We start from the raw sequence: 44,919 nt of genomic DNA on the forward strand, positions 1-44,919 counted from the left end.
CGGTCCAGGCCCGGCGAGTGGGCTTTGAGCAGCACGTGTCCGAGGCGCTCCGGCCGCTGTTCGATGGTCGAGCTGACGAGCCGCCTACCGGTCCAGAGGAGCTTCTGCGACTGGAAAAGGGGTTTCGCGAGGTGCTTCAGCGAGGGCAGGATCATCAAGCCGCCTCGTCTTTTTTCAGCGATCCAAGAATGCCCGCTGGACGGGATGACCCCAAGGGAAGCGTGTCGGACGCTTTCGCAGCAGCCGGCTCTAGGCACGCCGTAGTTGAGGCCGCCGCCCCGCCAGTGTTAGCTGCCAGCCAACAGCAGATCCGGCCCTCGCCAGTTGCGTTTGACCGGCCGGTATCATCCTCGGCTGCTGCAGGCGTGCGCTTGTATGCCCCTTCGATGATCTCTCGGAAGACCAGTTCCGAAAACTGCGATCAGTTGCCCGCCTTGTGCTGCCGCCTCGCCGTCGAGGTCGAAACGCCCGCGAATCAATGGAAGGTCAGCGGGCCATGGGGGCAGAGTGCAACGGTGTCTACACCGCCTGTTTGAGGGGAGAGGTACACTTGGCTTTCCTGTTCCAGCAGCATCCGGCCGCACACCGACGCGATGGGGAGCTAGAATTCAACTCGGACCTTCGCAAGGCACGCACCGCGGCTCAAACGCCGTTCGTTTGGGAAAAATGGCTCAGTACCGACAAAGCTTCTGTAATGGCCCTAGTGGCCTCGGTTGCGCTCTTGGTCGCGATACAGTGGCAAGACCCCCAGATCAACGAGGCGGTCCTAAGCGAACTGCGGACGATTCAGATCAACTACGCATTGCTCCAGCGAGACGTCGCCCGCGCCGACATGGTATTGGACTTCCGTTCCGTTGCTTCTACCGGGCAAGCATTAAAAAGGAACCTTCAAAACTACCAACGCCTTGTTGAGATTTCGCCCAATGAGAGCTCCGGGGTGCACTCCAGGTTGGTTGCACAGCTCAAAAAGTCCCTCGAAAACACAGAAGCTGCCATCTCGAACTCGGCCGCGCAAAATGAGCTTCTGCAAAGCTCTCTCGTACGCTTTGCTCGCTCGGCTAATCGCCTTTGGGGGGGAGTGTCGAACAGGCCTGAATTTTCCAATCTGATCCTTCAATTTTCGGCCAGACCGGGATTCAGCCTCGCATTACAAATCGATCAGTCTCTCCGCCGACTTCCTCCTAGCCAGGACCAAGTCACGGAGGATGTTGCCCGCGAGGGCCGCGCTATCCTGTCCTCAATGTTGAGGTTGGACCGCGCTGTCAATCGGATCCCATCCTTCGACACGTTCGCCAAGGCTGCCGAATTGGAGCGAGAACATCTGAAAGCCTACAGCTTCGCCAGCGCGCAAGCGCAGCGTACACGGCTTTTCTTTGGCTTGGTGTCCATATGCCTCTGCTTGTTTGCGACCATTCGAGCCTCCACGCTGCATGTGCGGACGAACCGGTTGGAAAGGCGGTTAGAGCTTGAAGCGGCGATGAGTGAGATCGAAGCTTGTTTCATCGACAGTCAAGCAACGAAGGCTTCGCGGCGCTTCTCCACCGAAGCGGCGCTTAGACTCATTCAATGCGTTTTCGATGCGGATCAATGCGCGCTTGCTCTGGTGGATCCGAGTATCAGCAGGAATACCGAGTACTTTGTCGCGAACAAGCGCATGCGCGTCTGGAACGCCACGCTAATCCATGAAGTCGTCTCACTTGTACACCCGGAACAGCCAGTGTTTCGCGTCGTTCCGGCGTCGGAAGTGGTTCGGACTGCCGTAGGCACTACCGGTGTTTGTCAAATTGTTGGTTGCCGGGCCTCCGATCAGCAGGCTGCGGTTTGTATCCTTGTTTTTGAAGGAGATCGCTCACCACCCTCCACAGACGACCTCCTGGTTCTGGCGAGCGCTACTGTGCGTTTAGGCAACCATCTTGAAATGCAACGTGTACACACGGAACGTAACCTTTTTGAGAGTCGATGGGAGCATGCGGAAAGGCTGACGGCTGTCGGCACAATCGCAAGCGGCGTTACACATGAATTCAATAATGTTCTAGGAGCAATAGTCGGCTACGCAGAGATGGCTAAAGGTCTTGTGCGTCGCCCCTCGAGAATTCGGGGCCACATCGGCCAAATTATCTTGGCCAGCAACCGAGCCAAACTGATTATTGATCAAATTTTGTCACTAAGCCGAAATCGGAAGCGCGTGACGATGCCTTTCGACGTCTCGGAGAGTGTAATGGATCTCGCGCCATTGCTGCGGGTTACACTTCGTGCGGATGTTCAGTTGAACTTCAAGATCAACGAGTGGCAAACGGTGATCGAGGGCAGCCCGACCGAGATACAGCAGATCCTTATGAATCTATGCAAGAACGCGTCGGAGGCTCTCTTGAATGAGGGCCGTGTCGAGATTAGCGTTTCTCGCGCTCACGTCTGTCAAACGAAGCCCGTGGCTAAGGGCACCTTGAAACCGGGAGATTACGTTCTCCTCTCCATCAGCGACGATGGCCAAGGAATCGCAAGTTCGGTGCTTCCGCATATCTTTGAGCCCTTTTTTACCACGCGCTCTCGCGTCGGCGGGACCGGACTGGGTCTTGCTGCAGTGGACCGCCATGTGAGCGCGCTCGCAGGATGCCTTGACGTCACCTCGGCTGTTGGCCGAGGTACACGCTTCGATCTCTACTTACCGGCCTGCGCTGAGGAGCAGGTCAGAGCTGATAGCGCTTTCGGCCCATGCGATGGATCACTTGGCAACGGAGAAATCATTGCAGTCGTTGACCCCGATCCAGCAGCGTTGGAGATCTACAAGGATAAGATCGCCGCGCTGGGTTATAAGCCGGTCGGCTTCGCGACCTTCGAGAGTCTTTGCGACTGGATCGAGAGCGGGAAGGCAGCCGACCTCCTAATTTTCGATAAAGCGACTTTCCTCGGGCCAGGACAGCCCGAAGCTCTACGTACCACCCTGATGACGGTGCCCATCATCGTCGTTGGTGGAAGCGACCCCATGCCGATCACATCTGGTAATCAGACCTTCGTCCTTTGGCTAGCCAAACCGGTCTCGTCCAGGACGATGGAGCATGCAATTCGTAGGATGATAATGGCATGATGCCGCCGACGCGCTCAGGATACCGAGCTACCGAGGCAGTCGGAGGCGGAGCCGGCTGGGATCCAGCAAATACAAGAGCGTCGGACGATCTCTGCGCACCCGGCTCATGGCGAGTTCCCCTCGAACACCGTCGTCGGCTCCGCCCAAGGAAGGGCTCCCCGACCACGGCAAACCTGCCGCCGTGCTCGTGACCGTCAAGGACAAGTCGCCGCGCGATGGGGTCTGCGGGCCTCCATCCTTGACAAGTCACTGCGCGCTGGCGGCGACAGGCAACGGGTAATATAAGGTCGGGACGAGGAGATGGTCGCCAATCGGTCACGCAAGATGGTTGACGAAATGACTCGAGAGCAAAGCTTGACAATCATCGCCCCATTCACGCCAGACTTCTCCTGTGCGTTCATCATCGGCTACGGCTCCTCGCTGCCCCGACAAGGCTATCGCCGCCCGGCCGGGCAAGCGATATCCCAGGTTCCGACGTGTTCCTTTCATGCTAGATTGACCTAGGCCCCGGCAGGGCGGGAGCATGAGGCTGGGTTCTCGGTCGCGGATCTGTGAGGCAAGCACGGGGTAAGCGACGGCTCGACCCACCATTGGGAAGGCCGGCTTCGGCACGGAGGTGCGGCCTCGGCGTTGAGAGGCATCGGATCGGGTGTAGCAGGACTTTCGAACTACTGCCGACAACACACTGGATAGGCTGTTCTCGTCGTTCGGTCCAGTTCACCAACGCCTATGTCGACATTTTACGGCGCTTCACTACTAACCGGGCACCGCACGATGGCAGCTCGTTCTCTCCGGCAAAAGATACCCCCTGTGTTAGCTTCCGTGTGTCTGCTTGCCCTCACCTGCGGGATACGTAACGCCATCCCTAAAAGCATCGAATGCGGCAGCGACAGCGCGAATCCCAAAGCGATGCTCCCGCCGTACGCGGACAAAACCGTTTTCGAAGTCCACTATTCCGTCCTTGGCCAGCATCGCCAAACGCTCATCTGAACCGCGAAGACGGATCGGATCAGATCCGTGGGCGACACAGATTGCCGGCACGTCAGCCTCGAAATCGCACATTAATCGCTCGATAATTGCGGCTCGCACGCGGTCGTCGTCTGTGAGGCGATGGCCCTTCGATGTAGCCAGTCGGCCAGCTGCGATGTGCTGGATGTAGGAATCCCGTGTAACTTCGTTTTGAACGTATCCCTGGCCGGTGCGGCCGATAGCCGACGCGCCGAAACCGATCAGGGTTCTGCAGGTGTCAGCCGAGTAGCCCAACGAGTTACGTCGCAGGCGACCTGTTTCCTGTGCCAGCGCGAGCTCGTCGTCCGGAAAGGCGAAATGGTCGAGCCCGATCTGTCGGTAGCCGGCGGCAATCAGCCTCACGGCGACAGCCGCATACTGTTCAGCGCGGGCAGCGCTGTCGGGAAGAAATTCCGCCTCGATGGGAGGCGCTGGTTCTTTATTTGGGATGGGATATGCGAGTAGCCGAACAAGGCAAGCCGGTCGGGGCGCATGGCGACCGCTGCCCTCGCCGTCTCGACCCACGACACCACCGTTTGACGCGGCAGGCGTCCCATGGTGATAACAAACCACCTTGCCGCTGAGCTCGCCTGTGTCTTTGCGTTATGCCAGTCCGTTCCGCTTAGATGTCTTGGCTGTTCCCGCCGAGACCTCACGCGCACCGTTTTATTCCCACCATCCCTCCCCGTCAGCTCCGCCTGGGAAATTCTGCCAGCTTGCCGGATCCGACGAGATAATGCAGCGCTGGGACGGACTTTGCTCGCCAGCTAGCGACCGTGGTGATCTCTGCCAAAAGGACGAGGCCATGAACGCGATCGGCGCTAACGGTGGCGGTTTGTATAAGCCTTGGGGTGGGAACTGGGCCTTCTATGCTGGCGCCACATACAAGCTCAACGAGACAACTTCGTTCTACCTTCGGCTCTCCCGGTGACCAGCTCTCAGTAGCGTCGCGGCAAACGTTGCCTATGGGCTTCTTTTCGATTTCACAGCTACGGCGACTCCAAACTCAGCAGTCGGCAAGATGGAAGCTTCCAACGGGAACTGCCCAATGCGAACAAGAAGAGCAGTGTCGGCAGTAATCCTGCGCCTCGAACGCTCATCCTAACGCCGTGAAGCGTAGAGCTCCGAGGTTGAGCAGACCAAGCCCGCAACACGCTCTAAAAAAACGGCGCATACAAGCCATCCGAGATTGCAGCCTAGCCTCGGGGCCGGACGTTGTTTCATATCAGACCGGTGGGGATGAAGCCTGCCATCCAGCACCCGGTCAGTTTCAGGTCAAACTTGAACTCCCAGTCGGGTCAGAACGCGATCAACTGGCAGTCCGACGCACTTAAAAATGACAAATGGATCGCCTGCTTTTGGGCCATCCATGGGGAATTCGGGCGCGAGAGAACAAGCTCACACAGCATAAGCGAAGCTCCAGGCGAATCTTGCGCTGGCCGAGGCAGAACCATGTTTAAAGCTGCCTGTTTTCCACCTCGAACCTGTCTGAGTCCGGCCGATCGTCATAGATCGGCCAAAGCATCGGCCAGATGGCTCCCCCAATTACGGTTTGTGCGTAGTTGTCAGTACGATAGGCCTGCCGAACATCGGCCATGATCATCATCGGCAGCATCGATTTGTGTCCAAGCCTGGCGACGTCGGCTGTTTTGGGCAAAAGCCTGCACTCGCGTACCGCAGCCAACCTCGCCCCATCTCGTGCGCATCATGAACACCTACTACAGCAACCTGATCGAAGGCCACGATACGCGCCCGCGCGACATCGAACGGGCGCTGGTCGGAATTTCGATCGAGACGAGAACCGCCGCAATCTGCAGCTCGAGGCGGCCGCGCACGTTCGCGTGCAAGCCGAGATCGACCGCCTGGCTGCCGATGGGCAGTTGCCGGAACCGGCATCGGTAGGTTTTCTTCGATGGCTGCATGCGGAATTCTACCGCGATGCGGAATCGCCCATGCTGACCATCAAGGGTTCCGGCCGTGAGTTCGTCATGGCGCCAGGTGAGTGGCGATCGAAGCCAGAGCATGACGTCGCCATCGGCCGGCATGAACCGCCTTCGAGCGATCGCGTCAACGATTTCATGCAATACTTTGCCATGCGTTATCGCTTCGATAAGCTGGGCAAGGCCGGACGCATCCTGACCATTCCTGCCGCGCATCACCGCTTCAACTACATTCACCCGTTTCCGGACGGCAACGGACGCGTCAGCCGATTGATGAGCCACGCCATGGCCCTCGGCCGGGGTCGCCGCGCACGGGCTGTGGTCGATCTCACGAGGCTTGGCACGTGGCGTGAAAAGCCGAACGGATTACAAGAGCATGATGGATCATGCCGATATGCCCCGCCAGGGTGATCTCGACGGACGTGGCAACCTCTCCGAACGCGCACTCGGCGATTTTACCTTATGGTTCCTGCAGGCGTGTATCGATCAGGTGAGCTTCATGACCGGACTGTTCGATCTCGACACGTTGGCCAAGCGGCTGTATCGGCATGTGGAGCGCAGTGGTCTGAAGCCCGAAGCCGGCCGCCTCGTGGAGGAAGCGCTCACGCGCGGTGAGTTTGACCGCGGCGAGGCATCCCGTATTAGCGGACTACCCGAACGTACGGCGCGTCGAGTGTTCAATGACGTAATCGCGCTCGGACTATTGGCGTCGGAAACGCCAAAGGGCCCAGTGTCCCTACGCTTTCCGGCGGACGCTCTGGACGCGCTGTTTCCGAAGCTTTTTCCGGAAACGTAAGAGCATAGGGCGCTCACGATCTTAGGTCACTTCTCCTCGGAACCGGAAAGATTTTCACCGGATCACCCGCGGGTTCGTCATTCCGCGTTCTGAGACGCGGGAAAAGCCGGCGCACTAGAGCCGAGGCCGCCGATGCAGACATATTTGGTGTCGAGGTAATCCTCGATGCCCTGATGTCCGCCTTCCTTGCCGAGGCCGGATTCCTTGACGCCGCCGAAGGGTGCCTCCGGCGTGGTGATGAGGCCTTCATTGACGCCGACCATGCCGTATTTCAGCCCTTCCATGACGCGGAAGGCGCGGCCGAGATCGCCGGTGTAGAAATAGCAGGCGAGGCCGAATTCGGTGTCGTTGGCGAGCGCTATCGCTTCCTCTTCGGTCTCGAACTTGAACACCGGGGCGACCGGCCCAAAGATCTCTTCCTTCATGAAGCGCATATTGGGTGTCGCGTTGGCGATGACGGTCGGCTGGAAGAACGAGCCGCCGAGCGCATGGCGCTTGCCGCCGGCAACGATCTTGCCGCCCTTGGATGTGGCGTCGGCGATCAGTTCTTCGACCTTCTCGACCGCCTTCTCGTCGATCAGCGGCCCCTGCTGCACGCCGTCCTCGAGGCCGGAGCCGACCTTCAGCCCGTTGCTGGCGGCAGCGAGCTTCTCGACGAACTTGTCATAGACACCAGCCTGGACAAGGAAGCGGTTGGTGCAGACGCAGGTCTGGCCGGAATTGCGATACTTGGCGGTGATCGCACCGGCGACCGCACGCTCGAGGTCGGTGTCATCGAAGACAATGAACGGCGCGTTGCCACCGAGTTCCATCGACACTTTCTTGACGGTGACCGACGACTTCTGGATGAGAAGCTTGCCGACTTCCGTCGATCCGGTGAAGGTGATCTTCGACACCAGCGGATTGGCGCAGATCTCGTCGCCGATCTCGCTTGCCGAACCGGTCAGGATGTTGACGACGCCCTTGGGGAAGCCGACCTCCTCTGCGAGCGCACCCCAGGCGAGGCCCGAATATGGCGTCTGCGAGGCCGGCTTGACCACTGCGGTGCAGCCGGCGGCGAGCGCCGGGCCGAGCTTGCGGGCCAGCATCGAGGACGGGAAATTCCACGGCGTGATGGCGGCGATGACGCCGACCGGTTCCTTGGTCACCAGGATACGGCGATCCGCCCACGGCGACGGCACCACGTCGCCATAGGTGCGGCGGCCTTCCTCGGCGAACCACAATATGTAGGCCGCGGCAGAGCCAATCTCGCCCTTCGATTCGAACAGCGACTTGCCCTGTTCGATGGTCAGCAGTTCGGCCAGCACGTCCTGATTGTCCATCATCGCGTCGTGCAGCTTGCGCAGCAGCTTCGAGCGCTCAAGCGCGGTCGTCTTGCGCCAGGTCTTGAAAGCTTCCGCGGCGGCTTCGATGGCGCGACGGGTCTCGGCTTGGCCCGACTTCGGCACGGTGCCGATCTTGAGGCCGGTGGCCGGGTTGTTGACGTCGACCGTCTGGCCGCTGTCGGCCTGCACCCATTCGCCATTGATGAGATTGGCCTGGCGCATGAAATGGCTGGTTTTCTGAAGCATGGTCTGGCCTCCGTTCGGATAAGACAATCAGGATCCTGTATGCTGGCTGCGGCTCGCGCTTGCCCAAGCGCCTTTCGCGCGGCCGGCCCCTCCAGCGACGTCTCGCCGCACGCCGGGCGGGTTCATGCCGACTGGTCAGTCCGCGCATGGGCCGCCGCGGTCTCATCAAGAGCCGCGCGAATGCCATCAACCATGTAATCGATCTCTTTAGGGGCGATGACGTAGGGCGGGCAGATTGCCAGCACGTCGCCCATGTTGCGGATCATGACTCCGTGCTCGCGGCACCGCCGCTCGACATCGGTGCCAATTCGCAGCTCCGGCGCAAAGGCGCGACGGGTGGCGCGATCCTCGACGATCTGGATCCCCGCTATAAAACCGCGGCCGCGGACCTCGCCGACCAGTGTATGGTCGTTGAGCGCGTCCGCGAGCGCTGCATGCAGATAATCGCCGAGACGGCGCGCCTGGCTCACGAGATCGATCTCGCGGTAGATCCTGATCGCCTCGGCGGCGACGGCGGCTGTCACCGGATGGCCGGAATAGGTGAAACCGTGGCCGAACACGCCGACCTTGTGGGCCTCGTCGGCGACGCACTGGTAGACCTTGTCGGAGATAATGACGCCGCCAATGGGCAGATGACCGGATGAAAGCCCCTTGGCGACCGACAGCATGTCCGGTTCCATGCCAAAAGTCTGGCTGCCGAACCAATTTCCGGTGCGTCCGAAACCGCAGACCACCTCGTCGGCCAGCATCAGAATGTCGTATTTGCGCAGCACCGCCTGAACCTTTGGAAAATAATTCTCCGGCGGTACCAGCACGCCGCCGGCGCCCATGACTGGCTCTGCGATCATCGCGGCAATCGTCTCTGGCCCCTCCGCCAGGATCAGGGCCTCGAGTTCCTGGGCCAGGCGCGTGGCGTAGTCATGCTCCGCCTCGCCCGGCAGACCGTCGAGATAGTGGAACGGCCGCGCGGCGAATATGACGGGAAGCGGCGGCAGGTTGAAGGACTTGTGCATGTGCGGCAGCCCACTCAGCGCCGCGCCCATGATCGTACTGCCGTGGAAGGCGCCAAACCTGCTGATGATCTTGCGTTTCTCCGGACGTCCCCGCGCGGCCTGGTAATACCAGGCGAGCTTGACCATCGTGTCATTGGCTTCCGAACCGGAGCCGACCAGAAAGACGCGCGCGTGGTCGAACGGCGCCAACGCGGTAAGCTGTTCAACGAGTTCGACGGTGGGCTCATTCGAGCGGTGATTGAAGGTGTGATAGACGGCGAGCTTGCGCATCTGGCGGTCAGCAGCGGCGGCCAGCCGGCTGTCGCTGAAGCCGAGCGAGGCACACCAGAGTCCGCCCATGCCCTCGATATAGCGGTTGCCCGCGTCATCCGTGACGGTCGCGCCTTCGCCGGCCACGATCGTCAACGGACCATGATCCTCATGCAGGCGTGGATCCGTTTGGGAATGAAAGTGCCTGGCCATGTCCAGCACGCGCGATTCGTTGTTCATCAAAATTCTCCTTGCGACCAGATAGGCGGTTGCTTCGGCGAGGAATATCTTATAACTTATAAGTTGTCGAGAAAAAATGATCCTGAGAGTGACGTCCAATGGCCAACGCACCCACTCCTTCAAACAACACCCTGCCACCCGACGCGGAGCGGATCGCCCTGTTGCGCGACAGGGCAGAGTTCGTCCGGCTCGAGACGCTGCGCCTCATCCAGATCGCCAAGGTGGGCCACTATTCGTCGGTGTTCTCCTGCGCGGAAATATTCGCCACGCTCTACTACGATGCGATGCGGCTGAGGCGCGGCGAGCCGCAATGGCCGGATCGCGACCGCTTCCTGATGGGCAAGGGACATGCCGCGGTCGGCCTTTACCCGCTGCTGGTCGACTGGGGCTTCTTCTCCAAGGACGTCCTCGATGGCTACACCCGGCTCGGCAATCCGCTTGGCGATCATCCCGACATGCGCAAGGTGCCCGGCGTCGATTTCAGCTCCGGCTCGATCGGCCATGCCCTGTCCGGCGGCCTCGGCATGGTGCTTGGCGGCCGTGCGGCCAACCGGCGCTTCGATGTCTATGTCCTGCTCGGTGACGGCGAGATGCAGGAGGGCCAGGTCTGGGAAGCGGCGCTCTCCGCCGCCCACCATAAGGCCGGCAATCTGATCGCCATCGTCGACCGCAACGGATACCAGCTCGACGGGCAGGTCGACGACATCATCGGCATCGAACCGTTGGCCGACAAATGGGCGGCGTTCGGCTGGCAGGTGCACGAGGTCGATGGGCACGACGTCGTCGCTCTCGCGACGCTGCTGCGACAGTTGAAGGCCGAGGCAGACCGCACCCGGCCCGTCTGCATCATTGCCAAGACCTCCAAAGGCAAGGGCGTTGGTTACATGGAAACCGAACCCGGCTGGCATCTGGGCTATCTCGCGCCATCGGACGAGGCCTTGGCCGCCGAAGAGATCAAGCGTGGAGGCAAAACACAATGAACGGCCCGATCGATACCAACTCCTGGCAGTACCGCCAGATCAACGCGCGTGCGCCTGGCCTGAGTTATCTGGCCAACGCGCTCATTGATCTGGTCGAAGACGGTTATCCGGTCGTGGCCGGTACGGCCGACCTTCAATATTCCAACGGGCTGGTGCGGTTCGCGCAACGCTTTCCCGAACGCTTCACGCAATTTGGCATTTCCGAGCAGAACATGGTTTCGGCTGCTGCCGGCATGGCCAGCACAGGCGCCATGCCGTTCGTCGCTACATTCGCTTCTTTCCTGGCGCTGCTGTGCTGCGAACAGATCAGAACCGACGTCGCCTATTCGGCTCTGCCGGTGCGGCTGATCGGTCATCATGCCGGTATTTCACTCGGCTTCTACGGCACCTCCCACCATGCGACGGAAGATCTTGCCATCATGCGAAGCATCGCCGACCTCACGGTCGTCGCGCCGGCTGACGGCCCGCAACTGGCGGCCGCCGTCAAGGCGTCTGTCAATCATGCCCAGCCAATCTACTTCCGCATTGGCCGCGGCCAGGAACCGCTGGTCTATGAAGACGACGGCGTCGACTTCCAGTTCGGCAAGGCGATCGTTCACGGCGAAGGATCGGACCTGACCATCATCGCCTGTGGCTCGATGGTCCATCCCTCAAGGGAGGCTTACCGCGCGCTGCGCGCGGCGGGCAAATCCGTCGGACTGATCGACATGCATACGGTGAAGCCAATGGATACGAAGGCAGTGCTCTCGGCCGCGGCTCACTCCCGCTTCATTCTAACCATCGAGGAACACAATATCCTGGGCGGTCTGGGCGGCGCCGTGGCGGAAATCCTGGCGGAGGCGGGCAGCCCGGCACGGTTGATACGCCATGGCATCCGCGACGAATACAGCCTGATTGCGCCGCCAACGCATCTCTACAAGCACTACCGGCTGGACGCGGCGGGAATCGAGGCCACCGTTCTTGAAGCCCTCGGCTGAGCCGGCGGACCATAGCCATGCACGGACATTCCGATGACCGATCAGAATAACACCGCCCGACTCATTGAGCGCGCCGGTGCGGTGATGCCGGGCGGATTGCTCAGCCCGAGCCGCAGGCTCGGCGCGCCGCATGTATTTGCCCGGGCGCAGGGTGCGTTTCTCTACGACGTCGACGGACACCAGTACACCGACTTCCATTGCGGCTTCGGCGCCAACGTGCTTGGCCACTGTCATCCGGCGGTGCGCGAACGCATCGCTGCGGTCACGCAGGATATCGATCTTGTCGGTGCGGGAACGATGCGGCTGGAGATCGAGGTGGCGGAGGCGCTGGTCGACTGCATCCCTTGCGCGGATCTCGTCGCCTTCTGCAATTCCGGATCGGAGGCGACCTATCACGCCCTGCGCCTTGCCCGCGCCGCCACCGGTCGCAAGCGCATCATCAAGTTCCAAGGCGGCTATCATGGCTGGCACGACTATGTCGCCATGAACGTACAGTCGCACGCGCAGGCGATCGGCAAGTACGATCCCATCAGTGCTGGCATCCTCGAGGATGCCGCCCGTCACACCATCGTGCTGCCTTACAACGATGCCGGCGCCGTCGAGGATTATCTCAAGGCCAATCCAGGCGATGTCGCGGCGATCATCATCGAGCCAATCGCTCACAATATGGGGTCGGTGATCGCGACGGATGTTTTCCTGCGCGAGCTGCGTCGCCTGACCAGCGATCATGGTGTCGTGCTGATCTTCGACGAGGTCATCACCGGCTTTCGCCACGCGCTCGGCGGCTATCAGTCGATCGCCGACGTCACGCCTGATCTCGCGACCTTCGGCAAGGCGGCCTCGTCAGGCTATCCCGTTGGCGTGGTGGCCGGTCGTCGCGATCTCATGGCGCTCGTCGGCCGGACCGGGGAAGGATCCGTGTTCATGGGCGGTACTTTCAACGGCACGCCGTCGACGCTCGCCGCCATGCAGGCGACGATTGAGGAGCTGTCGAAACCAGGCTTCTACGACCGCCTGTTTGCCCTCGGCGCTTTCATGCGCACGCAGCTGGATGGCATTATCGATCGCCTCGGCCTGCCCGCGCAGAGCGCCGGGTTTGGCTCGGTCTGGCTGATCTATTTCCTCAGCGGTCCTTACCGCGACTACCAGGACTTGCTGGGCAACGACGATGTTTTCGATCTTGCATTCCGCAGAGAGATGGTGGCGAACCGGCTGATCGGCCAGCCGCTTCCGCTCAAGCGTCTCTACCTGTCAGGGAGCCATGACCGGGCGACAGTCGAGAAATCGCTGGATATCATCGAGACAATCCTGCGCAAGCTCTCCGCTGGGAAACCCGCCAGCTCCTAGCCATGTTTCGCAACGGACTTATAGGATATAAGAGCGTCTCGCACTATCCGTTGTCGATTCGGTGCGGCCAAGATTGCAGCGGTGGACCATGAGCACGATGCAGCCAATCGAGCAAGGCAGTCTGTCGGCGAGAACTTATATCTCGCTGCGCGAAGCCCTGATCGCCGGCAATTTCCGGCCCGGCGAAAGACTGTTGATGCAGGATCTGGCGCAACGGCTGGGCACCAGCGTCACGCCTGTGCGCGAGGCCTGTTTCAGGCTCGTCAGCGAGCAGGCGCTGGAACTGCGGTCAGGGCGGTTCATCACCGTTCCAGAGCTGACCCGGTCGCGTTACTGGCAGGTCCGGCTCATTCGCATCGCGCTCGAGGGACTAGCGGCCGAACTCGCCGTTGAGCATGTTTCGGAGAAGGACATTGCAAAACTGGTCGAGATCCATCGCGATTTCGTGGCCGGCGAAACGTCCGGCGATGCTGACCGCGCCCGTCGCGCCAATCGTGAATTCCACTTCGGCGTCTACCGCCTGTCCAAGATGGATATGCTGATCGCGCAGATCGAAAGCCTGTGGGTCTCGATGGGCCCTATCCTTAACGTGTATTATCTGCAGGCCGAGAACGATTACATCGGCGCGGAGGAGCACGAGACGCTGATCGAAGCGTTCCGGACCCGCAACAAGAAGGTGGCGCGTAAGGCGATCGAACGCGACATCGTGCGCGGTGGCATGAACCTGTTGCGGTATTTCGACGAGCAGGACGCGGCCGCCAAGCGGGCGTGATCGAAGCCGCCGGTCATTTGCTGGCGACCTCTCTTCGCGCTGGCTCAGGCCGCCCGAAGGCGCGCGGTGGCATCCTGGTCGACGGCCCAGACGCCCTGCTCGGCGTCCAGCACCAGGGCAACCTTGTAGGACTTGCGAGCCGCTTCGCTTGTTAGCCAGCCGCGGCCAACGCTGGCCGCGACACGGCGGACATCGCGCTTGGTCGGGTCGCCGTAGCCGCCGCCGCCACAGGCAACGAACTCGATGCGCTCGCCGGCGCGGCACGCCTCCTCATGGAAGGCCGGCAATTCCACCAGCTTGCCATCCGTGCCGCGCTTGGCACTGCGACTTGCTTTGGCGTCACCGCCGCCCAGCACGCCACGCGGCGGAAAGGTTGTGCCATCGGCCGAGTAGACCAGTGTCATCTCGTGGTCGACGGGATAGAAGACACCGCCCACCGCGGGAGCGCCCTCGAACTCGCCAATGCCTTGGGTATCCGCCACCACGCCGCGCGATTCAATGATGATGGGATACATGGATTCGTCCACTTCCACGGAATCCAGCGCGATCAGGCCGCCATTCGCCGGCCCGCAATATGTCAACCAGCCGTCATAGCCGTGACGCGCGCCGCCGCCGGCGTAGCCAATGAAGACCTGGTTGACGTAGGGCTGCCCGTCCTTGAACGGATCCTTGCCCGAAATCACCCCGATCCCCGCCGGCAGGTGCGAGCCGCTCTCGGCCTGGCCATAGGGTTCTCCCATCGTCGAGAACACGCAATTGCCGGCGATGATCAACCGGTCGTTGACATTGGTGGTCGCCACCGAGGTGCCTACTGGGTAGCGGGGCTTGCCAACCACGCTTCCCTCCCGCATCAACACCTTGATCCGGCTCTTGGCGCCCTCGTTGTGCGGGATGCCGTCGTCGAGATTGTTGAAGACGCCAATGCGGCACGAGCCCGTGCAGGTGTTTTCCGACAGGTTGAGACCGCCAGGGACGTTATCCATGTTGTCACGCACGTCGACCGTGATCTCGCCGGCTTCAGGGTCGACATCGATGGTGATCCGGACCGGGATGCCCTCCTCCGCCACGCCGGGGACCGGGTCATGGCGGACCTCGTAGGAGAACTTGCCCTTCGGCAATTTGGCGATCTCGGCCATGGCGCGACGCGCACCGTAGTCGAACCAGTCCTCGACGAAATCCAGCAGCGTGTCGCGGCCGTATTTTTCAAGCAGTTCCAAGAGACGGCGTCGACCGGTCCTGCAGGCGCCGATCTGGGCTCGCACGTCGCCCAGCCAGATGTCTGGAACACGGTTGCGCATCATGCCGATGCGCAGGATGTCCTGCTTCTCCCGGTGCTGTTCGACCACACGCACGCAGGGAAAGTGGATCCCTTCCTCATAAACGTTCTTGGCAAATGGCAGATAGGTCGAAGGTGTCGGCGCGCCAGTATCGGCGTGATGGGAAAGCGCCACGGCCCAGAACAGCGGCTTGCCGTCGAAAAAGATCGGCATCGCCATGATCAGGTCGGCATGATGGGTGCCGCCAGTGTATGGGCAGTTGTTGAGGAAGATGTCGCCGTCGGCGATATCGTCGAACAACTCCGTTATCGGACGGGTCGCCAGATCCATCGACATGACGTGGATCGGCAGCGCGTCCTCGGTGGAAACGAGGCGGTGATCATAGGTCAGGATCGCACAGCTCAGGTCGCGGGCGTTCTTGATCACCGCTGAGCGGCTGGCCCGCATCACGACCAGCGTCATTTCCCGCACCACCGCCTCGAACCGGCTTTTGAGAACCGACATCAGGAACGGATCGACGCGGCGCGTTGGCGTCTCCAGGCGAATGACAGGTGAATTCATTTTACGATGCCTTGTTCGGGAAGGTTTGAGTCTCAATCGACTGTCACGACAATGTTGCCTTGCGGGTCCACGCGCCCGCGATGTCCGTCCTTCAGGAAGGCGGTGAACGTCGTCGCCTCAACCAGGCATGGCCCATCAAGCGCCGCCCCCGCGCCCAGCTGGTCCATGTCGTAAACAGGCAGAGAGCTCGTCCCCCGGGTTTCGTGCAAATAAGCTGACCGATGGGTCTTGGCGACCGGCGCCGTCGCCTGGTCGGCCAGCCTGAAATCCTTCCAAGCATCCTGATTGGCCCGCTTGCCCACCGCGCGCAGCTTCCAGTTGGTGAATTCGACAATGTCGCGGTCGGATCTGATCGAATAGATGCGTTCGTGCATCTGATGAAACGCTTCGACGAGACTTGGGAGTTTTTCCGCTTCGAGGCGCGCCTCATTGGCCTCGAAATGGACCTCGATCTCCCAGGACTGGTACTCGTAGCGACCAAGAAAGGAGAACTCGAAACGCCGCAGCTCGGGCTCAACGCCGGCCTGTTCGAGGAATGCTTCGCCCGACACCTTCAACCGCGCCAGGATGTCGGAGACGCCGGCGGCGTCGAAGCGCCGGGTCGAGGTCAGGAAAACCGCGCTTTCCTCGCGCGTGATATCAGAGATCAACCCGCCGAACGCGCTCAGCCCGGCCATGAAGCGCGGGATCATGTAGCGTTTCAAGCCCAATATGTCGGCCATCTCGGCGATGTGGATGGCGGTCGCGCCGCCGCCGCAGACAAAGAAACTGTCGCGTGGGTTTATGCCCTCGCGAATGGTGATTTCCTCGATGGCCCCGACCATGTTGTGGTTGCTGGTGGTCTGGATGGCGTAAGCCGCGTCGAGCAGCGGGATGCCGAGCCGCGTCGCGATGCTCGCGACCGCTTTCTCGGCCAGATCGCGGCTGATCTTGATCCGGCCGCCGAGAAAATAATCCGGGTCAATGATGCCGAGCACGACATTGGCGTCGGTGACCGTCGGCGCGGTGCCGCCCGCTCCGTAGCATGCCGGCCCCGGCCGCGCGCCAGCGCTTTGCGGCCCGACACGAAGCAGGCCGCCATCGTCGACCCAGGCAATCGACCCGCCGCCGGCGCCAACCGATCTCACATCGACTTTCGCGATCCCCAGCGAGTCGTCGTGGATCATGCTGTCCGGGGTGACGATGATCTGGTGGTCACGCAAAGCCGAGACGTCGAAGGTGGTGCCGCCCATGTCACCGACGATGACGTTGGCTTCGTCGCTCAGCGCCAGCGCGGCCATCGGCGCCAGCGTCGGCCCCGACATGACGCTGTAGATTGGCCGCCGCAGCATCTCGGCGGGAGGCATCATTCCACCGACGCAGTTGGCGAGCAGCAGCTCGCCCTGGAAACCCGCCTGCGAAAGTGCTTGCCGCAAGTCCTCGATGTAGGTGCGCACGATCGGATTGATCGACGCGTCGATAGCGGCCGCGATGATGCGCTTGTACTCGCGCGACATCGGATTGACTTCATGGCTAAGCGTGACCGGGATCTCCGGCCATGCCTGCGCGATGATATCGCGCACCGTTGTTTCATGGATGGGATTGACGACCGACCAAAGCAGACCGACCGCTATCGCTTCGACCCCATAGCGCCGGAAGTCGGCTATCGCCGCCTCGACATCGGATCTCGACAGAGGCGTGAGCTCCCGCCCGCGCGCATCGACGCGGCCCCGCGCCGTCTTCGTCAGGTGGCGCGGGACATAGGGCTCGGGATAGTCGAGCCGCCACTGGAAGGCGCCCTTGCGCGGCCCCTCGCGCAGGACGAGGATGTCCTGATGTCCTTCGTTGAGGATCAATCCGACCTTGACGGTCTTGCGCTCGACCAGCGCGTTGGTCGAGACGGTCGAGCCGTGTACGATCAAGTCGATCTTGGTCATGAACGTCGCGGGATCGAGCCCGTATCCGGCCGCCGCCACGTGCAGCACGTTGATGAATCCCTTCTCGAATTCGCCGGGCGTGGTGGGCGATTTGAAGATCGAGATTTTCCCACCGGGCTCGGAAACCAGGCAATCGGTGAAGGTTCCGCCGATATCGATGCAGACTTGATAAGCCATTTAAGGTCCGAAGCTGTTAGCGTTTCTTGTGATCGCGGCCCAGTATCAGGCTGGCCAGAATGATGAGGCCCAAAAGAACCTGCTGCAGATAGCCGTCGACCTGCATGAGATTCATGGCGTTGGAAATGACCGTGATGAACAGGGCACCGAGCAGAGCCGCCGTGACGCCTCCCTCGCCGCCGGTCAGCCGCACGCCACCGACCACCGCCGCCGCTATCGATTCCAGGGTCAGGTTGCCGCCAAGGTTGGGCTCGCCCGACCCGGTGCGCGCGGTGAGCAGCATGGCGCCAATCGCGGCCAGCAGCGAGCAGACCACGTAGTCGATCGCAACGACACGTCCGGTGCGAACGCCCGCCGCCTTCGCCGCGCGCGGGTTGGCACCGATGAGATACAGGCCGCGGCCGAACACGGTGAAGCGCAGGACCAGGAACAGCAGTGCGAAACACAGCGCGGCGAACACGATGGGCACCGGAATGCCGATCACCCGTCCCTCCGCCAAGGCCTCCGTGAAGGCTTCGGGAATGCCCGGCACGGGAAAGCCGCCGCTGACGGTTGCCGCCAGCGCCATGACAATGTTGGCCATGCCGAGCGTCGTCACGAGTGGATTGATGCCGATACCGGCGATGAGGAAGCCGTTCAGCCCGCCGATCAGCAGCCCGACGCCGAGGCCGGCGGCGATTCCCCACAGGATGGGCATATCGCCGGTTCCGGTCATCACCATCGCCGATATGACGCTGACGAGCGAGACAGTAAAACCAAGCGACAGGTCGAAGCCGCGCGTCAGCAGCACCATGGTCTGCGCCATGGCGAAGAGTGCGAGATAGCTGGTCTGGATCGCGATGTTCCAGAGATTGCCGCTTGAAACGATGCGCGGGTCGAGCAGACCGAGAACTAGCAGGGCCAGGAATACGAGCCCCGGCAGCTTGGCCTGCGCCGCGAACTGGCGGATGTCCGGGCGAGCGCGGTCAAGAACAACCGGAGCCGCCATGTCTGGACGATCAGACATTGGCCCGCCTCCCCTGAACAATTCGGTCGAAAGCCAGTGCGCCGATGAGCACGGAACCGAGAACCAGCGTCTGGAATTTGCTGTCGATCTGCGTGAGGTTCATCGCATTGGCGATGATTGAGAGGCACAGCGCCGCCATGGCGACGTTCTCGGCGCGGCCTGAGCCACCGCGCAATGAAACGCCGCCGATCACCGCCGCTGCGATCGTCTCCAGTCCCAGCGTCCCGCCGATCGTCGACTGGCCAGAACCGATGCGAGCGGTGATCAGCACACCGGTGAGCGCGGCCAGAAAACCGGAGAGCACATAGGCGGTTATCAGCACACGGTGTGTGCGCACTCCCGACAGCCGGGCGGCGCCGACATTGCCGCCGACGGCGTAGAAGTGGCGCCCGAGCGCGGTCCGACGCTGCAGAATGATGGCGATGGCGATCACCACGATCGCCAGCAGCAAGACCGGCGGCAGGCCAAGCACCTGCCCTCGCCCGATGGCATCGACGAAGGCGTCGGAAACGCCATAGATCGGGATACCCTGCGTGTAATAGAGCGTAATTCCCGCGACGATCGACAACGATGCCAACGTCACCATGAAAGGTGATAGGGAAAGCCGCGCCACCAGCGTTCCGTTTACCAGGCCAACACAGGCGCCGCTGGCCAAGGCCAGCGCCACCGGTACCAGCAGCTGGAGCCCATCCGCGTCGGGCATCGCGGCCATCGCCGCGGCCGTGACCACGGACGCCAACGCCATCGTGGCGCCGACCGACAGATCAAAACCACCGGTGGTCATGACGATCATCTGGCCGATCGCCGGAACCGCCAGGAAGGAGAAATTGCGCAGGACGTTGAGGATGTTCAGGCGGTTCAGAAAACGCGGTTCGATGATCGCGGCCGCCGCCGCGACCGCGACCAGAAGCAGGATGACGATCCCGCCTGTTTCCAGAAAACGGCGCCGCAGCATGTCAGGGCTCATGCTGCCTCCGTGGCGCCGGTTTGGGCGTCGAAATAGTGACGCAGCACGGAGGCTTCGGTGATGCCGTCGGCTTTGAGTTCGGCGACTATGCGCCCTTCACGCATGACGTAGACGCGGTTGGCCAGGTGAACGAGCTCCGGCAGTTCGGACGATGACAGCAGAATGGCCGCGCCATTCTCCACCAGGCTTTTCATAAGCCGGTAGACCTCGCTTTTGGCGCCGACGTCGATGCCAACCGTCGGTTCATCGAAAATATGGACCGAGACTGGGCGCATCAGACCGCGCGCCAGCACGAGTTTCTGCTGGTTTCCTCCCGAAAACGACGACGCCGCGCGTTCCGGCGCCATAGGTCGCAAACCCAGTGTCTTCAGCGGCCCGGCTATCGCCCGGCGCTCGCGCCATGACTTGAGCAGTCCGGCGTGGGACAGTCTCGGGTCGTCAAGCGCGGCCATGGTCACGTTCTCGCGGCCCGGACGGCCAAGCGCCAGTCCCTCGGCGCCGCGATCAGCTGGATAGTAACAAAGTCCAGCACGCAACATGCCGTGCGGGACTGGCGCTCTTACCACCGCGCCATGGAGTTCGATCTCACCGGACGTCACCCGCTCCAGGCCGAACACGGCCCGGCAAAGTTCGCTACGACCGCAGCCAACCAGGCCCGCCAGGCCGACGATTTCTCCAGCCCTGACCGTGATGGAGGCATCTGACACGCTACCGGAGACACGCAGCCCTCTGGTCGCCAGCACGACCTCGGCGGGGCGCTGGCTGATTGACGGGTAGATTCGCTCGACCGGCTGGCCGACCATCATCTCAATGAGCGCAGCATCGGATGCCGCGGCGATGGCCACGGTATCGATCTTACGCCCTCCTCGCAGCACCGTGACACGATCCGCGAGCCGACGGATCTCGGCCATGCGGTGCGACACATAGATAATGCCGACGCCCCGGGCCTTGAGACCCGCGATGGCGGCGAAAAGTTTTTCCGCTTCACCGTCGGTGAGCGACGCGGTCGGTTCGTCCAGGATGAGTATCTTGGCATCCGAAAGCATGCCTTTGGCAATCTCGACCATCTGCTTTTGCGCCCGGGTCAGCGTTTCGATCTTGCTGTCCAGCTCGACGTGAAAGCCAATTTCGCGGAAGCGTTCCTCGGCGCGGGCGCGCATCGCGCGCCGGTTCAGGAAAAGCCGCCCTTTCAACTCGCGTCCAAGAAACAGGTTCTCCTCGACCGTGAGGTCGGGGACGAGACTAAATTCCTGGAACACTGCCGCGACGCCGGCATCGCGGGATTTCTGTGGGGTCAGCGCGGAAACGGTTTGGCCGTCGATACGGCACGAGCCTTCGGTCCAGCCATACGTTCCCGCTATCAGGTTGATGAGCGTCGACTTGCCGGCGCCGTTTTCACCGAGAAGGGCATGGACCTCACCGCTCAACAGCGAGAAGTCGACGCCGTCAAGCGCCACCACACCCCCGAAACGCTTCGTCATACGCGTAAGTTCAAGCATCGCTGACACCACCGAACTCGAAGCAAAACGGGCGGCAGGCCAAGGCCGAGGTCTACCGCCCATCGAAGATGTGGCTATTGTACCGAAAATTCAGGCTTCCACCCATCGGGCGCGAAAATCTGCGTCGGGTCGATTTTGTCGACGTTGTCCTTGGTCACGATACCCGGCGCGACCAGCAGAACCTTCTCATAGTCCTTCTTTTCCAAGGCGCGCACCGCGAGGTCGACGCTGATGCGGCCCATCATCACCGGATACTCGGCGGCAAAGCCAAGCACCTTGCCTTCCTTGACCAGCTTCAGCATCGTCTGGTTCTCGTAAGACGACATGATCACGACATCGTCGCGGCCAGCGTCGGCGACGGCGCTGACGGCCGCTTCCGCCGCAGCAGCCCCGCCCCAGATGACATTGAGATCGGGATAGGTCTGCAGGGCGTCCTCGATGAGGCGCAGGCTTTGCGGAACGCCGGGCTCACCATAGAGCTCGGCCGCGAGCTTGATGTTGCCGGTTTTGATGCTGTCGCGAAAGCCCGCCATATAGCTCTCCGCCCAACCCGATCCCTGCGGACCCGGCAGGCCGATCGCGGTCGTCTTTTTGTCGCCGAGATACTTCTTGAGGTACTCACCCTCCTGAAAACCCTTCTGGTAGGTATCGGGAGTGATGCGCGCGGTGATCGGAGTTTCCAGAATGGGATTGGCGACGGCGATCTGGACAAGGCCCTTGGCGTCGCCCTCCTTCAGCTTGGCCGCCAGACCGGCTTCCGAGATGGCGGCGACGAGGATACTCTGGGCACCGGATGCGACGCAATCGTCGTATTGCGACAGCTGCTTGGGCAGCGCGTCATAGCCGCCAGCCTGCAGGACCGTCACTTTGACACCCAGGCGCTTTGCTTCCTCAACGATACCATAGTCGACCGAGACCCAGTAGCTGTCCTTGAGGTGCGGAAACAAGACGCACAGGTTCCAAGGCTTCTCGGCCTTTTCCAGCGGCACATAGTCGAGTGCCTCGACTTTTTTCAGATCGCCGCCTTTGGCCGCGTTGATCTTGAAGGGCCACCAATCCTTGGCCTGGGCGGCGTTGGGCAGGACGGCCACGCCGGTGACGAAAGCCGCCGCGAGGATGGATCGGAAAGCGTGATTCTTGGTCATGTGATTCCCCATTTTCGTGTGTTCCCGGGTCCGGCGCCGGCGATTTCGCCGGCTCCGCGGTCTGCCTTGGGAGCAGAGGCTTGCTGGCGGATCGTAGTACCGTCTAGGCGAGTTCGCCTTCAGGGCCATCCGCGCCGTTGTTCATTTTCACAGCGCTACCGTACTACTTATAAGTTATAAGTCAATAGGGTTTTCATTAGCCGGTGCTCAGCCGGGAAAGTGTCTTCAATCGCGGTTTCGCTGCCTCGACCGGGATCACAATCCATTTGACGAAAGACGAGGTCGGAGACAGCAGCCATGCAACTGGCCGCGGCGATGTGGGCTTCCTCGCGACCGACCGGTATGCGGCTTGTCGATCGAGTTGCCTGACATCAAGCGCCGGCGAATAAGTCAAAGCGATCAGCGTGGCCTTCGAATACAGAGCCATTGGTCAGCAGCCGCACTTCGCTATCGACCAAATCGTCATAGTGTCTTTAGGGAGGAGATGTGCCCAGTGCATTCGCGTGCTGCAACAGCCGCGCTGAACCGCACCGCAGCGTGCCATAACACGCTGCGGTCGGATGATTGTTGAAATGACGGTTCCCCGCGCACGACCGTGCCGCTTTCCAACTTCTCTCGTCTGGCGCTTGCCAGCCTGAGTTCTTCCTAGAGGTCGGCGCCCGGATTGCGGGTGTTGTCTTGCGACTTCATTCTCCCGGCAGCCGGGCAAAGGCCCGCAACGTGGAGGCTTCTAAATGGAACGCGGGTTCCCGATGCTTAGTGGGTGGTGCTGCTTGAGCAGGGGCAGGGCAGCACAGCCTCCGCCGGCAAGCCGTCGCGGCCGGTTCCCTTGATGGCGTGCCGGCGCAAGTCCCGCGTCACCAGGCTCGCAAATCGCGATGCACGTCCAGCCATTGCGACATGGTTTTGCCAGCTGAGAGGCCGATCCCGTGTGCGGCGAACAGTCGAAACACTGATTGGTCGGTGTGCGTTCTTGGCGTATTGTGCAGCACTTCTGGCATTACTGGCCTTGCGGGGATGACGAGTCGGTCATGCGACAGTATGCATGTCCCTATCGGAATAGCCGGTCCGCCTTATCGGTCGTCACACCCGCATATCGCTCCGCTTCTAGGGAACACCCCATCACGCGAGGAAAGACATGGCCACATGCGCAGTATCGCCAATCCAGCCGTTGGGCCGACGGCCCGGCGCTTGGGCCAGTCCACCGGCTTTAACCTGCGTCACAATTGATCCACTGATCCTAGGTGACGACAACGTTGTTCGTCATGATTTGATGGGGCGGGGATTGGCCCAAAAGCGAGCCCCCCAAACTGTGCGGTTGCCAAATACGTAATGGAGTGAATTGGAATGATCATCGTAACAGGCGCCACGCACGGGATTGGGCGGGCCTGCGTGGAGAAACTTGCGTCTGCCGGTTCCAGAGTGGTGGCGACCGGCCGAGATGCAGAAGCGGGCGCGGCGCTCGAACGCGCCAATCACGGTGTCACGTTCGTTGCCGGTGACATTATCCGTGAAGACGATTGCCGCCGTGTCGTCGACCGTGCGCTTGAACTTGGCAACGGCCGGCTCGCGGGGCTCGTGAACAATGCCGGCATGTCGAAGCGCATTGCCTTCGCCACCGCCACCCAGGACGATTGGGATGAGGTCCTTGCGGTTAATGCACGCAGCGTCTTTTTCTTCATCCGTCATGCGCTGGACGGCTTGCGGCTCGGGAGGGGTTCAGTCGTCAACATGGCCAGCATCGCCGGAAAGACGGGCGAAGAAGGGCTCGCTGCCTACTGCGCCTCAAAGGCCGCGGTCATCGGGCTGACGCAGGCCCTCGCGCTGGAGTTCGGCGAGGAGATCCGCTTCAACGCTGTCTGCCCCGGCCAGATCGAAACACGCATGATGGGCAACATCATAAGCGATGCACTGCGCAAGAAGCAGCTCGAACTGCGGATCCCTGCCAACCGCTTCGGTGCCCCTGAAGAGATCGCTGATGTGGTCGCTTGGTTACTTTCGAATCAATCGAGCTATGTCAACGGCACGGTGGTGACTGTAGACGGCGGGGAAACAGCCGGCCTGCGCACACCGCGCGTCGCGCAGATCGATGGTGCTTAGGGCAATTCAGCTCAGCCGGAGCCGCGCTCGTCGAAATAGCGCAGAAAACCATGTGAGCCTCGCTGGATGTCGTTCTCGATCGCCTCGCGGGCCCTCTTCCTGTCGCCAGTCCTCAAGGCCTCGATGAGATGGTCATGTTCTTCCGCGCCGGTGTACCCGCGCGGAATTTCCCGATCGTAAACGTTAAGGATTGGACCCATCGAGGCCCACATGCTTTCGATCTGTCCGATCAGCATCGGCATACGCGACAGGCGGTAGACGCCGAAGTGGAAAGCGCGATTGGAGGATCGCGCTTCCTTGATATTACCGGCCTTATGGCTCTCTACAAATGAGGCGCGGAAGGTCTCAAGCTGTTCGAGATCGGCGGGGGCAAAATGGTCGGCAGCGTGTTCTGCCGCAAGCCCTTCAAGTGCCACGCGGATCAGCTTGATCTGAATGTAGCGGGCGCGGCTGAGGTCTGGCACCGCGGCGAACCTGCGGGAGCGCAACTCGAGCGCCTGCTCGCTGACGAGCCGCAGACAGGCTTCGCGCACCGGCGTAATGCTGGTTCCGAGCTGCCCGGCAAGATCCTGCATAAGGAGACGATCGCCCGGCGCGAAATTGCCGATGATCAAGCCATCCCGCACCTTGCTGTAAATCCGCGCGGACAGGCTGCCCATCTCCTCGGGCTGCATCTTCATAGGGCCCATGGGACTCCCCTCGCCTCTGCTGCAGCTCTATGGAAATGTCGATTTACGCGTTTCACTACGTTTATAAGTTATAATCGCTGCCTATATTTCGTTATGCAGCGGCAGACAAGTACGTGCACGTTAATTGTCTGCAGCAAACATGTCCGTTTTCATAATTATTTGTGAAATTTTGTTTCATATAAAAACAAGGAGACCCTTCTTTTCCGATTCTGACAATGGAATGTGACGACAGAAAAAGGCGCGATCTCATCTGCGTGGCATGAGTTGGTGTGCGAGAGATGATGACATCTGAAGGAGCCGGGAAGCTTACATGTCAATTTCCAGTCTGATGGGCAGAAATTTCCGATTCTGAGGCGACTCCGAACCGGCTGGACCGACGATGACGTCGGCACCGTCAAGATGATCCGGCAGGCCAGCACGTCCAAAAGCTGCGTATGGCGTTTGCAGAGCGTTTCGCCGCCGAAGGGCTTCAAGGGCTGTTGCGCGACAAGACGCGGCCCTCGCGCATTGCGGCTCTCGGGCCCGAAAGCCCGCCGAGCGCAGCTCTGACAAGGCCGCGACAGGAATCGAACGACGACTGGCCAGAATTATGAAATCGCTTGCGACACTCATGCAATTTCAGACATTTCAGTAACAAATAGATTTAACATTCTCTTCACTTGCACTTTGGGGCGCGTTACCCGAATTAGCTGGAGCGGCCGAAACCCCCGCAAGATCAAGCGCGTAGTCGAAATCCAATCTTGCTGGTGCTTGTCGAGGGATGCGACGCGATGGGCCGGCGCAGGTGCGCTGTGAAGCAGCACTGAGCGCGCCGAAAAACGGCTTCCCAACAGGAGATTGATTTGGATTATGTGCAGTATTTCGCCGGAAGAATCGAGCAACTCAAAGGCCGTGGCGGGTATCGTGAATTTGCCGATCTGGAGCGTCAGTCTGGCAACTTCCCAAAGGCCTGGCTCAATAGGCCCGACGGCCGAAAAGAGATAACCATTTGGTGCACTAATGATTATCTCGGTATGGGGCAGCACCCCAAAGTGCTATCGGCAATGAAGCGCGCCATCGATGCCAACGGCGCAGGATCGGGAGGATCCCGCAACATTGGTGGCACCAACCATTATCACGTGTTGCTCGAGCGGGAGCTTGCAGCTTTCCACAACAAGGAAGCAGGATTGATTTTTGTTTCCGGCTTCAGCTCAAACGATTCATCATTGAGTACATTGGCATCTTTGATGCCGGACACAATTATATTTTCTGACGCGCACAACCACGCTTCAATTATTAGTGGATGCCGCAACAGCCGGGCCGAAAAGCGCGTCTTCCAGCATAACGACGTTGCGCATTTGCGGGAGCTTCTGCGCAGCGTAAATCCTGCAAGACCCAAGATCATTGTTTTTGAATCGGTATATTCAATGGACGGTGACATTTCACCGATCAAAGATATCTGTGACATGGCGGACGAATTTGGCGCAATGACGTTTCTGGATGAAGTTCATGCATCGGGAATGTACGGTCCGAAAGGCGCCGGCATTGCCGCGGAACTTGGCATCATGGATCGTCCAACCATCATCGAAGGGACGCTAGGTAAGGCGTTCGGCTCGATGGGGGGTTATGTGACCGGACCTGCCTCCATTGTTGACAGCATACGAAGCTTCTCGATCGGTTTCATTTTCACCACGGCGCTTGCGCCAGCGCTAGCGGCTGGTGCGCTGGCAGCGCTGCGCCATCTTCGCGATTCAGATTCAGAACGAATTGATCTGCACCGGAAAACGAAACTTTTAATCGGATTGCTGAAAGAGGCGGGCATCCCCGTCATGCCGACCCGAAGCCACATCATTCCTGTGCCTATTGGTGATCCATTCCGTTGCAAGGAAGCGTCCCGCCAGCTTCTGGATCAGCATGGAATATACGTTCAGCCAATTCTGGCGCCGAGTGTTCCGGTGGGAACCGAGCGGTTCAGGGTGACGGTTACGCCTGCCCATAGTACGACAGATATTCGGACGTTCGTCGATGCGCTCAGGCAGGTTCTGCTGCGGGACAATCTTGGCAAGGCTGCCTAATGTAAATGCTGGGAACGACAGGGCGCGCAGCCTCAGACCTGATTATATCAGCCGGGCTCGCCGAGGTGGAAGCGGCGGTCAGCGATCCGGTTCTGACGCCCGATCGCATCTTCGAATGTCATCGGAAAGCAGTTCCGTAACCCGCAATGACAGCTTTCGCGATCTTAAATGATGTGACTCCATGATTGAATGGGGCCGTTTGACGACTCGCTGCTTACACATCGGGCCGGTTCCAGATTCAGGGCTCACCATGAGCCGGTATGACCAGAGCGCATGTTCTTGTGCTGCGAGTTTGATGTGGCTTGGCGTGCCCTACCCGAGGGGTAGGTCACGCCCAGGCCCACGGGATCACACACCAACCCCAGCTAACCTGGTTTGAACGGAGCAAGCCTCCGACGCCGCCCTAATCAAAAACGCTGCAACAGATCCTTCAAATCAATTTACAAGATTTTTACAACCGTCAGTCGTTGACAATGGTACGGCACCCCGAGTCTGAGGTCCGGCACGGCCACAAAAGTGACACCGGTACCCTCGGACCGCCGCCAGCACGCAACATCGGGATTAACAGCAATGGTAAGAAGAAGAGCGCTCATATTGGTCGAAGGCCATAGGGGTACTGGTCAGCTATACGTCCAAGCGGCTCAGTGTCTTGGTCTTCATCCAATTACTCTGACGGCTGATCCACCTCGGTACGACTATCTTTCGGCGGAAAACGTTGAGGCAATCCGTGTCGACACTGGCAATCTCGAAGCGTTGGTCCGCGAAAGTTCGCGGCTGCGTGCTACCCACGACATTGCTGGCATTACTGGCTTTGCCGGGGACCATGAATCGATCTATGCGACAGTTGGCAAGCTTTGCCGGCATTTCGATCTACCGGGACCGAACCCTGAATCGATTGAACGAAGCTGCGACAAATTCAAGCAACGCCAACTCCTCGCGCAGGCCGGCGTTCCAATACCGGCCTATCGGTTGGCAGCGAATGCGGCGGAGGTAGAAAGCTCGGCTGCAGAGATCGGCCTGCCCGTGATTCTTAAGCCGGCAGTAGGCAGCGGCAGCATGGGTGTCCGATTGTGCCGCAGCCTCGAAGACGTAGCCGAACATACGACCCATCTATTGGGCGGAAAGCACATATGGCGGTCTACACCGAAAATACTCGTCGAAGAATTCGCACAGGGCCCGTTCTATAGCATTAATGTTATGGGGAATGAGGTCGTTGCGATTTGCGCCAATGACTTTGGTCCCCTCCCCCATTTCGTCATACGTGAGGTGACGTATCCGGCCCTGCTAACCGATCAGGAGCGTGAGCGCATCGCCGATGTTTCGCTGAGCTGTTTGCGGGCTCTCGGCCTTGGCTGGGGGCCAACTAACATTGAACTCCGGTGCACGAAACGCGGTCCAGTTGTCATTGAAGTCAATCCGCGTCTTAGTGGCGCGCCCGACCCTCAACTGGTCCAGTTAGCTTACGGTGTCGACCTCGTCACCGAGCACATCAAGCTTGTCATTGGCGAGGAATGGGATCTGCGCAAAAAGCATTCGCATACTGCGGCCGCGCGATTCCTGCTTCCTGATCAAGATGGCACCCTCGACTGGATTGGTGGCGACACTCAGGCAGCTGCTATATCAGGTGTGGCCGAGGTCAAATTGAATGTTGAACCCAAGACACCGATCGTCAGGAAGGGGGATTTCCGAGACTGGATTGGACATGTCATTGCCACTTCGCCCAGCCGTGCTGAAACCGAGGGCGCCCTTCAGCGAGCGGTCGACTTGATCGAATGGTCGATCACCCCTTTTCCGGCGACAATAAGAGGTGATCGAGAGCACGATGTTTGTGGGGCGTTCGGGCGGCCCACCAGTTCTGTTCCGATCAGGCATTGACGGCTTAAGATCCTTGAAACGCAGCAGTTCCGTCTACGTCAATGTCACATCAAGTTTGACGAGGCAAATGCAGCTTTGGCCACACCTGCCTTGTCTCCCGCGGAACTTCTCCGCGACCCATGGCGAGGCCGTCGGCCCAATTTGGGCCCAATTTGAATGCCGCCCACCGCCGCCGCAGGACGAACATGCGCTTGACAAGACAACGCCGGCCCGTTCAACTTGAGGCATTCACCAGGGGAGTCCCGGCAAGGGGCTGAGATACTGCTGGCTTTCGCGGCGCAGTGACCCGTTGAACCTGATCCAGTTCATACTGGCGTAGGGACGGTGCAAGCGCTCTGCGGGAGTTCACGCCCGAGGTCCTGTTTCGGCAGGTCGACAGAAGCGTCTTTTCATCCTTCCGGCACAGAACTGGGTCTCCAATGCATGAGCAAAGGAGCCTCAAGATGAATGCCCTCACCCCAGCCGTCTCAACGGGGCCGCTGCCTGCTTCGCGTAAGATCCACAAGCCCGGTGCCATCCACCCGCAGATCAGGGTGCCGATGCGCGAAATCTCCGTCCATCCGACAGCCGGCGAACCGCCCGTCACCGTCTACGATCCGTCGGGCCCCTATACCGATCCGGCTGTCGAAACCAGCATCGAAAAAGGCCTGGCCCGGCTTCGCCACGAATGGATCTTGGCGCGCGGCGATGTCGAGGTCTGCGACGGCCGCCATGTCCGGCCGGAGGACAACGGATTCGCGACGGGCGAACGCCTGACGCCAGAATTTCCCATCCGCCACCGACCGCTCAGGGCCAAAGCAGGCAAGGCGGTGACGCAGCTTGCCTACGCGCGCGCCGGCATCATCACACCCGAAATGGAGTTCGTCGCCATCCGCGAGAACCTTGGTCGCGAGATCCTGCGCGGCAAGCTTGAGCGCGACGGCGAGGCTTTCGGCGCGACGCTGCCCGATTTCGTCACGCCCGAATTCGTGCGTGACGAGGTGGCGCGCGGACGGGCGATCATCCCCGCCAACATCAACCATCCCGAGAGCGAGCCAATGATCATCGGCCGCAATTTCCTGGTCAAGATCAACGCCAATATCGGCAACTCCGCCGTCACATCGTCGATGGCGGAAGAGGTCGAAAAGATGGTGTGGGCGATCCGCTGGGGCGCCGATACGGTGATGGACCTGTCGACCGGCCGCAACATCCACAACATCCGCGACTGGATCGTGCGCAACGCGCCGGTGCCGATCGGCACGGTGCCGCTCTACCAGGCGCTCGAAAAGGTCGGCGGCATTGCCGAGGATCTGACCTGGGAGGTCTACCGCGACACGCTGATCGAACAGGCCGAGCAAGGCGTCGACTATTTCACCATCCACGCCGGCGTGCGGCTGCATTACATCCCGCTGACCGTCGACCGGGTGACGGGTATCGTCTCGCGCGGCGGCTCGATCATGGCCAAATGGTGCCTGCACCATCACCGGGAGAGCTTCCTCTACGAGCACTTCGCGGAGATCTGCGACATCGCCAGAGCCTACGACGTCTCCTTCTCGCTCGGCGACGGCCTTCGTCCGGGCTCGATCGCCGATGCCAACGACGCGGCGCAGTTCGCCGAGTTGGAAACGCTCGGCGAGCTGACGCAGATCGCCTGGGCGAAGGATTGCCAGGTGATGATCGAGGGGCCTGGCCACGTGCCGATGCACAAAATCAAGGCGAACATGGACAAGCAACTCGCCGTCTGCGGCGAGGCGCCGTTCTATACGCTTGGACCGCTGACGACCGACATCGCGCCGGGCTATGACCACATCACCTCAGGCATTGGCGCCGCGATGATCGGCTGGTTCGGCACCGCCATGCTCTGCTACGTCACGCCCAAGGAGCATCTCGGCCTTCCCGATCGCAACGACGTCAAGATCGGCGTGATCACCTACAAGATCGCCGCCCACGCCGCCGACCTGGCGAAGGGCCATCCGGCAGCGAAAGTCAGGGATGATGCGCTTTCCCGCGCGCGCTTCGAGTTCCGCTGGGAGGACCAGTTCAACCTGTCGCTCGATCCGGAAACGGCGCGGTCCTTCCACGACCAGACTTTGCCCAAGGAAGCGCACAAGGTGGCGCATTTCTGCTCGATGTGCGGACCGAAATTCTGCTCGATGCGTATCTCTCACGACATCCGTGCCGAGGCGCAGAAAGAGGGCATGGCGGCGATGGCGGCGAAATACCGCGAGGGCGGTGATCTCTACCTGCCGGCGGACGAGACCGGGGCACCGCTCATACCTCAGCCACGTGAGCCATCATGAAGGTCTTGGTCAAAGGAGCGGGCGTTGCTGGCCTCACCGCCGCCTTCGAGTTCGCCGCACGCGGCGCGGCGGTTACCGTTGCCGAGACAAGGCCTGCCCTTGGGGGCAATGCGTCGTGGTTCGCCGGTGGCATGTTGGCGCCGTGGTGCGAGCGTGAAAGCGCCGAGCAGCCGGTGCTGGATCTCGGAAGCGACGCCGCCGACTGGTGGGACGCCGCAACGCCAGGCTTGGTAGCACGACGGGGAACGCTGGTCTTGGCCGCGCCGCGCGATGCGGGCGAGCTCGACCGGTTCGCCAGCCGCACGACGGGCTATCGGCGCGTCGAGGAAGATGAAATTGCCTTGCTGGAGCCCGACTTAGCCGGCCGCTTCCGCCGCGGATTGCTGTTCGCCGATGAGGCTCACCTCGACCCACGCCCGGCGATGGCGGCACTTCATGACAAGCTTGCGACCATGGGTGTCAAATTCCACTTCGGCTGCGACGCCCGGCCTGTTTCGGGTTTCGCCCGTCAGATAGACTGTATGGGAATGGCAGCGGCCGATGACAGGCTGCGCGGTGTTCGCGGCGAAATGCTGATTCTTCGCACGCCTGATGTCTCGCTGTCGCGGCCGGTCCGTTTGCTTCATCCACGCTTTCCGCTTTATGCCGTGCCGCGCACCGATCACCGTTTCATGATCGGAGCGACGATGATTGAAAGCCAGAGTGCCGGACCGGTGACGGCGCGTTCCATAATGGAGCTGCTGGGTACCGCCTATGCCCTCCACCCGGCCTTTGGCGAGGCCGAGATCGTTGAAACCGGTGTCGGCGTCCGCCCAGCCTTTGCCGACAACTTGCCGCGCGTCGAAACCAAGGGTGAAATCATCGCGATCAACGGGCTCTATCGTCACGGTTTTCTCCTGGCTCCCGCCATGGCGCGCCAGGCTGCCGACCTGGTTTTCACTCAAGACAGAACCAAGGAGCTTGCTCATGAAACTGATGGTCAACGGCGAAGCGCATGAGGTTGCCGCCACCACGCTGGCCGAGCTGCTTGCCGCGCTCGACTATGAGGGCGATTGGCTCGCGACCGCCGTCAACAATGACCTCGTGCACAAAGCCAACCGGGCGGAATTCCAGTTGAACGACGGCGACCGGATTGAAATCCTCTCGCCCATGCAGGGCGGCTAGGCCATGATCGAGCTTTATGAAGCCGAGCTTCCGTCGCGCCTGCTTCTTGGCACCGCTCAATATCCTTCGCCGGCCATCCTTGCCTATGCAGTCAGGGCTTCGGGCACGGCGGTGGTGACCGTCTCGTTGCGCCGTGAAATGGCAGGCGGCAGGGCTGGCGAAGAATTCTGGTCGTTGATCCGCTCGCTTGGTGTCAGAATCCTGCCCAACACTGCTGGCTGCCACTCCGTCAAGGAAGCGGTCACGACCGCACAAATGGCGCGCGAAGTCTTCGGTACGAACTGGGTCAAGCTCGAAGTGATCGGCAACCATGACACCCTGCAGCCGGATGTTTTCGGTCTGGTCGAAGCCGCCCGCATCCTGTGCGAGGACGGTTTTGCTGTATTCCCCTATACCACCGACGACCTTATCGTTGCCGAGCGGCTGCTTGCGGCGGGCTGCAAGGTCTTGATGCCGTGGTGCGCGCCGATCGGTTCCGCTCTCGGACCGATCAACATCACGGCGCTGCGCTCGATGCGCGGACATTTCCCAGATGTTCCGCTGATCGTGGATGCGGGGCTCGGACGGCCGTCGCACGCGGCAACCGTTATGGAGCTCGGCTTTGACGCCGTACTCCTGAACACCGCGGTCGCCAAGGCGGCCGATCCGGTCGGCATGGCGCGTGCGTTCGGCAAGGCGGTCGAGGCCGGTCGTGAAGCTTTCAGCTCGGGTATGCTTGAACCGCGCGACGTCGCCGTGCCGTCGACGCCGACCATCGGCAGGGCCGTTTTTTCATGAAGCTCGATCCCTTCTACCTGATCGTCGACAGCGCTGACTGGGTCGAGCGGCTGGTCCCGCTCGGCGTCAAGCTGGTTCAGTTGCGCATCAAGGATAGGGACGAGACCACGCTGCGGTCGGAAATCCGCCGCGCGAACGGCGTCTGCGCGGTCCATGGTTGCCAACTGATCGTCAACGACTATTGGCGCACGGCAATTGAGGAAGGCTGCGACTTCGTCCATCTCGGCCAGGAGGATTTGGCTGCGGCCGACCTGCTGGCGATTAAGTACGCCGGATTGAAGCTCGGGCTTTCCACGCACGATCATCTAGAACTGGAAACGGCCATCGCTGCCGAGCCCGACTATATCGCGCTCGGCCCCATCTATCCCACCGTCCTGAAGCAGATGAAATGGGCGCCGCAAGGGCTCGAGCGGATCAGCGAGTGGAAGCATCGGGTGGCGCCGATCCCATTGGTCGCCATTGGCGGCCTCAACCCCGATCGGCTCGACGGTGTTTTCGCGGCTGGTTCGGACACCGCGGCGGTGGTCACCGACATCACGTTGAATGCCAATCCCGAAGCGCGCACGCGAGAATGGATCGAAAAGACAAAGCCATGGCGCTGAGGCGAGAACCGCATGTGCTCGTGGTCGGCGGATCTGACTCCAGCGGTGGGGCTGGAATCGCACGCGATATCGAGACGATCTCTTCCATTGGCGTGCGCACCTGCCTTGCTGTCACCGCGCTGACGGTGCAGACGCACCATGCGGTCATGGAAATCCACTCTATGCAACCCGGTCTGGTGGCCGGTCAGATGCGTGCGGGGTTGCAGGCCAACAAAGTGGCGGCCATCAAGATCGGGATGCTCGCCACGGTGGAGATCGTCATTGCGGTTGCCGGAGTGCTGCGCGAAAATCCGCAGGTGCCGGCAGTGCTCGACCCGGTGCTGGCCTCGACGTCAGGCCGGGCGCTCCTGGAAGCCGGCGCCATCGCCGCCCTGAAATGCGATCTGATGCCATTTTGCCGTCTGGTCACCCCCAATCTCTTCGAGCTGGCACTCCTTGTTGGCTCGGAGCGGGCAGTGGATGAGGACGGCGTAGTGTGGCAAGGCCAAGAATTGCTGGCAGCCGGCGCGCGGGCTCTGCTGATCAAGGGCGGCCATGCATCGGGACCGCAATCAACCGATATTCTGTTGCGCCCCGATCACGAACCAGTCCGCTTTGACACGCCGCGTCTTGCCGCATCGATGCGCGGGACGGGCTGCATGCTGGCCAGCTCGATTGCGGCACATCTGGCGAAGGCGCAATCAATCGAGTACGCCGTGCGCCAGGGCAAGCTCTTTGTGTTAGAAAAGCTTCGGAAAACCCCAGCCGAATAGCCGTAGAGACGGCTCAAGCGTTCAGCGGCTGACGCTGAAATGGAAGCCGTAGCCCTCCTGCCCTTTTTTCACAGCGCGTGACGGAATGAGGCCGCTTTGCAGATCGGAATTCAGCGGCGCCGAGACAAGCTGCCCTGCCAGGCCGGGAAAGTAACGGGACTCTTCCTGCGGCGAAGCGCACTGCCAGTCAGGCATGGGGATGCACTTGTGCCTCCTGGCGAGTGTGAGGCCGCAGGAGTGAGGCATTTCAGCGCGGCGGGGAACGCCGGATCTGGCCCCGCAGTGCTGGAGCAAAGCAAAGGCCGGTTTGAGACGATTCCGGGGATTTCTACGAGGCTGCTCGCGACGCCGGCATTGAGTTCTACCAGCTCCTGAGCGGCATACGCGACCAAACCCGGTTGAGTGTCACCGCAGGGATGTTCCACGAGTGGGACAAACAGCTGCGGGACTGGCTGGTCCGCGAATTACGAAACTGGCATCGAGGGGATACGGCAGCTGCGAAGGTCTGGTCAGCGGATTTCGCCAAGATTGCAGACCTCCTGGAAAGTTTCGGCTGGAAAGTCCGAAGCACGGACTACTTCAAGACGCTCGATGCGTGCCGGTTGGTGGTCAACGTCTACAAGCACGGCGCCGGAAAATCGCTGGATGACCTGAAGAAAACCTGCTCCGAGTATCTAGACGATCCGCTCAAAGGCACTCGGCCGCCGTGGTCAGAGAAACTGCTGAACCACACGCACCTCAAGGTGAGCGATGACCAGTTCCAGACGTTCTCAGACGCGATTGTCGCGTTCTGGCGCGACGTCCCGGCAATGCCGTAGGTGGCAGCAACAGGTTCCTGATTGGTTTGAAAGGCCATTCTCAGTGATCGCGCCCAACGATAAGCATGCCAAGGTTTTACCCTCGCATATATCTTCGCTCCCGCTCCCGGCCATAAATTCTGCCACATATCTGCATTGCCGGGAAAGGTGCCATGCGTAACGCATTGGTCGATGGGCGAAGATTCCGCCCGCAAGCGGGTTTCGGGGGCTCTTGCCCGCATTGCGGTACAGACATGATCCCGCGCGCGGCAGCGTCTGGGTTTGGCATTAGGCCAATAAACGAACACGTCGTTGGGTCAGCAGACACCTATCTGTTCGGCCGGTCAGACCGCCAAATTCGGTTCATTCAGAATTGGATGGGTACCGACCAAAATGAATCCCTAATCGACCGACTTCACAGAAAACGAAGCGATCTCCGGCCCTGACGAGCGAGTTTCGGCGTTGTCCGGGTGCTCCTGGATGAAAGATCGGGCTTCGCGCCTCATTTGGACAACGCCGCCAGGTAACCGTTTCCCTGAAACCTGCCCTTCATTCAGATTTGCAACATCAACGACTACCGGCTTCCTAGACCTACTTGGAGCCAATCGGAGGACAGCCGTGTCGGCGCCAGCCCGACCGCAAATTGCGGCCGACCCCATGGCAAACGTTGATTAGCCAATGAACTTGATCCACAGGCGCTTGAACCATGCGACGATGGCCCTGAGCCCCTTCGGCTGGGCGCCGCGCTTGAGCAGACGGTCATGGACGCGGCCCGCTTCGATCTGCGCGCGAGACATCTTGCCGGCCCATTGGATGCGGCCGCTTTTAATGATGTAGTGCGAGCCACAAGGGAAGTCGTGATTGCCGATCGACGGCCATATCGAGGCTCCCTCGTCTTCCATAATGAGGTCATATTCAGTCGGAACGAGCGGTGTTGAAACCTCCTCGCCGCACCCACACGCGCAATTATGCAGCGCGACGTGGCATTCGCGCGACACGTAAAGGACACCGTCTTCCAGTTGTTCCGGAATGTCTTCGACGAAGACCGTTGTAAGACAATCCACCCGAGCCATCATGTCACCCGGTTTGTGATATTGTTGCCCTCGATCATGTATGTCGCGTTCCTTTCGTTGCGCTCATCACGATAGAAGGTCAGCCAGCGTTTCCAGCGCATGACCGCCATAATCGCGTTCAAAGAATTGAGTTCGGCGATCTGGATTTCGGTTCCGTACACATCGGCCTCTTCGTCGTCGTCACCGAACGACAGATGGGTAGCCACTTCCGCCCACGGCATGCCAGGGGCAATAAACGTTGCCCTTGCGCAACCGTCGAGCGTGTTGTCGTCCAGCCCTATACCTATGCCAGTGTCGACGAATGCAATGCCCAGGCGAACCAGCCCTTCGGCAATCACGCGCCGCGACGATCCCTTATCAACGCAGACAAATACGAAGTCATAGGCTGAAAATTCGTCAATGTTGTCAGCCGTCACTCGAGTGGTGTGCGGCTTCACGCCCTTGTGCATGCGCGCGTAGAGCGCAGCGTAATAATCTACCTTGCGGGGGAAATTCTTCGCTAGCACCAGTTCAGGAGCACCAGGCGAACGGAAAAGATTGTGGTTGAGAAGCTGGTCGTCATCGTAGATGTGGATCTCGGCAACACGGGTCTTGGCGGCGAGGTCGAGCAGATAGGCACCGGTTCCGCCGAGGCCGATGATCGCGATGCTGCCCCTGAGTTTGCGGTTGGCGGCGAGGATTCCGTAGCGGACTGACGCAGAATCGGGAATCGCGAAGGGACTATCGTCCTCCGCACTGGCCAACGTGACGCCTGTACGCGCGTTGGCGGTCTTGTCGTGAGACCGCGCAGCAGCACCGAGGTGAGACTCATAGGTGACAACCTTGTCGTAAATGTTGGCATACTGGCCGGTGCCTTCTGGCTTCGACGAGAAATAATGGTGGACCTTGATGTCCGACCCCACAGTCGCTTCCTGACTATTATGGATGATATTTGTCATTGGCGTGCCATCGCGATGGCAAGGCGTCTCGCCGGCGAACCACATGGTGTGGTCCGTCAGTGGAGTCGAGGTCAGGCCTTCCGTATCCAGCGACAGAGTGCAGACAAGTGTGCCTCGACCAAGCGACATGTCCCGCTTCACATAGGGCACGCTGTGAACGAGGAGGACGAGGTCGCGCATCTCAAGCTCAAACCCCTCGTCCAGCAGTTGCTTCAGATGTGGATCACGACTTATCAGATCGGCGGACATTGAAGACCATCCCATTCTTGACTTCGATCTTTTCGCCCTCCACCAGATCACCTTCCGCGCCGTGTACACCTTTCAGGTAAGTTATCGTGTACTTGAATTTCTCGAAGTCGGCGTCAGGGTAGGCGAGAAGTGCAACCTCACGATAGCTGAGCTTTTTCTTGGGCACCGTACGCGGTCGCCCGTTGACTTTGATGACCACCGTCTTCGCTTCGCGGCTGCGGATGCGCTCGACTCCCTGTCCGCCCAGAGTCACCTCGCCATCAGCGGGAATGACCGCGTCGCCGGCGCTGTCCAGGATTAGCTCGAGTTCCTCATCGATGCTGGCGTAACGGTAGATGTCAGCTGCGGAGAGTTTGGCCGCCCCCCATTCCCAGCCGCGCTCGTTGACGGTGAGGGAGAAGGTCCGATCACCTTCGAATGAAAGGAACTCAGGCTGCGGCATCTGTCGCAGGTCGGTCGGCTCCTCAAGCCCGATCGAACGCGTCGACCCGTCCGCAATCTGGATGAGAATATAACCGCTAGCTGGATTGAGCCCGCCGATGGTGCGGACCTCGCGACCTGAGATTATGGCGTCATTGGTGGCGATCACGCGACCATCCAGCTTATATGTAAAGTGCGTTACGTCAGGCATTGAACCCTCCTTGTTTCTCATTCTGCACAAATCATATATGGAGTTTTTAGCCAATGTCTAGCTATTGATTGGCTAATTAATGATTGTTTTTTGATTGACAGGTATGGACTTTATAGCTACATGGAGAGTGCTGGTTAGGGAGAAGCGCCTGTGAAGCGTACGATGACGCTTAATTTGTCGGACGCAGAAATGAGCGTCCTTGAAACCATGTGTGAAGAAAAAGGGTTGTCTAAAACCGCACTCGTTCGCCAAGCGCTGCGGCTCTACAAATCAGTCGATGATCGACTGGCGCGGGGCGAAAAGGTGTTCGTCGAAAGCGCGGATAAATCAGAAAAAGTAGAGCTTATGGTTCTATGAAAGGGCTGATCGATCGAGTCTTTCTCAAAAATCGTGCCACAGGCCTGTACGAAGATGCACACCTGTATCATGGCTTGGACAGCACGAATCTCGCGCATATCGAAGGACGCTGGCGACCTCTTTTTGAGTTGCGTCGGAGGGAGGCTAAGGCTTCCCTTCAGACGTTAGCAGAGGTCAATGCTGAAGACGCCCATTGGGAATGGGGCAAGAAGGCGCTGGTTGCGCTGAACGACCCCTTCCTGTTCGATTTCTTCGTGCTTGAATGTGGTGGCAGTACCCAAGCCATCATGATGACGCGCAAAGGCGGTCAGGATTGCTTCAGTCGCCACCCCGAGCATCAGCGAGCGCCGCTGATCTACGTGGAGTTTTTGGCGACGGCTCCATGGAACCGACCAAAGTTGGTTGCTGACCCGACTTACAAGGGCGCGGGCCGTGTGCTCATCGGTACGGCCGTCAGCTTGAGCCTAGAAGAGGAATTTGGTGGCCGAATTGGTCTGCATTCACTTCGTGGCGCAGAAGTTTTCTACCGGGATGCGATCGGAATGACGGATTTCGGAACGGATAGCGAAGGAGTACATAAAGGACTTAGATACTTCGAGCTTTCCAGCAGGGATGCTGCGACTTTCCTATCCGTGCAACACTAACAAGAGGAGTCGACCATGAAATTACATTTCACTGCCGATTGGCTGCGCAGCCATATCGAACATGATCCGGATGTCGATTGCGACGTGGGGCTCCCGCTCCGCGACGCAGCTCCGCTTGAGCGTCTTATGCAGGAGAAGTCTCGTCATCAAGCAACTGCGGGGCAGCCTAATTCGGCTGCCCCCGAACAGAAATCTGCTGTGTTGTTTAAGTTGGTGCATCAGCTTCGACGCAAGGACGGTTTAAGCATTGCGCAGTTGGCTGCCAAAATTCGTGTTGATGCGGCGGAATTGGAGCAGGTGGAGAAGGATCCCAACTATGTTCCAGGCCCGCGTACCGTTCATCAGCTAGCCGAGTTTATTGGGGTTTCAGCACGTGCTGTAGGACTGCTGACTGCGGCGGCGTCCGCGCAGAATGACAATCTCACCGAAGCGGTGCATCGTTTTGCTGCGAGTTCAGACGACCTATCGAAACTAAGCCAGGCTGAAAGGCGCGACCTCAACGATTTCGTTAAGGTACTGGCGTCAATCGATAAGAAGAATGGATGACCATGTCTGCGATTGAGCCGATAATCGGGAACTTTGAGCGCCGAGATATCCATGAGCACATATCACGTTTGCTACGTGATCTCGGCAATCCAGAGCCCCCATTAAGGCTCGAGCAGGTGCGCGCGCTGCAAAAGCTTGACCTTACCTATTATAGCAAGGCGAACTTGAGCCTATTAGATGAGATCGCCCACAGGGCGCGAATGGCTGGGAACGAGATCACCAGCACGGCTAAGCGCATGGTCGATGTAGTCCAGCAATATGGCCTTCGTGGTATCCTAATGTTGAAGGAAGGCGACAAAAGAATCTTCATCGATGACGAGGTAGCCGAGCTAAAGCGACGCTTCCTCATCGCACATGAAATTACACATGACCTTCTACCGTGGCATCGCTCCCTGCTTCTGGGCGACAACGAGTCCACGCTGAACCCAACATTCCATCAGGCAATGGAAGCAGAAGCTAACTATGGCGGACGCCATCTCTTGTTTCTCGGAGGAAGGTTTCGACCGGAAGCGCTGGACTGCTCATTGGAATGGAAGAGTATCGAGCAGCTTCGCAAGCGCTATGGGAACACACTTACAACAACACTTTGGCAAATGGTTTGTGAACGCGACCCGGAGTTTCCTGCCTTCGGCGTTGTCAGTCGGCATCCGTATCACAGAGATATTTGCGAGAAGGCGGGGAATGACAATGTGGCATATTTTCCAAGATCGATAGCTTTAGCTGAGCACTTTCCCGGAATCACCACCACAGTTGCCTATTCCGCGATCTGCGATCACGCAACGAACCGCAAACGGGGTCCAGTAGGCGAAGGCGAAAGCATCTTTTATGATGCGAACGGCGAACCCCATGTATTCTGGTTGCACAGCTTCTCAAACACCTACGATCTGCTCACTTACTGCATCTACAAGAAGAAACACCAGCGCATTTTCCCTGTCGGCTATAGGGCAGCCTAGGCACAGGCAGACGGTTATCTCAACGGCAGCTTGCCCATATGTAAGCACACCACCGCTGTTTCGCTTGCGGCATATTTCTTGGCGGGCGTCGCTTATTGTCGGCGCGACATTGGTATGACCTCGCCGAGCTGGCCGGACGGCCCCTCACCGCGGGTCGGCGCCACGAGCTTCAGCTTCACGACGCGAGCAGGCTCTTGCGAGAGCCAGCCCGGAGGAAGTGCAGCCAAGCTCTCAACATCATGAGCGAACAACGGCAGATCGTGCCGAAGCTCTTCCTTGGACAGCCCCCGTCATCCACCACGGTCGAAATACATCAGCCAGTAACGTAGGTTGCTGCAGCGGCCAAACGTCATCGTAGGGCTCGGATCCTGAGTAGCCCTTGGCGCTGTAGCTACGATAAAGGCGGGTCGCTCCCTCGGCATCGACAATGCAGAGGCGTTGGAGACGCATGATCTGAGCCTTGATGGACACGCGCCAGCGAACCTTCTCAGCTCCCAAAGCGAGGCACTAGTGACCTCAGCCGAGAACTGACTCGCCGGCAGAAGCAACGCTGAAGCGAACCGATGAGCTTGGTCTTGGATCAGCTTGAAGTTCTCGACAAGCTCATCCTCGGACACTGCACGGTGCAGCAAGAGGTGGGCCAACTCGTGCGCGGCATCAAATTGTCTTCGCGCGAATGACTGCGCTAGAAGTACGTGTGGGCGACGATCAGATCCCCACCTGCTTAGCCCATCCAACTGTGTGGTTTCCATTGGTTCGCTCGCCACGACGACGCCGATCTGCTCCAGCAGAGCAACTACGTTGGGGTCGGTCGCAATCCGATTCCCCAGTGCTCTCGCGCTGTTTGGGCAATGCCCTCCAGATCCTCATCCCCAGGCTTCGGTAGCCTAAGCCGTTGAGTAAATCTGGCAGGTCGACTTCAGGGAGAAACGCATAATGGCCGGCAACTGCCGTAATGTCTTCAAGCCAGCGGTTGACCGGATAATCCTTGGTCACAGCCACGCCCTGTAGGTGCGGCCCTCGTCCAGCAGCAACCGCAACGCCCCCAGTCGCCGCCCTCCGGCGACGACTTCGAACTTGGCTCCCTTCGGGGCCTTGCGGGTCAAAAGGTTATGGATGAGGCCATGGGCCTCGATGCTGGCGGCCAGTTCGGCCCTACCTGCGGGCGGGATAGTGATAACTGCGGTATTCATGGACTTGCTCGTGTTGATTTCAGGGATTGACCTGATGGGTTCAGGTCCCCTGAACCCCTGCCTCGCGGCGAGTAGCGGGGAGCGAGGGGGGGCAAGTCCCGGGGGCGGAGGGGTCTCCCCGGTCTGCACCTAGCGAAGCGGAGGAAGATGGGGGAACCCGCCCGCGGCGGCTTGCTGGGGAGAGAGGGCCGCGCGCCTCTCTTCCCGCTACATAGGAGAGGTGCCGCTAGGCACATCCATGTCGGCGCAGCCGTGCCGCGAAGCGGCCCAAGAAAGAAGAGCGTACAAAACGGAAGCACCTAAATGCCCGCCAGCGGGACCAAGTCAGATCGGTGCAGGAGAAAGACCGTGGCCCTGAGACCGGCTCAACAGGGCGGCCGTAGGAGCATCAGCAACGCGCCGCCGTCAGGCGGGATGCGGAACGGACGGCCCCCCGGCGAAGGGCGCCGTTCTCTTTGAGCTGCGACCCTGGTGAGCGCCTTCGTGCCTAAAGCTGTGCCGTCGGGCTAAGTTTCAGCTTCAGATCGTTCTGAAAAGCCGAACATGGTTCGTCGAGTAACCCTTGAGGGAAGGATCCTTGTCGGGTTCCCTGTTTTTCGACAAAATCGCCCTGCAGAATTTATATTGCGTGATTTGGCGGCATCGCACTGCTGGGTGTCCGCCTTATAGCAAGCGTGGACCAAAACGGCTCCCACGTAATCATGCTCGACGTTGTTGGAAGAAAGGTGGGTCTGAATGTCTTGGAGAATGGCAACTCCATGGGACATCCCATCTGCTCCGGAGTAGGTCATTACGAGTTGACCGGGTCGTTCAAAGCCGCTTACCGAGCCGCTCCCTGCAACGTTCTCGTAGGTGCCAGACAAATCCGGGGCCGACGTGAATGTCACCTTGAAGGGGTGCCCCAGGCCGACGGGGGTGACATCCGTAAAGTCGGGACCGTAGTACACCGAGAGATCACGCAGTATGGAGATGATAACCCGATTGCGGCTTTCAAGTGTCCTCGCATCCCCCGAGGGCGCCACCTGATCTCTCGGGCAACCTTGTTCGGCGCCGCAGTTATTGAGGCGGCCGGCTTGGAAGCAGTTCCTTATGGCCCTCATGCATAAACCAGAGCACCCGTTTGAGGTGACTGCGAAGGGCCTTACGGGCGCGGATTGGCTCTTTGACCGGATCGATACCCAGTACATCCAGCGCCATCTCCTCTTCGCTGGCACTGTCGGCGCAAGCGTCCATGAGCTTCAAATAGAGCTCGAAATGCTTGTCATCATATGCGGTTAGGCTTTCCGACCAGGGGACTTCCGTTGCAATGGTTGGATCAGGCGTTGGGCGCGATCTGCTTTTCATCCATGTCTCGCTTTGGCGATGAACCAGGCCCCCGTTCCAATTCAGAATATCTCCATCTAGCGCACTTTCAACCGTTCTCGGCCTTCTTCGGACAGTCCCCAATCGTTGCATATGGTCGTGGGTTCCAAATTGGCGCACGGCTGCTCGCGACCAATACATCCTCAACTTGGCGAGGCGATGTAACGCCCGGCTGAACCAGAATGGCGCGGGTATTGAGCATCGCCGATTGGATCGAACCTCTTATTTTAGCTTCGCGATAATCTTGTCTGGCTGCTTGCAAGCGTCCATCATGCCGCCGTACATACGCTTAAGGATCTCGCCCATCACCGTACGAGCAGCAAACATTTCCAAAATCGATCTTGCAACTTGAGGCTTTGCGTTACTGCATAGCTGCATTGCACAAAATGTGTTTGCGCATTGCACAACTTTTAGCCATTAAGCTTACAGCTGATGCACGCGATGGTTTCCTCCCATTCCATGGTATCAGCTGTTCCCCTCTGAAGGTTTTGACTTTACACCTAAAGGGCCTCGGTTTTCCGATGCCCTTTTTTTGGCGGTCGCCACGTCGTTAATGGAACGCGGCTCGATCGCCGGTTCAGCCATCAGGCTTTGGAACCCGTTCTGCCCGGCCGACCCCTCCCGACAACAGTCTGACCTTCGCCAGCCTTCTACGGGCAAGCGTTCGCGCCAAAAGTTCAAAGCCGCGTCCGTAACATTCGACGATGAAAGCCAATGTCATCAGGTCGAGCAGGAACTCGTCGATCGCATGTGTGAGCGCATCAGACTTTTGTCCGAACTGAAGGAGCAGGGCGCGCGCGTCTTCGATCGCGGCCTGGCAATCGTCTGCATCTATCAGGGAACTGATCCTGTCAAAGATCTGCAAGCGTCCTCACTTTTCGGAAGCCACACTCAGCATCGAACGCCGCTGATGAGTGAGTTTCCAACAAAAGAACAGGGTAACGTTTCGCGAAAAATCGCTCGGCAGCGCGTCGATCGAGCATGATGCCTCAAATGACATGTGAATCCCGGCTCACCAAGATGTCGTTGAAGGCGAGTGAGCCGGCCCATGTCTGCGTCCCGGCCGCCTGACAACTGGTCAGGAGGAACTGTGGCCACATTCGTCGTAGGCAAATGGGCCATCTATTCTTAAGCCGCCACGGTTCAGCCTAGATTACATGGGAAGCGACAATAACGGAAAGAAAAGGTTCGCAAAATGAGTAGGGTGGCTGGATCAAACGAAGATTTGGCTGCACCAACGACCTTTGGGCCACTTCTGCAGCCCACCTTTCGCTCGATCTGGCTCGCGACGCAGGTTTCAAGCCTCGGCTGGTTGATGCAGACTGTCGCCATCAGCTGGCTGATGGCAACGATCTCGA

Annotated in this window: 39 protein-coding genes, 2 pseudogenes and 1 riboswitch; of the genes and pseudogenes, 23 read left to right on the forward strand and 18 right to left on the reverse strand. The window is 59.9% G+C overall.

The window, feature by feature from the left end:
• Positions 1 to 550: 550 nt before the first annotated feature.
• Positions 551 to 3,085 (forward strand): two-component system VirA-like sensor kinase, encoded by a 2,535-nt coding sequence (locus tag NKH06_RS30070; RefSeq protein WP_031204404.1) that lies wholly within the window; start codon positions 551 to 553, stop codon positions 3,083 to 3,085.
• Positions 3,086 to 3,898: 813 nt separating this feature from the next.
• On the opposite strand, the pseudogene NKH06_RS30075 reads toward NKH06_RS30070, so the two are convergent.
• A pseudogene (locus NKH06_RS30075) lies at positions 3,899 to 4,641 on the reverse strand (oxygen-independent coproporphyrinogen III oxidase); the annotation flags it as partial.
• 1,047 nt (positions 4,642 to 5,688) lie between these two features.
• On the opposite strand from NKH06_RS30075, the gene NKH06_RS30080 reads away from it, so the two are divergent.
• Both NKH06_RS30080 and NKH06_RS30085 read left to right on the forward strand, forming a co-directional pair.
• On the forward strand, positions 5,689 to 6,444 hold the full coding sequence (locus NKH06_RS30080) for a Fic family protein (RefSeq protein WP_352894953.1): 756 nt from the start codon (positions 5,689 to 5,691) through the stop codon (positions 6,442 to 6,444).
• A complete protein-coding gene (locus NKH06_RS30085; protein ID WP_023737287.1) occupies positions 6,410 to 6,829 on the forward strand; it encodes a Fic family protein in 420 nt (139 codons plus the stop codon). Before NKH06_RS30080 ends, NKH06_RS30085 begins: the two co-directional genes overlap by 35 nt.
• Positions 6,830 to 6,906: 77 nt before the next feature.
• On the opposite strand, the gene NKH06_RS30090 is transcribed toward NKH06_RS30085, so the two are convergent.
• Positions 6,907 to 8,400 (reverse strand): NAD-dependent succinate-semialdehyde dehydrogenase, encoded by a 1,494-nt coding sequence (locus NKH06_RS30090; protein ID WP_352894955.1) that lies wholly within the window; start codon positions 8,398 to 8,400, stop codon positions 6,907 to 6,909.
• A gap of 122 nt (positions 8,401 to 8,522) precedes the next feature.
• On the reverse strand, positions 8,523 to 9,902 hold the full coding sequence (locus NKH06_RS30095; protein WP_352793957.1) for an aminotransferase: 1,380 nt from the start codon (positions 9,900 to 9,902) through the stop codon (positions 8,523 to 8,525).
• Between the two features lie 98 nt (positions 9,903 to 10,000).
• Between NKH06_RS30095 and NKH06_RS30100 the strand changes: the two genes are divergently transcribed.
• The 4 genes from NKH06_RS30100 to NKH06_RS30115 all read left to right on the forward strand — a co-directional run bounded on the left by NKH06_RS30100 (position 10,001) and on the right by NKH06_RS30115 (position 13,978).
• On the forward strand, positions 10,001 to 10,882 hold the full coding sequence (locus NKH06_RS30100) for a transketolase (RefSeq protein WP_023768618.1): 882 nt from the start codon (positions 10,001 to 10,003) through the stop codon (positions 10,880 to 10,882).
• A complete protein-coding gene (locus tag NKH06_RS30105) occupies positions 10,879 to 11,859 on the forward strand; it encodes a transketolase family protein (protein WP_023747620.1) in 981 nt (326 codons plus the stop codon). Before NKH06_RS30100 ends, NKH06_RS30105 begins: the two co-directional genes overlap by 4 nt.
• 33 nt (positions 11,860 to 11,892) lie before the next feature.
• Complete coding sequence (locus NKH06_RS30110) at positions 11,893 to 13,206, forward strand: aspartate aminotransferase family protein (RefSeq protein WP_023768619.1); 1,314 nt, start codon at positions 11,893 to 11,895, stop codon at positions 13,204 to 13,206.
• Positions 13,207 to 13,294: 88 nt separating this feature from the next.
• Positions 13,295 to 13,978, forward strand: a complete 684-nt coding sequence (locus NKH06_RS30115) for a GntR family transcriptional regulator (RefSeq protein WP_023737066.1) — start codon at positions 13,295 to 13,297, stop codon at positions 13,976 to 13,978.
• A gap of 44 nt (positions 13,979 to 14,022) precedes the next feature.
• Here the strand turns inward: NKH06_RS30115 and NKH06_RS30120 are convergent, their stop codons facing one another.
• The 7 genes and pseudogenes from NKH06_RS30120 to NKH06_RS30150 all read right to left on the reverse strand — a co-directional run.
• Positions 14,023 to 15,816 carry a hydantoinase B/oxoprolinase family protein gene (locus NKH06_RS30120; RefSeq protein ID WP_023768620.1) on the reverse strand — a complete coding sequence of 598 codons (1,794 nt, stop codon included), beginning with the start codon at positions 15,814 to 15,816 and terminating at the stop codon, positions 14,023 to 14,025.
• A 32-nt stretch (positions 15,817 to 15,848) separates the two neighbouring features.
• On the reverse strand, positions 15,849 to 17,909 hold the full coding sequence (locus NKH06_RS30125) for a hydantoinase/oxoprolinase family protein (protein ID WP_352538807.1): 2,061 nt from the start codon (positions 17,907 to 17,909) through the stop codon (positions 15,849 to 15,851).
• Positions 17,910 to 17,925: 16 nt separating this feature from the next.
• Positions 17,926 to 18,915, reverse strand: a complete 990-nt coding sequence (locus tag NKH06_RS30130) for an ABC transporter permease (RefSeq protein WP_352443109.1) — start codon at positions 18,913 to 18,915, stop codon at positions 17,926 to 17,928.
• Complete coding sequence (locus tag NKH06_RS30135; RefSeq protein WP_352443110.1) at positions 18,908 to 19,882, reverse strand: ABC transporter permease; 975 nt, start codon at positions 19,880 to 19,882, stop codon at positions 18,908 to 18,910. The genes NKH06_RS30130 and NKH06_RS30135 overlap by 8 nt, the downstream gene beginning before the upstream one ends.
• The gene (locus NKH06_RS30140; RefSeq protein WP_352760697.1) at positions 19,879 to 21,381 is read right to left on the reverse strand and encodes a sugar ABC transporter ATP-binding protein; all 1,503 of its coding nucleotides are present in this window, start codon (positions 21,379 to 21,381) and stop codon (positions 19,879 to 19,881) included. Before NKH06_RS30140 ends, NKH06_RS30135 begins: the two co-directional genes overlap by 4 nt.
• Before the next feature lie 74 nt (positions 21,382 to 21,455).
• Complete coding sequence (torT, locus tag NKH06_RS30145) at positions 21,456 to 22,526, reverse strand: TMAO reductase system periplasmic protein TorT (RefSeq protein WP_352538809.1); 1,071 nt, start codon at positions 22,524 to 22,526, stop codon at positions 21,456 to 21,458.
• A gap of 476 nt (positions 22,527 to 23,002) precedes the next feature.
• Positions 23,003 to 23,508 (reverse strand): annotated as a pseudogene (locus NKH06_RS30150) (ISNCY family transposase); the annotation flags it as partial.
• Between the two features lie 365 nt (positions 23,509 to 23,873).
• Between NKH06_RS30150 and NKH06_RS30155 the strand changes: the two are divergent.
• Positions 23,874 to 24,626: an SDR family NAD(P)-dependent oxidoreductase gene (locus tag NKH06_RS30155; RefSeq protein WP_286461381.1), complete on the forward strand. Its 753-nt coding sequence runs from the start codon at positions 23,874 to 23,876 to the stop codon at positions 24,624 to 24,626.
• Positions 24,627 to 24,637: 11 nt separating this feature from the next.
• Here NKH06_RS30155 and NKH06_RS30160 read toward each other — a convergent pair whose 3' ends face one another.
• Positions 24,638 to 25,306 (reverse strand): GntR family transcriptional regulator, encoded by a 669-nt coding sequence (locus NKH06_RS30160; RefSeq protein WP_352894958.1) that lies wholly within the window; start codon positions 25,304 to 25,306, stop codon positions 24,638 to 24,640.
• Positions 25,307 to 26,157: 851 nt separating this feature from the next.
• On the opposite strand from NKH06_RS30160, the gene hemA reads away from it, so the two are divergent.
• The 8 genes from hemA (at position 26,158) to NKH06_RS30200 (ending at position 34,818) form a co-directional block, all read left to right on the forward strand.
• Positions 26,158 to 27,369, forward strand: coding sequence for a 5-aminolevulinate synthase (hemA, locus tag NKH06_RS30165; RefSeq protein WP_352760692.1), 1,212 nt, complete (start codon positions 26,158 to 26,160; stop codon positions 27,367 to 27,369).
• 570 nt (positions 27,370 to 27,939) lie between these two features.
• Positions 27,940 to 29,244, forward strand: a complete 1,305-nt coding sequence (locus NKH06_RS30170) for an ATP-grasp domain-containing protein (protein WP_352558836.1) — start codon at positions 27,940 to 27,942, stop codon at positions 29,242 to 29,244.
• A 223-nt stretch (positions 29,245 to 29,467) separates the two neighbouring features.
• Positions 29,468 to 29,584, forward strand: a riboswitch (TPP riboswitch).
• Between the two features lie 103 nt (positions 29,585 to 29,687).
• Positions 29,688 to 31,523: a phosphomethylpyrimidine synthase ThiC gene (gene thiC, locus NKH06_RS30175; RefSeq protein WP_352558838.1), complete on the forward strand. Its 1,836-nt coding sequence runs from the start codon at positions 29,688 to 29,690 to the stop codon at positions 31,521 to 31,523.
• Positions 31,520 to 32,521 (forward strand): glycine oxidase ThiO, encoded by a 1,002-nt coding sequence (thiO, locus tag NKH06_RS30180; protein ID WP_352538813.1) that lies wholly within the window; start codon positions 31,520 to 31,522, stop codon positions 32,519 to 32,521. Before thiC ends, thiO begins: the two co-directional genes overlap by 4 nt.
• Positions 32,490 to 32,687 (forward strand): sulfur carrier protein ThiS, encoded by a 198-nt coding sequence (thiS, locus tag NKH06_RS30185; RefSeq protein ID WP_023685606.1) that lies wholly within the window; start codon positions 32,490 to 32,492, stop codon positions 32,685 to 32,687. The genes thiO and thiS overlap by 32 nt, the downstream gene beginning before the upstream one ends.
• Positions 32,688 to 32,690: 3 nt before the next feature.
• Entirely contained in the window at positions 32,691 to 33,464 is a 774-nt protein-coding gene (locus NKH06_RS30190) for a thiazole synthase (RefSeq protein ID WP_352538814.1), read from the forward strand.
• Positions 33,461 to 34,066 (forward strand): thiamine phosphate synthase, encoded by a 606-nt coding sequence (locus NKH06_RS30195; RefSeq protein WP_352538815.1) that lies wholly within the window; start codon positions 33,461 to 33,463, stop codon positions 34,064 to 34,066. Before NKH06_RS30190 ends, NKH06_RS30195 begins: the two co-directional genes overlap by 4 nt.
• The gene (locus NKH06_RS30200) at positions 34,057 to 34,818 is read left to right on the forward strand and encodes a hydroxymethylpyrimidine/phosphomethylpyrimidine kinase (protein WP_352538849.1); all 762 of its coding nucleotides are present in this window, start codon (positions 34,057 to 34,059) and stop codon (positions 34,816 to 34,818) included. The genes NKH06_RS30195 and NKH06_RS30200 overlap by 10 nt, the downstream gene beginning before the upstream one ends.
• A 21-nt stretch (positions 34,819 to 34,839) precedes the next feature.
• On the opposite strand, the gene NKH06_RS30205 is transcribed toward NKH06_RS30200, so the two are convergent.
• Positions 34,840 to 35,013: a hypothetical protein gene (locus tag NKH06_RS30205; protein ID WP_352538816.1), complete on the reverse strand. Its 174-nt coding sequence runs from the start codon at positions 35,011 to 35,013 to the stop codon at positions 34,840 to 34,842.
• 203 nt (positions 35,014 to 35,216) lie between these two features.
• On the opposite strand from NKH06_RS30205, the gene NKH06_RS30210 reads away from it, so the two are divergent.
• Positions 35,217 to 35,636: a hypothetical protein gene (locus NKH06_RS30210; RefSeq protein ID WP_245272726.1), complete on the forward strand. Its 420-nt coding sequence runs from the start codon at positions 35,217 to 35,219 to the stop codon at positions 35,634 to 35,636.
• A gap of 650 nt (positions 35,637 to 36,286) precedes the next feature.
• Here the strand turns inward: NKH06_RS30210 and NKH06_RS30215 are convergent.
• Genes NKH06_RS30215 through NKH06_RS30225 form a run of 3 tightly spaced genes read right to left on the reverse strand, consistent with a single transcriptional unit; the run spans position 36,287 to position 38,506 of the window.
• The gene (locus tag NKH06_RS30215; RefSeq protein ID WP_023697172.1) at positions 36,287 to 36,691 is read right to left on the reverse strand and encodes a ubiquitination-like system serine protease family protein; all 405 of its coding nucleotides are present in this window, start codon (positions 36,689 to 36,691) and stop codon (positions 36,287 to 36,289) included.
• Positions 36,688 to 37,875: a ThiF family adenylyltransferase gene (locus NKH06_RS30220; RefSeq protein ID WP_023697173.1), complete on the reverse strand. Its 1,188-nt coding sequence runs from the start codon at positions 37,873 to 37,875 to the stop codon at positions 36,688 to 36,690. Before NKH06_RS30220 ends, NKH06_RS30215 begins: the two co-directional genes overlap by 4 nt.
• On the reverse strand, positions 37,850 to 38,506 hold the full coding sequence (locus tag NKH06_RS30225; RefSeq protein WP_352538817.1) for a multiubiquitin domain-containing protein: 657 nt from the start codon (positions 38,504 to 38,506) through the stop codon (positions 37,850 to 37,852). Before NKH06_RS30225 ends, NKH06_RS30220 begins: the two co-directional genes overlap by 26 nt.
• Before the next feature lie 150 nt (positions 38,507 to 38,656).
• On the opposite strand from NKH06_RS30225, the gene NKH06_RS30230 reads away from it, so the two are divergent.
• Genes NKH06_RS30230 through NKH06_RS30245 form a run of 4 tightly spaced genes read left to right on the forward strand, consistent with a single transcriptional unit; the run spans position 38,657 to position 41,006 of the window.
• The gene (locus NKH06_RS30230; protein WP_010913797.1) at positions 38,657 to 38,863 is read left to right on the forward strand and encodes a ribbon-helix-helix protein, CopG family; all 207 of its coding nucleotides are present in this window, start codon (positions 38,657 to 38,659) and stop codon (positions 38,861 to 38,863) included.
• The gene (locus tag NKH06_RS30235) at positions 38,860 to 39,507 is read left to right on the forward strand and encodes a hypothetical protein (RefSeq protein WP_023697175.1); all 648 of its coding nucleotides are present in this window, start codon (positions 38,860 to 38,862) and stop codon (positions 39,505 to 39,507) included. Before NKH06_RS30230 ends, NKH06_RS30235 begins: the two co-directional genes overlap by 4 nt.
• Before the next feature lie 15 nt (positions 39,508 to 39,522).
• On the forward strand, positions 39,523 to 40,053 hold the full coding sequence (locus NKH06_RS30240) for a helix-turn-helix domain-containing protein (protein WP_023830723.1): 531 nt from the start codon (positions 39,523 to 39,525) through the stop codon (positions 40,051 to 40,053).
• Positions 40,050 to 41,006, forward strand: a complete 957-nt coding sequence (locus tag NKH06_RS30245) for an ImmA/IrrE family metallo-endopeptidase (protein ID WP_352538818.1) — start codon at positions 40,050 to 40,052, stop codon at positions 41,004 to 41,006. The genes NKH06_RS30240 and NKH06_RS30245 overlap by 4 nt, the downstream gene beginning before the upstream one ends.
• A gap of 290 nt (positions 41,007 to 41,296) precedes the next feature.
• Here NKH06_RS30245 and NKH06_RS30250 read toward each other — a convergent pair whose 3' ends face one another.
• From NKH06_RS30250 to NKH06_RS30260, 3 genes are all read right to left on the reverse strand, one after another.
• Entirely contained in the window at positions 41,297 to 41,758 is a 462-nt protein-coding gene (locus tag NKH06_RS30250; RefSeq protein ID WP_352894961.1) for an ImmA/IrrE family metallo-endopeptidase, read from the reverse strand.
• 240 nt (positions 41,759 to 41,998) lie between these two features.
• Complete coding sequence (locus tag NKH06_RS30255; protein WP_352538820.1) at positions 41,999 to 42,199, reverse strand: ParB N-terminal domain-containing protein; 201 nt, start codon at positions 42,197 to 42,199, stop codon at positions 41,999 to 42,001.
• 1,056 nt (positions 42,200 to 43,255) lie between these two features.
• Positions 43,256 to 43,543, reverse strand: coding sequence for a hypothetical protein (locus tag NKH06_RS30260; RefSeq protein ID WP_081726247.1), 288 nt, complete (start codon positions 43,541 to 43,543; stop codon positions 43,256 to 43,258).
• Positions 43,544 to 44,093: 550 nt separating this feature from the next.
• Between NKH06_RS30260 and NKH06_RS30265 the strand changes: the two genes are divergently transcribed.
• Together NKH06_RS30265 and NKH06_RS30270 are read left to right on the forward strand one after the other, a co-directional pair.
• A complete protein-coding gene (locus NKH06_RS30265) occupies positions 44,094 to 44,546 on the forward strand; it encodes a hypothetical protein (RefSeq protein ID WP_352894963.1) in 453 nt (150 codons plus the stop codon).
• Between the two features lie 210 nt (positions 44,547 to 44,756).
• Positions 44,757 to 44,919, forward strand: a 163-nt coding sequence (locus NKH06_RS30270; RefSeq protein WP_352893557.1) for an MFS transporter, incomplete at its 3' end; no start/stop codon positions are given.

Origin of the sequence: Mesorhizobium sp. M1342 (genome assembly GCF_040317955.1) — a bacterium.
Taxonomy (GTDB): Bacteria; Pseudomonadota; Alphaproteobacteria; order Rhizobiales; family Rhizobiaceae; genus Mesorhizobium.

Bases quoted from the DNA above. Each gene is read 5' to 3' on its own strand.
- NKH06_RS30245 (WP_352538818.1), top strand. From the start codon at position 40,050: ATGACCATGTCTGCGATTGAGCCGATAATCGGGAACTTTGAGCGCCGA.
- thiS (WP_023685606.1), top strand. From the start codon at position 32,490: ATGAAACTGATGGTCAACGGCGAAGCGCATGAGGTTGCCGCCACCACG.
- NKH06_RS30170 (WP_352558836.1), top strand. From the start codon at position 27,940: ATGGTAAGAAGAAGAGCGCTCATATTGGTCGAAGGCCATAGGGGTACT.
- thiO (WP_352538813.1), top strand. From the start codon at position 31,520: ATGAAGGTCTTGGTCAAAGGAGCGGGCGTTGCTGGCCTCACCGCCGCC.
- NKH06_RS30085 (WP_023737287.1), top strand. From the start codon at position 6,410: ATGATGGATCATGCCGATATGCCCCGCCAGGGTGATCTCGACGGACGT.
- NKH06_RS30205 (WP_352538816.1), bottom strand. From the start codon at position 35,013: ATGCCTGACTGGCAGTGCGCTTCGCCGCAGGAAGAGTCCCGTTACTTT.
- NKH06_RS30120 (WP_023768620.1), bottom strand. From the start codon at position 15,816: ATGAATTCACCTGTCATTCGCCTGGAGACGCCAACGCGCCGCGTCGAT.
- thiC (WP_352558838.1), top strand. From the start codon at position 29,688: ATGAATGCCCTCACCCCAGCCGTCTCAACGGGGCCGCTGCCTGCTTCG.
- NKH06_RS30190 (WP_352538814.1), top strand. From the start codon at position 32,691: ATGATCGAGCTTTATGAAGCCGAGCTTCCGTCGCGCCTGCTTCTTGGC.
- NKH06_RS30160 (WP_352894958.1), bottom strand. From the start codon at position 25,306: ATGAAGATGCAGCCCGAGGAGATGGGCAGCCTGTCCGCGCGGATTTAC.
- NKH06_RS30115 (WP_023737066.1), top strand. From the start codon at position 13,295: ATGAGCACGATGCAGCCAATCGAGCAAGGCAGTCTGTCGGCGAGAACT.
- NKH06_RS30240 (WP_023830723.1), top strand. From the start codon at position 39,523: ATGAAATTACATTTCACTGCCGATTGGCTGCGCAGCCATATCGAACAT.
- NKH06_RS30080 (WP_352894953.1), top strand. From the start codon at position 5,689: ATGATCATCATCGGCAGCATCGATTTGTGTCCAAGCCTGGCGACGTCG.
- NKH06_RS30235 (WP_023697175.1), top strand. From the start codon at position 38,860: ATGAAAGGGCTGATCGATCGAGTCTTTCTCAAAAATCGTGCCACAGGC.
- NKH06_RS30250 (WP_352894961.1), bottom strand. From the start codon at position 41,758: ATGGAAACCACACAGTTGGATGGGCTAAGCAGGTGGGGATCTGATCGT.
- NKH06_RS30215 (WP_023697172.1), bottom strand. From the start codon at position 36,691: ATGATGGCTCGGGTGGATTGTCTTACAACGGTCTTCGTCGAAGACATT.
- NKH06_RS30200 (WP_352538849.1), top strand. From the start codon at position 34,057: ATGGCGCTGAGGCGAGAACCGCATGTGCTCGTGGTCGGCGGATCTGAC.
- NKH06_RS30125 (WP_352538807.1), bottom strand. From the start codon at position 17,909: ATGGCTTATCAAGTCTGCATCGATATCGGCGGAACCTTCACCGATTGC.
- NKH06_RS30090 (WP_352894955.1), bottom strand. From the start codon at position 8,400: ATGCTTCAGAAAACCAGCCATTTCATGCGCCAGGCCAATCTCATCAAT.
- NKH06_RS30255 (WP_352538820.1), bottom strand. From the start codon at position 42,199: ATGAATACCGCAGTTATCACTATCCCGCCCGCAGGTAGGGCCGAACTG.
- NKH06_RS30225 (WP_352538817.1), bottom strand. From the start codon at position 38,506: ATGCCTGACGTAACGCACTTTACATATAAGCTGGATGGTCGCGTGATC.
- NKH06_RS30095 (WP_352793957.1), bottom strand. From the start codon at position 9,902: ATGAACAACGAATCGCGCGTGCTGGACATGGCCAGGCACTTTCATTCC.
- NKH06_RS30155 (WP_286461381.1), top strand. From the start codon at position 23,874: ATGATCATCGTAACAGGCGCCACGCACGGGATTGGGCGGGCCTGCGTG.
- NKH06_RS30130 (WP_352443109.1), bottom strand. From the start codon at position 18,915: ATGTCTGATCGTCCAGACATGGCGGCTCCGGTTGTTCTTGACCGCGCT.
- torT (WP_352538809.1), bottom strand. From the start codon at position 22,526: ATGACCAAGAATCACGCTTTCCGATCCATCCTCGCGGCGGCTTTCGTC.
- NKH06_RS30260 (WP_081726247.1), bottom strand. From the start codon at position 43,543: ATGAAAAGCAGATCGCGCCCAACGCCTGATCCAACCATTGCAACGGAA.
- NKH06_RS30105 (WP_023747620.1), top strand. From the start codon at position 10,879: ATGAACGGCCCGATCGATACCAACTCCTGGCAGTACCGCCAGATCAAC.
- NKH06_RS30100 (WP_023768618.1), top strand. From the start codon at position 10,001: ATGGCCAACGCACCCACTCCTTCAAACAACACCCTGCCACCCGACGCG.
- NKH06_RS30220 (WP_023697173.1), bottom strand. From the start codon at position 37,875: ATGTCCGCCGATCTGATAAGTCGTGATCCACATCTGAAGCAACTGCTG.
- NKH06_RS30135 (WP_352443110.1), bottom strand. From the start codon at position 19,882: ATGAGCCCTGACATGCTGCGGCGCCGTTTTCTGGAAACAGGCGGGATC.
- NKH06_RS30140 (WP_352760697.1), bottom strand. From the start codon at position 21,381: ATGCTTGAACTTACGCGTATGACGAAGCGTTTCGGGGGTGTGGTGGCG.
- NKH06_RS30110 (WP_023768619.1), top strand. From the start codon at position 11,893: ATGACCGATCAGAATAACACCGCCCGACTCATTGAGCGCGCCGGTGCG.
- NKH06_RS30195 (WP_352538815.1), top strand. From the start codon at position 33,461: ATGAAGCTCGATCCCTTCTACCTGATCGTCGACAGCGCTGACTGGGTC.